The organism is Shewanella psychropiezotolerans, from assembly GCF_007197555.1.
Lineage (GTDB): Bacteria > Pseudomonadota > Gammaproteobacteria > Enterobacterales > Shewanellaceae > Shewanella > Shewanella psychropiezotolerans.
Genome location: NZ_CP041614.1, coordinates 2532474 through 2590144, shown reverse-complemented (window position 1 = coordinate 2590144; position 57671 = coordinate 2532474). Strand labels below are relative to the sequence as shown.

Here is a 57671-nt window from a genome sequence, read left to right as displayed (position 1 = left end):
GTGCTTTTTAAGGCCATGAGAGTAGTGGTAAAATGGTGCTTCATGCATCTCATTACGCAGCGTCAGCGCTATACCTTCGACATTATCCGGCAACATGGCTCTCAATGCTTTCTGCAAGAAGGCATTAACGCTATCAAAGTCGATAATTTCACTGGGGATCAAGGCAAAAGCCTGAGATGGGCATGCGAGGTGAATATCGCCCTGCAGGCTGCTAAAGTCCATCCAGACTTTATCGCCTTTCTGTTGCCAGCGCACTTCACTGCAAGCCGTTGGAATGAGTAAACGGTGATCGGCGACTTCATCAATGGTATTTTTAATGGTGCGCTTAACTTTCGAAAAGTCTAACACCATATTTTGCTCATCTAAGCCGCCATCGAGCAGCACATCGACTATCCAGCTCTCCCCCACCATGCCTCGAATAGGACACAAATAGGAAAAATCGATTACAGTTAAATCTCTAACAAAAAGTTGCATTTACGCTCCTAGATGGAAAAACAGTCCACCTTTTTTACGTCCATTCGGCAATGGCCAAAGGACTGAAATAGTGTCTCAAGACAAAATGTCATGATCTTTGAGGTTTAAGCAAGTTTACATGTGATAACACTAATTTTCGACCCGTTTATTGCGCCTAATTGTAAACTTGCTGAGTATGCTTGATTTGTCATCAGTATAAGCCTGATAATTTACTTCGAATCACTCAGTTTGCTATTAATTTGCTCTGACTTGTTTTCGTATATAGTTTTCGTGTTGTATTAACTTTTCGTAAGCCCATACCCATTGATATGATTACAAGCTGCACAGGAGGTGCATATGCCAGATACGCTTCTCAACCCCACTAGCGCCACTCATCTGAGTCTGTTACACGCAATAGACTCAGACATTTGGTACTACGATGGCCCCACAGTGTCATTCTATGGCATGCCCTATACCACTCGAATGACGGTAATCCGCCTAGACGATGGTAAGTTGTGGGTCCACTCCCCCTGTAAGCTGACGGATTCTCTACAGCAAGAGGTCGACAGCCTAGGTGAAGTCAGCTATCTCATTGCCCCAAATAAGATCCACTATCTCTTTATTCAAGAGTGGATATCCCGCTATCCTGATGCGAATTCCTATGCGGCGCCAGGCTTGTTAAAGAAATGCCCGGACATCCCTTTTTCGAGCGAGTTAATCTCAAAACCCAATGATGCCTGGCGCGAGCAGATAGACCAGCTTATCTTTACCGGGAGTCCCGCAATGGAGGAAGTCGTCTTCTTTCATCAAGCCAGTGGCACGCTCATCTTGACCGATCTGATAGAAAACTTCCCTACCGCTCACTTTAAACCTTGGCAAAACCATATCGCCAAGCTGGTTGGCATATTAGCCCCGGATGGTCAGACCCCCGCCGACTGGCGTATCAGTTTTATCTTTGGCAAAGAAAAAGCCAGAGCTTGCTTGCAAAAGATAGAAGCATGGCAACCTAAAGCAATAATCATTGCCCATGGTGAGTGTATCTGGCAAGACGCTCCAGCCTTCCTAAAACGCTCATTTCGCTGGCTTGATTAGTTGCTCAGGAAAACTCAGTTAGTCAATTTAAGTCGCAGCTGTTAAGTAGGAGCAGTAATCTTATTCGGCCAACAAAAAAGGCGCTTAATAGCGCCTTTTATCATGATGGTGTCAGAGAATATTGAATCGTACATTCACCATGATTCACCTAAAATCTACTGGCCGCCCTTTAGACGTCGATCTAACTGATCCTTCAAGTTAGCCGGTACGCCTTTTATCATGATGGTGTCAGAGATGGGATCATACATGACCCGCTCACCTAGATGTGCCCCATCGAAGCTAAGCGTCACGCCACCGCCTGTACCAGAGAACTTCTTCAGTTGGCGTAGGGTCGGCTTATCACCAGGGAACTCATCTTCGAGTTCATATTCGCCACCCTTGGCGAAATCATAGAATGACTCCATGCCACTATCGGCGAGCTCATCGGCAAGATCTTTAATTTCAATATCTGCACCAACATCACAGCGCTCAGTACAATAATCGAAGACCTTCTCACGGCACTGCTGACGCTCATCTTTGGTCAGTTCGCTGCTGGAAACGAAATCTTCGACAGCATTCATCAACTGCTTATTTTGAGCCTTAGTGTTAACGCCTTCTACACACCCCATAAAATCGAGGAAGAAGTCGGCAACTTTTCTGCCCGCACGCCCGCGAATAAATGAGATATATTTACGTGAACCTTCATCTGCCTGCCACTCGGTCAAATCGATACGCGCCGCGAGTTGTACATCTTTAAGATCTAAGTGAGTATTTTGTGATAGTTCCATATCATCGAGCACTGTCATCGATGACTTAGCATTCAGTAAAGAAACATACAGATAGTCACTGGTCATATGGGTATAACAAGACAAGAGTAAGTAACCACCTTGACTGAAATCGTACTTGGACAACTCTTCTTGCAATAACTTACCCGCTAAACCTGAAAATTCGACGAAGCCAAGTTGACCATCTCTGTACTCCGTTAACGCCTCCATAAACTTAGGGTTAGCCTCACCATCTTCACCAGAGATACCGAAATGTCCAAAACCTTTACCCGCCTTTGTGGTGTATGTTTGATGTAATTCATCCAACATGGCTTCAACGGCTTCGCCGTTCAATAAAGGTTGGGGACGCAATCGACAGCTTAGCTGTCCGTCACTGTCTTGAATAATGGCATGGATGATGGCTTGTTCGACGTTTATGCTCATAGGTCTCGATAAAGATAATGGTTAAAAATGTGATATCACCAATATAAGGTCACTGTTCGTGCGAATCGGATCGCGTAAACAGTACCTCACTTTCGGGTCAATTTTAATGAGCCTATATTGCCCCAATTGAAATCCTGCTTCAAGAATAAGATGATTAAGACTCACTAGCGAATCTTCGCCAACAGAGTCATTAGCCATATTTACACAAGTAAAAGTGAATATTGGTATCAAAATCAGACTAAGCAGTGCAATGATATCGTGCTTAGGCTTGATTTCGGTTATCATGAGCGCCAAATATCTCGGTAATCGAAACACTTTTTAAATATGGCTATACAATCAAAATATTCAAACACTCAAGTTGAATCTCTTATTGCTGAAATCAGTGCTGTGATGGATAAGCATCAAGCACCGACTGACTTAAGACTCATGGTATTGGGTAACTGTGTGACAGATCTTCTGGCACGTAAAGTACCTCAGGAAGCCAGGGTCCAGGTAGCCGAGCAGTTTTCAAAAGCCCTAGCTCAGTCTGTTAAACGCTAATTTATGCCTTTGTGCATTGAAAACTAGCCAAAGACGTAAAAAAATACTTTAGTATATAATAAATAAGCACTTAAATCGTAAGCGGAGCCACATGGTCGAGCGTAAAAAAGAAATGGGGCGTGATCGTGTATCGCGCTTGGTAAGTTGGGGACATTGGTTTGCCTTCTTCAACGGCTTTCTTGCCATGATTGTGGGCTTCCGGTATCTCGATACGGTAGGCTATCCGGAAACTTGGATTGGCTGGGGCTATCTGGCCGTCAGTACCATAGGTCACTTTAGCTTTCTGGCCTTTATTGTTTATTTAGTGCTGGTTTTTCCGGTAACCTTACTGCTGCCCTATTCCAAAATTTTACGTGGTTATGCAGCAAGTGTTGCCACCTTAAGTCTATGTATCTTGCTCTATGACACTATCATTTATGATGATTACGGTCTGCACCTGAGTCCATTCGTGTTCGATCTGGCATGGGCGGATCTCAATGCCCTGCTTCGTGGTACCTCCTATATCATTACCCCCTTAGGGATTTTAGCCATTGAGCTCACTGCGGCAAATTTCCTCTGGAAACGGATCGAAAAAATTCACAAGGTTCGTCGTGGTAATAAGGTCGTCGCCTTCGTAGGTCTGTGTTTTGTCAGCAGTCATTTGATCCATATCTGGGCCGATGCCGCAGATATCACAGAGATCACCCGTCTCGATGATGCTTACCCGCTCTCCTATCCCGCCACGGCCCGTTCATTTATGGAAAGCCATGGCATAGATAGCTCGACGCGGCCTAAAGTAAGCTCGTCCCTGAGAAGCAGTTTGAATTACCCCAAACGTCCACTGCAATGCACCAATACCAATGAAGTGCAGCCTAATATCTTGTTATTAACCATAGATAGTTTCAGAGCAGATATGGTTAATAGTAAGACCATGCCCTTCTTCAGTGAGTATGGTAATCACAATCAGGAGTATCTTCACCACATCAGTGGCGGAAATCAATTCAACAGTGGCATGTTCTCCATTCTTTATGGACTTCAAGGCAGCTATATCAACTCAGGTGGATTGTCACAAACTCCTCCACTACTGACTCAGATATTGAAACAACAGGGCTACCAGCTGGGCTTTTTCTCTGGTCTGCATGCCAGTCAGATGCCTCAGGCTATCTATGATGATTTTGAGCAGATAATTTCGGCACCAAACAGTAGCGATGCGGCTCAAGACATTGAAAATGTCGCTGGATTCCAAACTTGGCAACAGGCACAGACAAGTCCTTGGTTTGGTCTCATCAACCTCAGAGCCCCTGACAGCTACGATACCCCATTGGATTCTTAGGTATTGAAACTGTCCAGTCTGAGCAGAAATTAACACCTGCCCAACGAGTCCTGTTCAATCAATATCGTCAGTCATTGAATTTTATCGATCAAGAGATTGAAAGAATTGTCACCGATTTACCGGCAGATACCTTGGTCATCATCACAGGGGTCAGCGGTAAGTTGTTCACCAGTAACCCGAATGAAGCTCGAGGTAACCTCTCTCCTGCCAATGTTCAGGTACCTTTGGTGATCCACTGGCCACAGTCACCGGCAAAAGACGTAAATTATCGTACCAGCCACTATGGCATCGCCCCCACCTTAATGACTCAAGTACTTGGCTGCACGAATCCGGCGACCGATTACAGTGCAGGTCGAAGCCTATTGCAACCCGATGCTGAGTCTTGGGTCTATGTCGGTGATAATCGAATATTTGGCATCTATCAAAAATCTGAAATTACGGTGATCGATAGACACGGTAAATACCGCATCTATGATGAAAATTACCAGCATCGCCTGCGCAAGAAGTTGAGTGCACCTGAGCTAATCGAAGTGATGCGTGAAGGCCGTAGGATGTATAACAATTAAAATATAAATAGCCCGTACTGTTTATCGATATCTCTTTGAGTCAGTAATTCGTGTTAATTGAGTGATAACTGGCTAAAAAGCTTACAAACTAAGCAATTAGATCGAGTGTGGTGACTAATTGCTTGCAGAACCTTAAGTGACTTGCTAAAGTTCTGCCTCACCTAAATAGCCCCTTGAAAAAGATATTTAGGTGTTCTTAGACGCAGTTTAGATTCTAAGAAAATCTCGGGATATGGCCTAGTCCGGTAAGGCGCTTGTCTGGGGGACAAGAGATCGCAGGTTCAAATCCTGCTATCCCGACCACATTAAAAAAGCCAGACTCAGCAATGAGTCTGGCTTTTTACTATCTGAAATTTGATAAAAAAGCCGATACGATAACGGCATCAAAGATTCGAGTTACTCGTGACAGTCTGCACATTCTGCGATAGTCAGATCTGGAGTATGCATCTCCATATCTAGAGTATGTGCGCCCTCAAAATCATGGCAATCGTTACAGGTCGCAATGCTTGCTTCAGCCTCAGCCTCAGTATGAACAGTCACATCAATCTTCTCATGGCAATCGGTACAATCAACAGCCATAGCAGAGCCAGTAAAGGCTAACGCGGCGATAATCGCTAAATATTTCATCTCTATACCTCATTTATCTGTATTTGCTCACCCTAAAATTATTTTTTGCAACTTAGGTAAAAAAGAGCTCAACTTCTATCTTGAAACTCTTGATATCAATTTTATAGATTAGTCTTAATCGAATCTTAATTAAGTCGAGTATTCTGAATACTTGCTTAACAGATCAACTTTTAGAATTCAATATTGTGACAGGTGTCAGAATGTTAGCAGGCATATCCATAGCGGTGTTTGGAAAACCAAATACAGACGGATTAGACTGTATTATCTACTCTCGCACTAATTTTATCTTTGCTAGATTGGTATCCACCTAAGCTTATGATATTTTACTGACCAAATTACTTATCGAGATGCTACTCATGCCGAAGGCAAGCGACGTTAAAAAGAATACTGCTATCGAATTCAACAATAATGTTTATCTCATCAGAGATATTGAACGTTCAGTGCCACAGGGACGTTCGGGAGGCAGCCTATACCGCATGCGCATGTACGATGTCGCTACGGGCTCTAAGCTAGATAATACCTTCAAGGCCGATGATATGGTAAGCCTTGCGGATCTGAGCCACCACGATGTCACCTTCTCTTATATCGATGGTGACGAGTATGTCTTCATGGACGTAGAAGATTACACGCCCTACCATTTCAACAAAGACACCATCGCCGAAGAGTTACTCTATATCACTGAAGATACTCAAGGCTTGCATGTGCTTACTGTCGATGGTTCACCCGTTGCCATTGAACTGCCTTCCCATGTCGACCTGGTCATTGTAGAGACAGACCCTTCAATCAAGGGGGCTTCGGCCAGTGCCCGCACTAAGCCAGCGACTCTCTCTACCGGTCTGACGGTACAGGTCCCTGAATATATTGCCAATGGCGAGAAGATTAAGATCAACACGGCCGAACAGAAGTTTATGAGCCGCTCAGACTCTAAAGCTTAATTAACAAAACATGGACCTGTTATTTGCAGCCAAATAACAGGTCTTTTTACTTCACAACTAGGTTCAATATATCCATGTTTATTCGGCGTCAGCCTTCTGCTTTCTCTCAGCTTCTAACTGCTTTTGTAGACGCAGATCTTTGGTGATCCCATAGACAATAAATGATAATAAAATGGCCAGGCCTATGCCGACTTTAAAGATATGTTGATTGATTAAATTGTCCATTTTCATGATCCATTTGATGCTATACCGATTAGTATAAGAATGAAGCTTATCGCTTTAAGCGAAAATTATGCAGCACGACAATGAAGATAAACTTAATCTGACTCTCAAGAACAATACTCTCTTGCAACTGACTTAAGTAATTCAACTAAAAGTAAACTTATTCAACCTCAACCTTACCTAATCACATAATACACACATAAAAAACAACCTAATTTACGATCTTCTGATACATTTGCCTAGTCACTATTTTCTATCTGTTTTTATTTTATTAACGCGGCACTTACCACTTGGTATAAATACCCAGCAAACAGTGATTATTTGTTACATATGTATTGAGAATCGACCTATAAGGCGCTAGCATCTATACATAGCTGCGAGATAAAGAATATAAGGCTTTAATGTTCCAGATTAATCGTCAGCATTTCAAGTTCTCCCTCTTTCTAGGCTTATTTGGCCTCATAGCGAACCTGTACCCCATCCCTCTGTTTGGCAATGTTCAACTGATCTTAGGCAACGGTGTTTTTGTCTTCGTCGCCATCTTGTTAGGGCCTTGGTATGCACTGTTTACCGCCCTGCTCTGCTCAATCGGATTGTTTATCTCCTGGTCTAGCCCCCATGTATTTATCATCTTCTGTCTGGAGGCTATCTGGTTAGGCTTCGCCCGCAAAAAGGACATTTATTCTTTATACGCAGATATAGGATATTGGCTCTTGTTAGGTATGCCATTATTTGTACTCTACGCCAGCATTTTCTCGGAACTACCTGAAAGCCATCTCTCCTTTATCACATTAAAACAAGGGATTAATGGTTTAATCTGCGCCGCTTTAGGGTCTCTGGCTGTCACAATGGTCTCAGAGTTATGGCATCTCGAAGGTAAGGTGAAAGACAAGAGAAGACGCAGCTTCAATGCTCAACTCACTTACAGTTTCTCCTTAGTACTGACCATCTCACTGCTGGGCTCGGCACTGATATTCAATCATCAGGTCATTACCAAGCAGCAGGAAAGTTTGAAGCGTAACTTACATGATTCAGTAACCCATTTAGGGCTTGCGACAGAGATGTTCATTGAGACGCATGAGCGAGCGATAGATAATGCATCTAGATGGCTGAGTTTGTCAGGCGCAGAGAACATATCTGGCTGGCAAAGCAAACTGGTCAAGCTACATCAGAGTTACCCGGGATTTGCCACCATGCTGGTGACTAACGCCGATGCACGTATCATAGCGGCGAGTCCACTATCGGCATTAGGGGTAGACAAGGTAGCCAACAAAGAGATCAGTGTCGAAGACCGTCACTACTTTCAGGAAGCATTTTTCAATCAAATTACCTACATTTCACCGGCATTTTTAGGTCGGGGGTTCGGCACTGACCCCATCGTCGCCATCAGCGCGCCCTTCTACCGCAGCGATGAGCCTAACCAGCCCACAGGGATCATCGAAGGTTCATTAGATTTAACCACCTTTGCTCAAATTGAGCAGGCCAATGAGGTCTACCAAGATCAGTTAATGATCCTCATCGATGAAGCTGGCAGGGTCATATACGCATCGGATGCGTTAGGTCTTGCGCCATTGTCTAAATTTAAATGGGCTGAAAGTGGCAAAGGCTATAAAACCAGTCTGTCCATGATCAACCTCCGTGATATCGATAACCCGAGTCCCGAATTTGTCTATGACAGCTACACGCTCAATAACCAGTGGAAGCTCTATGTGGTTAAACCGTTTTCTCCGCTATTAAAATTACTAGAGTCTCAATATCTCACTACCTTCGCGGTACTTATATTATCTATTATCATTACCGTCTTAGTGACTCGAGTCCTGAGTATTCGATTGACTCAGCCACTTGGCGTCATTGCCAATAAGTTTGCCGAGTATGGACACAGTAAAGCTGCCGATTATCATATCAATGAGGAATCACCTATTGAGTTCCTCAATTTATACCAGAGTATTAAGAAGAGTAAACAAGAGCTAACTTCTTACCAGTTAGAACTTGAAGAGAAAGTCGCGATCCGTACCTTTGAATTGCAAAAAGCCAATGCGAAACTGCAAATATTAGTCGAAAAAGATGAGTTAACTTCGCTGTACAACCGACGCTATGCCGAAGTCAAATTCAGATCTACTCAAGATTTTTGTCAACGCTGCGATGAAGTGATGGCTCTGGGGATCTTAGATATCGATAATTTCAAATCAATCAATGATACCTATGGTCATCAAGGCGGTGATGAATGCCTGCGGGTTTTATCAAAAGAGATGAAAAAATACTTTAAGCGGGATACCGATGTCATTGCACGTTATGGTGGTGAAGAGTTTTTGCTCATCTTACCTTTCTGTAATGTGCTAATGATTGAAGATCACCTCAACGAGTTTAGAAATAAAGTTAAGCGGTTAGCCATCGAAAACCCTAATGATAAACGTCTGATAACCATGACGGTCAGCATAGGAGCTCTAGTGAACAATGCTAAATACAGCACCGAGTTAGATGCCTGGTTTAAACAGGCCGATCTTAACTTGTATCTGGCTAAAAACCAGGGCAGAGATAAAGTCATCATCTCTATGCCGAAACCTTCTGATAAGCAGGTGACAGTATAATATCAGTAGCCCGAAGTGAATACGCCTAAGCTAATACAGCGACATCCGGTCAAATATCATTACAGTTTACATCCTTTAATCTTTTAATCCTTCGATAAACTTATCTGTTCTGGAGATACGGCAATAGTGGGAGAAATGGCATCATCTCTATACTTATATATTCAGATAAAAGTTAACTCCCAACTCAAAATAGCCTATCGGTTTAACGTCACAGCGCCTTTAACCCTTCAATAAATTGGTCTGTTCTGGAGATAAGGTAAGGGAAAAATGGATTCCATTTCTGCCTTAATATCTCATCGGCCGACACCCCGAGCACACCGCGCTCCCCTCGAGTAGATGTTGCACCTATCTGTATCCGTTTCACATAATGCACTCCTTCCGGACCATACAAGGTATCTTCAATGGGAAATGGCAAGGCAACATGAGACAGAGAATAAACATTTCTTGGCCAGCTCAAATTCAGGATTTCGGTTTCAGGTTCGCCTTGGGTAAAATGAGTCTCAGCCACCACATCCCTGGGCAGGTCTAGTGTCTTGGCATTATTATGGACTAAGGTCAGGTCATATTTAAGGTGTTTGGTATTAAATATGCCGTCAAAATGCAATATAGGATCTTCCGGAATGAGCCCCATATTGATCTCTGTACGATTGATATCGAAGATAACCAGTTGATGATTATCCTGAGGCAGCTTTTGATATAAACCAGAGAACACCGCCTGTGTCGACACGGTATCATCAGTCAGCGATTGAAACGCCAGCACAGATGACAGAGACTTAAGCTGCTGAGCCGACGTTTGCTCTAACAGTAGCTGATTACGCTCAGCAAGTTGATAGACAACATCGCCGGCGTTTACCGCAAAAGAGTTGTATTTAAAAGGATCATATTCTGTCTGAATACTGTTCCAGCTCAGCTTTTCCAATCCCAATAAGGCACCTAATTTTGCTTGCCACTGTGCGCCAGCAGCCACAGGAGGCAAGCCTATCGCCGGAGATAGAAATACCATTCCAGAATATTCGCCAGCCTTATTCTGGGCCACTAGCTCTAACTCATGATTTAATGCCAGAGCTGCCCCAGTTGAAAAGCCTATCACATATAGAGGCTTGCCATTGAGCACCCGTTTAAGGTGCTCGGTGGCTAACGTCACTGCCGCGGCCATGTCTTGCCATTGAATGTTAACCAGACCAGAGGGAATGGTGCCATGACCGGGTAACCTTAAACCTAAGACATACGCCTTGTCCTTAAAATGCATGGCTACATGAGATAATGCGTAAGGGGAATCTGACATACCATGAAGCAGCAAGACACCGAAATCTGCATCTTCTTTTGGCCACTCATAACTGCGGTTCCAGTCATGACGCCACTTTTGTGGATCCGCCAAACTGCCACGCACATAACGATTCAAGATCGACGGATGCGGTGCCTGAGTCTGATCGTAAATCTTCTGTTCGACCTCTTCGAAAAGCGCCTTTTCTAGCGCGAGATAGTCAGAGAAGGTCTCTACGTTTTTGGTACGTTTAAATTCGGACTTTAATTCTAGTGTATGCCAAATATCAAGATCGGGTCTCGCGTTAAGAAACCAGACCCCGGCCACCAGCAAGGCAACAAAAATCCCCAGCGAAGCATAAAAAATCGCCATGAGCAGGTGTTTGGTGGAGCCTATAACGATCGTTCTCATATCTGTTCCAACATACCTAGACGCAAGTAACTAGCACCAGTAGCGATAAAAGTTACTGTCTTAATTGAAATTTCATTTAATTAGGTTAACTTACACGCATTAACTAGGTAAAATCCACCAATACTCACTCCCGAAAACATGGCTGAGCAGATAATGTCCAAACCCGTGTCGACTATGCATATCGGCAATGCCGAAGCTAAGACTTGCTATTACCTTCCAAACGCCCCTACTTTGCCCCAAGACTGGAGTTATCGCCAAGAAGACGCCTTGGCGATACTCATCGCACTTAATGGCAATCATTGGCGCAAGATATTAACCATAATGGCCAAGTTGTCAGCCCCTGATGCCGATTGGAAAAACTATCGGGATACTCAGTTACTCAAACGTGACGAGCAAATATTGATAGGTGCATCAAACCTGTTATCAACCGCAGAGCGACATATCATAGTCGGCGCCGTATCGGCTGCTAAATTAAGCATCAATAGCGCTAACACATTATTTAACAGCCTGGATGAACAAAACAGACTCCATGCAGATGGCTTGGGGGTTTTCATCTCGCCTTATCTGGACTATCGCCAATTCCCCAATAGCCTGATTGAACAGTTAAAACCTTATCTGCACGAATAAAATAGCTAACTGGATGAATTTAGAAAATGCCAATAAAAAAGGCGCGTTCGCGCCTTTATCATTACATTGAGCCTGCAGACTATTTCATTTAGTCATAGATAGTCGGAATAGACTTGCGCTTATGCTGCGTTGCCTTATAGATCCCAACGAGTCTATCGTCCACGATCCTATCCACTGACTTGCCTTCAAGGAAATCATCTATCTGATCGTAGGTCAATCCCAGTGCAACTTCATCCTCGAGTTGGGGCTTATCATCTTCAAGATCTGCCGTTGGCACTTTACTGACTAATATTTCAGGCGCCCCTAAGAAGCCAGCGAGCTTACGTACCTGACGCTTATTCAAGCCAAATAACGGCGCTAAATCGCAAGCTCCATCGCCCCACTTAGTATAAAAGCCGGTGATATTCTCGGCGCTATGATCGGTACCGACCACCAGTCCACCTGTTAAACCGGCAATTTCATACTGTGCGATCATACGCATTCTCGCCTTTACATTGCCTTTAACAAAATCGACCTTGCTCTCATCACTAAGCTCTATCCCTGCCGCCGTAAGGCCAGCTAACGTATTAGTGTGAACGCCGACAACGCCTTCATGTATGTTGACGGTGACTTGTTTGGAAGGAAAGATGAATTGACAGGCTAATTGAGCCTCATCTTCATCTTGCTGAACATTGTAAGGAAGACGCACGGCAATAAACTGATAAACACTCTTTGCTGCTTCATGGTTTAACTCATCGACAGCAAGCTGACATAAACGACCTGCGAGTGATGAGTCGACCCCACCACTGATCCCAAGCACTAAGCTCTGACAGTGAGATTCTTTGAGTTTCAATTTGATGAAAGCAACGCGCCTTTGTACTTCATATTCTGGCTCTATTGCAGCTTGAACCTTCATTTCACGTAAAATCTGTCCCTTCACAATCTGAGCTCCAATCGAATAAATGTATAGCAGATGAGTTTGATATTATGGGCCAAAATACTGATTAATACAGTGTTATATTGCAACATATTTTGTTCATGCAATTTTTTACTAGCCTAGATGATTAACCCACGGCTAATATAGTATAAAGGCAGCGAGAAGCGACCCATGACCACAGCAAGTGATCTGGATATCTAGCTGAATAGCGATGGCTTGATGTACTCATATTCAATGAACTTATGCTTGATGAACGAATACTTGATGAACAATGGCTAAAAAAGAGTGGCGAAGAGAAGTGACTGAAGAAAAAATTGAATATTGGCGTAATCCCATAGTGCCAGAGATGGAGCTAAGTACCGCCAGCTTCCAGCAGTTTGAGTTTGATCAACATGTTCATCTCGATTACCACATAGGGGTTGTGACCAAGGGCGGTCAAAAATATCAGCACAAGGGCGAAAGTTACCATCTAGGCAAGGGATGCATCTCGACCCTAAACCCCGATGAGGCTCATAATGGCCAAAGTGTTGAGGCCCAGGGTTACCAAGCCAATGTTATGTCCATTCCCATCACTTATGTCAACCAAATCACCGCTGAGCTTAATATCAAAGAACAGTTTTTTGCATCTCCTCTCTCCTGGGATCCGGATCTCCACCTGGCCTTTTTACATCTGCATAAAAATCTCACCAGTCCCCATGCTAAACAAACCCAGTTGCAGATAGAAACCAGCTTGATGGCTTTCACCACGGAGATTTTCCAACGCTATGGCTCAGTGAAGACTGCTAGTCATAAACAGCATGCACTGTCATATCAGCAGATTATCGACATCAAATCTCAATTTCATGACGAGATGCACTATGCATTTCAGCTCGAAGGTTTAGCCGCTTCGATGGGCTTGAGTAAATTTCAGTTTTTGCGTCAATTTAAAGCCGCCACAGGCATGACACCACACGCCTATTTGAAACGCATACGATTGGAATACGCCAAGAAAGCCCTGGCAAAAGGTGAAGCTGTGATAGACATCGCCCTGCAAGTCGGTTTTTTCGACCAAAGCCATCTCAACAAAGCCTTTAAGCAAGCCTTTCTGGTTACGCCCTCTCATTTCCAGAAGCGCGTTATCTGAATCACGCCCAGTTCTCTACACGCCTGCAATAATTTACAATACCTCTCGTGCTTAATCCCCCATTATTGGGACAAGTTATAAAATCGGATCTCAATATGGAACTGCAACTGCTTATCTCTCTTGCCATTATTCACTCTGTCGCTTTGGCGAGCCCGGGACCAGACTTCGCCTTAGTGGTAAAGATGGCCAGCCAAGAAAGTCGGGCGACGGCTATCGCCTCAGCGGTGGGAATATCCGTGGCCATCTTGTTGCACAGCTTACTCAGTGTCACCGGTGTGAGTTTACTCATCAAGAGCTCAGACCTGCTCTTTGTCGCCGTGCAATTAATAGGAGCGAGTTATCTTGGCTGGATGGGTATAGGTGCTATTCGAGGCACTCTCTCCCAGTGGCGCGACAAAGCGAGTTCACAGGATCTGGATAATGCGAGTCATCTTGGATTATCGATCAAACAAGGTTTTTTCCAGGGACTGTACACTAACCTATTAAATCCAAAAGCTATGGTGTTCTTTATCACGCTGTTTTCTGCCATGATCACACCTGATATCAACGTTATCACTAAGGTGAGCGCCGTGTTCATCATGCTTATCTTATCGTTAATCTGGTTTATATTTATAGCCTTAGTCTTATCCAAACCCCTTATTCAACTGAAAGTAAAGAGAGCTAGCCCAATCATAAATCTAGTCACTGGCATACTGTTTATATCTGTCGCTATCATCATAGTCTCTGGCGCCGTTTAAGCTGTCTTCTTGATTCAACACAGCTTAGTTAGCACCAGAGTAGGATTCGCCAGCACTCGAATCACCGCTATCTGCCGCATACTCAGGATGTCAGGCAGCGACAGAGAGGTGAATAATTAAACACTAAAACCCCGAAAAAAATGAGAATAAGACTAAAACTGCAGGCTGATACTCACTCCTGCGAAGGTCTGCTGTTTGGCCTCGAAGCTAACATCACGTTTAATTCCCCCTTGGGGAATGACATGGCTCATATGCCCCGATAGGCTCAACTTTTGACTCAGTGGATATCGCGCTTCGATGCCAAACTGCACATGATTGGCCCCATTATATTCTTCATTGGCAAACTGAAAATCAAACGCCTGGCTCACATAGGGTGTCACGAGTCCTTTACCCGCCAATTCGACACTCTTACCATGCAGGCTCAACTCGATAAAATGGCCATTAGATTGCAGCGAGTAAGTGTGATCAATCGATACTGTGACCCAGCCAATCCCCCTGTAGGCCACAGCGCTGGCAAACTCAGCGTCACTTTCCCGCTCGTCTCCATATATTTCGACGAACTGCAGGCCGATTATCCCATCGAAGGTTTCTGTTTCGAATACATCATAGGATATCCCCAACTGCCATTCCCTGTAGTTTTGCCGGCTAGCTTGTCCTAAGCTAGAGTAGAGGTGAATACTTGCATACTCCATGACCATTTCGCCCCAAATGATCCCACCATCATCGAGCTGATCGCGTCCCTCGGTGATATATTGTGTCTCGCCGCCAAATTCAACTTGAACACTGAGATGATTTTCCCCCACCAATAAGCTTTCTTTTTCTTCTCCTGTGTTATTTAGGATTTCAGTTGACGCCTGTAGGCCTCCAGATCTAGATAAACATACCAAAATGATCAGCACCTTAGATAACAATGCGGATTTGGCCTTAATAGACTCTGCTCGTTTTACATATTGATAGGGCATAGAAAGTCCTCCCATTAAATTAGGATAAAAATATAAATTCAAAAATAGCATCTAGAGAGGACTCACCCCTCTAGACATGGATGACTAATATTGGGTAATTAGTTGCGTTATTAATTGAGTAAAAAATGCCTGTCAGCTTGATATTAACGAATCTTTAAGACCCAGTTAACTCAGCAAGATCAATGAGGTGACATAGAAATAAATCAAGAGCCCAGTGACATCCACGATAGTGGTGATGGCCGGGCTAGCAACAACGGCAGGGTCCTGACCGGACACTTTTGCTAACAAAGGTAAAGCCGCTCCTATGACTGTCGCCGTAACCACTTGAAAGAACAGGGCTAAGGCTATTGCACTGCCAAGCATAGACAAGGTCAGGCCATTGGGTAATGAAACACCGTGGGACAAGAAGTACACCTTAATAAATGAAATGCACGCCAAACCTAGACCAATAAAGAGTGAAATCCTAAGCTCTTTCCATAAGACCTCACACCAATTCTTGAGCTTGAGTTCTCCCAAAGCCATAGACCTCACAATGACGGTAGATGCCTGACTGCCCGCATTACCACCCGTGTCCGCCACCATCGGCATATAAAGCGCCAATATGGTCAGAGCGGTGATCGCATCTTCATAACTTTGAATCACCATACCTGACAAGATACCCACGCCAGCTAAGCCCACAATCCAGAAGATACGCTTTCTGACATGCTCTAAAACTGATGTTTTCATATATGGCGTACCATTATCGTCTGCCTGTATGCCCATCAACATCTCTACATCTTGAGTTTGTTCCAGCTGCATCACCTCCATCGCTTTTTTAGCACTCAGTGTAGCTACAGGTTTGCCGCTGAGGTCGACAATGGGTAAATAATCCAAATCACTATGTTGCAGCATGGCAACGGCTTTTTCTCTATCTGTGCTGACGTGACATGAGCCAACAGACTCAGCAATGTCGACTAGTAATCTTGCCTCACTATGCTTAAGCAATTGATGTATCTGCAGCACAGCGCAATAACAGCCTTGATCATCGACAATGAAAGCCAGGTGGTTATTAAAGGTTTCTTTCGTCTCATGTATTTTGGTGATGGCATCACCCACACACATATCATGAGTAAAAAAAAGATGGGGAGCCGTTGAAACCGCAGAAATCACCGGATGAATCTCAGTCTCAATTTTCTCCATGTCGCTCACAAGCCAAGCTGGCATCAAACGAAAGAAGGTCTTACTCTCTGCCTCAGGTAAGAGTTGATGAATATAGAAACACTGCAGCAGAGATTTATTTTCAAGCCAAGTTTGAATAACACCACTAGCTTGTTCTTGCATAAAAATAATCAGTTTATGACTGACATCATCATTCCAAAAATCGAAATTTAAATTAAGAATTGAGTTAATGTTAAGATCACTTTTAATTTCAGCAGAAAAATTGGGCATATGTCGCCCTCCCATAGAATAGGATTTAAAACTCGCATTGAGTTTACTGATAGCTCAACTTGTATCGAGCTACATTGAAAATAGAATAGGAGTGACAGCGAGGAGGGAGTTTATGACATATACAGATTTATTAATTTAACGTTAATTTAACCATAAATACCCAATCACGCCGTTTTCTCTACTCGGAGGGATGTCGATTTCCATTTTAACTCCTAAAAACTAAATAAATATGAAAGTAGTGAGATAATAAACATCATACAGGGGGATATTTATAAATTTATCCGTACGTGAATGTTGTATATTTAAAGCATGACTAAATCACTAAGAACGCGACAAGTTTGGCTATATCGCGCGTTGACTTGAGCACAAGCCTAGAGTTCACAGCAGAGCTATAGCATGCAGCGTATATCGCTATGAACACGAGTCATCAACTAGCTGTGGGGTTTGAGGCTAAGGAGGGGAAAGCAAGCAACAAAAAAGAAGGGATAGTTCTGAATGAAACCTAAGGTGGTTATTTTACCAGAATTGAATTCTCCAAGCGCCAATGCGAGTTCCCTTTAAACTGTCGGTATCCATATAGCGGCCTCATCTAGTAAATTTGAGCTGAATTATAATATGATATGAAATCATGTCAAGGGTAAATCAAGTAAGAGGCAATAAATTAAGACGTTATTCATATTCATGTCATAACTATTTATAAATGGCATCCAAACACCAATTAAACCGCACGAGCAACCAAATAAACTAATTTTAAAGATTCGATTAAAACTGTAATTATTAATTAAACCTTAAAACAAAAAACAGACATTGATAATTTATTTACCTTTCCAATTAAACAGCCAGAGTACACTTACTTAATGATGCACAGCCTAAATACACATAAAGCACTCTGGTTAATTCCTTATCAATAACTTAAGTGACTAGCACCTGTTTTGACACTAATCACTAGCTCCCCCCGAAGTAAAGTTTAAATAGCTTACACCAGTTGATACTTTTCTAATCGATACAAGAAGGCCTTATAGCTTAACCCTAAAAATTTAGCCGCCTTAGTACGGTTGCCTTGATGCTTATTCATAGCCTGTTCTAAACAGTCTTTCTCGAACACTTCCCACTCTATACCATCCTCAGGCAAAGAGAACTGACTGGTATTTAATGGCTTTGGTTGACTCGATAACTCATCGAGCATCTCCGCTTCATCTCCCAGTAACACGAAGCGCTCTATACGATTCGACAGTTCTCTGACGTTCCCTGGCCACGCGTAATCCAGTAGCTGCTTTAAAGTATTTGCCGATAATTTAGCTTGTTCCATCTTATATTGACCGCTGTGCAACTGCAAAAAGTGCTCGACTAATCTGCCAATATCTTCCTGACGCTCTCTTAGCGGCGGCATATGAATTGGCACAACATTGAGTCGATAATAAAGATCTTCTCTGAATCGTCCCTCTGCAACCTCCAATTTAAGATCCCTGTGAGTGGCAGCAATCACCCTCACATCGAGCTTGATTTCACCATTTTGTCCCAAACGACTGATGATCCCCTCTTGGAGAAACCTGAGTAAGTTAGTTTGCTGTAACAAAGGTAACTCACCTATCTCATCGAGAAAAATCGTACCGCCATTGGCCGCTTCTAACTTACCAATTTTTAATGCCGTAGCGCCGGTATATGCCCCTTTCTCGGCGCCAAATAATTCAGACTCAGCCAATGACTCGGGAATAGAGCCACAATTGATCGCAATAAAAGGTTTATGTTTCCTTTGGGATAATTGGTACAGGGCCCGGGCAGCAAGCTCCTTACCCGTACCGCTCTCTCCACCTATCAATACAGTGGCATCGGTCGCACTCACTCGCTGAACCCGGGAATAAACCTTCTGCATGCAGGCCGCTTTACCCACGATACCCACCAGCTCCTGTTGCTGGGATAACTCAGATGTAAGCCGCCTATTTTGCTTTTTTAACACCAGGGACTTGGCCACTTTCTCGATAGCCAATAATAGCGACTGACGCTGGTAAGGCTTGGCCAGATAATCATCCGCCCCAGCCTGCATAGCATCGACGGCATGTGTGATAGTGCCGTATGCCGTCGCTATGATAAATCCCATGTCAGGATGCTCACGCCTAACATAGGTTAATAGATCCATGCCACTCAGCTGGCCTAACTTCCAATCTGAAAAGACCAGATCAGGCACATGCTGCTTCAATGACACTATGGCGGCTTCGACACTGTCGGCACTGGTGATCTGATAATTATTCGCTTCAAGCATCTGCGAAATAAGGCTACGTTGATCGGGCTCATCTTCGACAACTAATATTTTTAAAGTCTCAACTTTCATTGTGCTGCCTCTGTACCTTCATTAGCCGATTTAGAAAATGTCAATGTCACCAGTGTACCGCCTGTGGGGTTGTCTTCAAATTGTATATCACCGCCATAATGCCCCTTAATCAATCGTTCGGCGATATAAATCCCCATGCCTGTCCCCTCTGTTTTAGTGGTCACATGGGGCTGGCACAAGCGATCTCTGACCTCAGGTAATATGCCCTTACCGCTATCTTTTACAATCACCTGATAACTCTCACTGCGACTGTTTATTGATACCTCAACGCGGCCATCATCGGGAGTGGCCTCTACGGCATTGATTAATACCGCATGCAATATGCTTCTTATTTCCGATTCGGCGCCATTAATTGCAGCTAAACCGCCTGTAGAGTCGAATGTGATCTTAGGCTTAGAGCCATTAATAGACAGCTCGAGCAAGATATCCTGAACGATAGCCTTGATCGGCACGCTGTGGCTACGGTTGACTTCATTACTCGACAGGGTCAACAGAGATTGAATACTCTTATCCATCATGGCGATCTTCTGCTGTATTTTTTGTAATAGCTCGGCTCCCTCTTCCTTACTTTGGGCCTGCATTGCGCCTTCAGATAATAAGCCTACCGTGTGCAATGGATTGCGTAGACTATGAGCTATGCCTCGTGTGACCTCGCCTAATTCGGCTAACTGCTGCTGTTGAGTCATCAACTGCTCTTTTTCGCTCAATTGAGCAAGTTTTCGACTCATCTTATTAAAGCCAGTCAAGATAGCTTTCAGCTCTTTCACACCTTTCTCTTCAACTTGAAAACCTAGCTCCCCATCGCCTAATTTCTCATGTCCCTTTGCCAGCTTAGTCAATGGCGAGCTGATATAATGACTCAGCATATAAGCCAATATTAACGCTGCTATTGAGGTTAGCAATATCAGGGCTAACATAGACTCGCTGAAGCGCTCTAATTGATTATTGGTATTTTGACTCGGAATCGATAAATCATGGATAAAATTGAAGGCAAACTCACCATCGCGGTTTACTGTCGGTGCCTCGATAATGGCAACATTGCCATCTTCTAGCCAAGTATTGGTATCGATCTGAATTTGGCTCACGGCCTGGTGTAGCCTCTCACGATATGAAATAGCCGCTTCACGACGAGCCTCGACAATATTGGCTCTTTGCATTTTCTCTAATTCACGCTCATGCACTGCCATCTCTCTTAAGTGCGCCTTTAATTCACGCTGCTTCGCCTGCATCGCCGCTTGAATATCTCTGCGCTCTTGCCGCGAAAAATCATGATTATTCTTAGTCTCGATTAAGATAACCTCTTCCGTCAACTGCCCTATTTCTCGGCTTATCTCTTCGATATCAAATTTAAAATCACTTCTTGCCTCTTCGATATCCTGGATAGTTTCCTGTAACTCTTCATCCGAAAACTCGACAACGAATTCCTGCTCACTGCCGACATTATCTATCAGCAACTTAACTAAATTTTTCGAGAGCGTCCGAGAACTTTGGCTCAACTCACTCTGTAGTTCCCCCTTGTAGTACTGAGAGATCAAGAGTTGGCTGACCCCAAGCAATATAATCAAGGTTCCAAAAAGGAGAAACACATAACGCTTTATCGACATACTCGCTCCATCATATTTATACTTATTCATTAGCTATACAAGAAGAGTACCAAGCTTAAAATACAAGTGCTAACAGTCGTTTGCAAACAAACGTTATCATAATCACAACATAACTCCCCATATAAGGAAGTCACATACTCATATCGGGTAGCCTTCACGTTTTACCCCGCTCATTTTCTATTCCCACCAAGCGAATATCATTCATCTAATTGTTTTTAATTGAAATTAAATTATTGGCACGAACTTGGCTTTACCTAAGCAAGACACTCAATAATCGAGGTCGGTGTCGCTGAATAAGGAAAGTCACCAAATCAGCCACAAACATCAATAAATCATTACCCTGTGGGTAGAACAAGGACTGAATATGAAACTTAATAATATCGTGATCGCATTAGCCTGCAGTGGCCTACTAACATTGAATGTCGCTGCTGCGCCAACTCAGCTACATCAGCTTGAGTTTGAAGATAAAACGACCTTCACCAAGATCGAGAGTGATGAGAATGAGCTTACGCAGGTAGAAGTCAGAGTAGGCGGAGATAAGCAGGAATTTACCTTCACTCAAGATGAGCTAAAAGACCCACAGGGGATTGAAGATAAGCTAAGTAGCCTGCCTCCAGCCTCTGCGACAAAGGTCGCTCATTTACTGAGCAGAATTGCAAGCAAGCAGCGCTTAAGTTTTGACCTCCTAGTTAAAAATGAACTCGACCCTGAAACAATGTTGAAAATTGAAAAAATGGGCCGTTTAATGGAAGCCAAAGGACATGAGATGGGAGCTAAGGCGAGAGAATTTGAAGTGCATATGGCGCAGATGGAATCCCATGCCCACAAGATGGAAGCTAAAGCCATGGAACTCGAAGCCTATTTCGAGCAACATGGAGAAGAGTTCGACATCGTTATGGATGAGCTTGCCGATGATGTATCTGAAATCGTCTCACACTTCAGTGATATCGAAATAGAGATTCATGAACGTAATGATGATGGTCAACATGTATTTATCTTTCATAGTGATGATAAATCTGATATTACCCGCCACTTAATTGAGTCAATTAAGCAAAGCGGGCTTACTGAAGCGCAGAAGCAGGCCATAAGAGATGCATTAGACTGAATCAAATAGCATCTTCGAGTAAAAATGTGAACACCGCCAAGGTATGATCATCCACAAATAGAGTAGTCTCTGAGTATCAAATTCTTGATCCTCGGAGCTTCAACATGTGGTGGCGTATTCTTATCATCTCTCTGGCTTTTTTATTGATCGGCGCTCACTTCATGCGTTATGGCTACATTCTTGCCTGCTCACTATTCGCATTGGCTCCCCTACTACTTTTCATCAAACATAAATTAGCGACTCGCCTGTTACAAGCTACCCTGCTGATTAGTACCTTACTGGTATGGGGAGTGAGCGGGTACGAATTAGTACAGATGCGTTTGGTGCTTGAGCAACCTTGGCTTCGATTAGGCATGATTATATCTGCAGTAGCGACTTTCACCTTGATAGCGGCCGCGTGTTGCAATGGCATAATAGCTAAACGTTTGAAGGCCAGAACCTTATTCTAACGCCTTTAATGATCATTAATCAGAGTGCGCTACCTAACGTTTTAGAACTAGCCCGGTGATGACCCATCGTCTTTAAAGATCAGTATTTAGAATACGCTACCTACTTTTTGAGTACTGGCCTGATGATTACCACTGCAGGTCATCTGCTGACTCATGTTAGCTGTTAATAAACGCCGGCTTATCATATCGACCACTATGTTGAGCATGGCGGTACACACCAACAGGAATAGTGCTGAGCTATAGCGGATCTCAGCAAAGCCGCTGTCGATATAAAAACCTAAAGTCGCAACACCTAACATGCCCAAAATGGCTGTCTCACGTAAGATAACTTCGAAACGATAAAACACCAGCCCCATAATATTGGGGTATATCTGAGGCAACACCTCATAACAATATCCATCGAGCCTGCCATTATAATCTGCCGAGACCTCTAAGGTATCCGACTGCCTCACGGTTAGATAGGCAATCAGAGCACCATTGTGAAGCGCCAGCGCCAGCATTGCCGGTAGCATAGATGGACCCAATAGCATCATAAAAATAAAGGCGAAAATATATTCAGGAACAGATCGTAACACTAGCAAGCCAAATTTAACGCCGCTAGAGAGCACTGGCCCAGCTAGCTTCCTGGATGAAAAGGCAGAGCTAAACAAGGCAATAATGTGGGCCATAGCCAGCGCGGATAATGCCAGCAATAAGGTAATCGCTAACCCCGGCAAGGCTTGAGAGAAAAATAACTTCTGCACCCAGCTCAGCAGCTGATTGACAAGATTTAAGTCAATTTGATGCCAATGCTCAACGTGCTGTAAGACGGGAGGTAAGATGTCTACTGTGATGAAACGCCATAACAGCATGCCATCGACACTGGGGATAGTAGGCAGAGTATATAAGCCTGCCAAGATATAAAACAAAATGAGCTTAGGTCGGCACCAATACCTAATGGTACCAATCAAGGCAATAAACAAGATTAACAGGGCCGCGCCTTCATGATAATTGCCCTGCCTAAACGCCGTCTCCAGATAAAAGCCTATCGTCGGCATACCGATAAAACCCAGCACCGCACTGCTTCTCAGGGCGCATTCGAACCGGTAACGCACATAAGCTAAAATTGAGGGCAATACGTGACTGATTCGACCATAAAAGTATCGACTAATTCTATCGGTATTAGCCGGCAAGGTTTGAGTTGTTGTTTGGGGGCTTGTATCAAGATATCGTTAAATACCCTGGCAAAAGTAGCCCCATAGGGTAAGGCTATCGCCAATATTCCCGTTATGGGCGACAGGCCGAACACCTGCAAAAACAGCAGCGCCCAAAATATTTCATGAATTGAACGTGTGACCGCACAGAAGGCCGCCACCAAGCGATTGGAATACAGAAAAGATAAGGGAACCCCGAAGAGCAAGCCACCGACCACACCGAGTAGCGCAAAAGAGACCGTTTGCCACAAAGATTCCAGTAGATACTCAGTGGCAAAAAAATCTGGGGTCATAAATCCCTCAGCCATTCTCAGTAGCTCACTCCAAGGGTCGAGAGAGATGACCTCAGTATCGGACAGGGCAAAACACACGGCAGCAATAAGCCATAACAGCAAGGTGACTTTCTGCCAATAACTAAAAAAGGGGTAATGCTTGCTCACATCCACAGCCATGGACTCGGGCTGAAGTTTAGGCATGGTTTAATGTATCTGACATAGGTCTGGAGACCGAGCCAGAATAAAGTTCATCGATATGATTCGAGGTTATTTCGCCGTGAGGAATATCCAGCTTTAGTTGACCCTGGCTCAAGCCGATAACACGATCGAAATGCGTTAACGCAGATGACTTATCATGCAACACCATGATCACGGTTTCATGGCGGGCAAACACGAGATCCAATAGACGTTTAGCCATAATAGGGTCTAACGCCGAAAAGGGTTCATCACCAATAAAGATAGATTGCTCTTGATATAAGGCTCTGGCCAATGCAACGCGTTGTCGTTGACCCCCTGAAAGTGTTGAGAGCTTCTTACTGACATGAAAATCGAGTTCGAGCTCCCGACATAGCTCATTGACTTCACTTAACGGCTTTTTGAATGGAGTGATCAAATTAGCTAGGTTATAAATCCAGTGATGCTTGGTTAATGCCCCCATATAAACATTATGATAAGTGCTTAAGCTATCAACCAGCCCCTGTTTTTGTGAGCAATAAGCGGCATTATCTTTTAGCAACAGATAGAGGTGAGCCAACAGCGTCGACTTACCCGCACCTGAGGTACCAATTATCGCCACCTTCTCTCCGGCCTCTATCGTCAGAGAGAGACTATCGATAGCCAGCTTATCAGCATATTTAAGGGTCAAGTTTTCAAATGTTATCATAGCGAATAAATACTAGTCGATAAGCCCTATAGTTTTAGCTATATTTTCAATAGGTTGATAATCTGAATTTTCAGCTTCTACGAAAGACTTTCTTGGAAAGCTCGCGAGAAGTTCAGGATCTTTCATGTCGAGCAGGGCTTTTGTCAGCTTAGTCTTAAAGTCGGCACCAAATGTCTCATTCACTCCTTCCCTGACTGTCCACTGATAATCTGGGTACGCCGGGCTCTGCCAGATCACATCAACCTTATCCAGATCCACGATGCCTTTAGCCAACGCCCTCTCCCACACTTTGTAGTTAACCGCGCCAACCTGATACGCCCCAGCTTGAACTTGGGCTATGGTGCGGCTATGGTCTCCGGAGAAACCAATGCGGGTGAACACATTTTCAGCCTTCTTACCTAGGTTTCGCTCGATAAAAAATTGTGGCATAAGCCGACCCGATGTTGAGCCTTTTGAACCATAGGTAAAAGTGTAACCGTTTAAATTAGGAAAACTCTCAGATGGCAGAATATCAGCCGAATGATGCGCAATAAAATAACTCTTAAAAAACTGATCTTCATAGCCCTGAGCTATCGCTTCGGAGCCAGGAACCAGACGACGAGCCTGCACACCAGATAAACCACCGAACCAAGCCAGCTGAACTTGATTATTCCTGAATGCGGTTACCGCTGCGGAGTAAGATTTGACCGGAATATATCTAACCTCGACGCCTAATTGGCTCTGAAGATATTCAGCCACCTTATCGAAACGTGTACGAAGCTGACTCTCATCTTCATCGGGAATGGCGGTGAAAGTAAATACAGTCGCAAATGCACCGGAAGAAAGCGTGCTTAAGAGTAGTAGAGCGACTATGTTTATTAGCCTCATGAGATGTTTCCTGTCAGTAAAAATTGTGCAGGATTTTAACGATAATAGCCCCAGAAACAAAGTGATTTATTGCAAAAATAAGACTCGATCACTATTTGCAGCCATTTATTTACAAATCAAGTCAGCTGGTATTAAGTTACGCTCAAGTAAAATATTGGCAAATACAGATATTGGCAATATGTCTTTATCTGAGTAGACTGTTGTAAAAAATTATAAAGGCATAAAATTATGAGAATTTTGGTTGTTGAAGACGATCCTATCTTGTCTCACCATTTACAGGTGCAACTGAGTGAACTTGGGAATCAGGTTCAAGTCGCATTGACCGCCAAAGAGGGATTTTATCAAGCAACTAATTATCCCATAGATGTTGCCATCATCGACTTAGGTTTACCGGATCAGGATGGCATGAGCTTAATTGAAAGTCTACGCGATGCAGGGCTAAAGGCACCAATCCTTATCTTAACCGCCAGGGTCAATTGGCAAGATAAGGTTGAGGGTCTCAATGCCGGTGCCGATGACTATCTGGTTAAACCATTCCAAAAAGAGGAATTAGTCGCGCGTTTAGACGCCTTAGTCAGACGCAGTGCAGGATTTGTTAAGCCCCAGATCACCAGTGGTGATCTGGAACTGGATCTCGCCGCTAAGCAGCTCTCGATGAAAGGTGTCCCCATGGAGATCACCGCCTTCGAATATCTCATACTCGAGTATTTGATGCGTCATTGTCATGAAGTCGTCGCAAAGCAACGTCTGTTAGATGTGATCTATGGCGATAAAGAGGGAGATCCAAACACCATAGAAGTCATGGTGTCCAGACTCAGGAAGAAACTCACCAAAGAGGGGCTGGAGAATCCTATTGCCACGATCCGCGGCCAAGGTTACAAGTTTAATCTGCCATGCAGTTAAGGTTTAAATTTAAGAAACGTCTGCTAACACGGATGTTTCTTACCTCACTGTCAATTATTGCCTTAGTAGGATTCGGCTTAGCCTGGCTGGTCAACATTCTTCATGCACAAGACAACTACAACGAAGAGACGGCTCAGCTCATCGCAGAGATCCCTAAAGTTGCCGCAGAGCTGAGGGAGCACGATCTACTCCCCGCTAGCAGTGACGACTGGCTCGAGGAAAACAATACACCAGAAAGCTATACCATAGCCAGCTGTGATGCAGATTATAGACAAATTTGGACCTCATCTCAGGCTGTCGATAAAGGGCTTTTTGATACCTGCGAACGCTTCAACGACATTCGACACGACTCCCCTCCTTATTACCTCAATCTTGCAGACGATAAGGGCTACTTCATCTATTTACTGTCATTAGAAATGTCTGGCAGTCAATATAACCTGTTGGTGATGAAAGATGCCCAAAAGCTCGAGCAGGAATTAGACAAATTCAGTCGACGCACTTATTTCAGGCTAGCCATGGTATTGGCACTGGCTCTGGTTCTGTTAGTCAGTGCCGGTTACTGGGGAATGCGACCTTTAACTCGAATGAGAAACGAGTTAGAGAGTGTCAGCAGTGGTAAGACTAAGGCGCTATCACAAGATTACCCCATTGAGCTCGAAGGAGTTACCCAAGCGCTCAATCAGCTGCTATCTCAATCGAGTGCCCAACAGCAGAGATATCAGAATGCGATGAATGATCTTGCTCATAGCCTGAAGACACGCCTTGCAGCCGTCCACGCTATCACAGATGATGCGTCATTAGATAAACAAGGGGCAAGCGAGCGTATCATGGAGCAGGTAAGCCAGATGGACTTGCTGGTTAAATACCAACTCAAGCGTGCCATGCTAGGTCGTAAAGGACTCAAGCATGAACAAACCTTAGTCGCCCCCCTGGTCAATCAGCTTTCTCAGATGCTTTTTAAGGTCTATCGTGACAAGCAGGTTCAATTCATCGCCTATATTCCCCAGGAACATGTCTTTCCTGGAGATAAAGGCGACTTGATGGAGCTTTGCGGTAACTTGATGGAGAATGCATTCAAATTGTGTATCAGTCAGGTGAGAGTCACTGCCCGTTATAGCGATGCCGGAGAGTTTGAACTGATTGTCGAAGATGATGGACCTGGCGTCGAAGAGAGTCTGCGCCAAAGAATCATCGAGCGTGGTGTCAGAGCCGACACACAAAAAGCCGGACAAGGGATAGGACTCGCCGTGTGTAATGAAATAGTCATCAGCTACAATGGTAACTTGAGCATAGAAACCTCAGAGCTTGAAGGCGCTAAGTTTAGAATAACGATTCCAATTTAAGCCCAGAACTAAGTCATGCAACTAGATACAAGGGTCTTGATCACAAGACCCTTGTATTCATACGCTATCTTATCGGTGCATACAATTGCTCGGCGCGATTAAACATGACCCAAGAAGTCGCGATATATTTATCGTTACTGATCGGTCTATTGCCTCGATGTGAGTGAGTAAAGCCCGCTGGTGCTATGACCATGCTGCCCTTCTTTGGTTTGAGTTTTCTGTTTTGATAAAAAAATTCCGTCTCCCCCCCTCTTCTACATCGTTAAGATAAAACATATAGAGCACCACGCGATGCAAGGCTTCATTATGCCCCGCCTGAGGAAACTGCTCAGAATGCCAGTGAGGGTACCCTCCTACACCCTGCTGATATTTCTGAACATTAATGGTCCCACTGCGGTAGAGATACTTAACTAATGCTTCGGATCTTGGTTCACCCAGACTCTGATAGTTATCAGGCGTCAGCGCAACACCTTGGCCTTTGTCATCAGCGACTTGCACCGATACAGCCCCCATCAATGCCATCGAATATTGATTGAAATACTCGGTAGAGAATTTCAATGTATAAGTGAGTAATTCATTCCTGATACTCTGCAAATCCTCGAAACTGTCTAAGGTGAGATCGCGACTTATTTTTTTTTCTAAATCCACCCCTTGGCCGGTTCTGCCATCGGCCACCCCCTTATGTTGTTCAAAAGAGGCGATCAAACGATCACATAAGTCATCTGGGATAGCATTAGGGTATACTTCAATGAAGTCCATTTTGTTAACTTTGCCTATTCTGTGTTCAGTCTATGCTGACATAATGGTTAAGTGATTGTAAAGTCATTGAGTTAAGTTAAAATATCACTATAACAATCAAACCAGTTCTGGAATAATTGTTCTAAAGAGATGGGGATACTAATAAGAAGAATATGAAGAAAAACCGTAAAGTTGCAGTCAATCAATTACAAGTCGGTAATTTCATCCGCTTACCCGTTTCTTGGAAAGATCACCCCTTCCTATTCAGTAGCTTCAGACTCAAGCAACAGGCACAAATCGAGCTTATTAAAAAATTAGCCATCGACTTTGTGTTCGTCGATATCGAGCGAAGTGATATCCCCCTCTCACCGAAGAGGTTGCCAAGACTAAAGTGGTGCCGCCGCAGAAAGAAGACCTGGATGCACTCACCATCGAGATGCAAAAAAACAAAAGTGAGCGTATTGAAAAACTCAAGCGGATGCGCCGAGACCTTCAGAAAACCGAGCAAGACTTTGACCGATCCATCGCAAAAATGCGTAACTTGGTATCTAAATTACGCAACCGTCCGCTAAATGCCATAGATGATGCCAAGGAATTAATTAATGACATGAGTGAAAAATTACTGAGTTCGGATAACTTAGTCTTACATCTTATGGGCGAAGCCAAAGACGACGAATCAATTTATTATCACTCTCTCAATGTCGCCGTACTCTCCATGTTAATGGCAAAAGAACTGGGCTGGGACAGATCAGATATCGAATTAGTCGGCATGGGTTCACTGTTTCACGATACTGGAAAATTGAAAGTCCCTCCACAATTACTCAAGAAGAAGACACCATTAACGCCGCCTGAAGTTAACTTTATGAAGCAACATCCAATCATGGGTGCAGACTTGTTGAAACTCGCTGAAAACTTTCCAGCCGGTGCCATGCCAATAGTACTCAATCATCATGAATACCTAGACGGCTCTGGCTACCCTAAGGGGCTTAAAGAGAATAAACTCGACAAGTTGTGCCAGCTCGTTGCCGTGGTTAACTTATATGACTCTCTTTGTCACCCTGACGCACAGACAAAAGCGCGTACTCCCTATGCTGCACTCGGTCATATCTATAAAAACTTCAAGACACAGCTAAATCAGCAAGTCACTGGCAAGATGATCAAAATGTTAGGCATCTATCCCCCGGCAGTATTGTTGAGTTATCTTCTGGCCAGTTTGCCATGGTCATGTCGGTCAACCTGGACAAAATATTGTTCCCCAGAATACTGGTCTACGATGCCATGGTTCCCAAAGATCAGGCTCCGATTGTGGATCTAGAAGTCGAAGGTCTCAGCATAGTCCGCTGTATACAACCAATGGCGTTACCCGAGAAAATCTTTAAATATTTAAACCCTAGAGAGCGTGTCAGCTACTATATAGGTTCAGATAGCTAAATTATTTTTCGATTATGACTTCGAAAAGTAGAACGAAAGGGAAAGGAAGGTATTGAAAAACATCGAGGAAATATGACTAAAACCCTTTTCCCCTCTAATAACACTGCAGCTCTTATAACTAAAAACTCACACATTTCCCCCGTTATTCTCAAGTTTTCTTGCCGAATAGCAAACTATTAGCTAATTTGAAAGTAACGCTATCTTCTGGGGGGAGAGGCTATGACTGAATTACCTGACTTCGATAAACTAAGATGGCTGGCTGAAAATGAGCCTGATGAACTCGAAGAGCTTCAAAAAACACTCTGCAAAGAGGCGATAGATTGCTGCCCGGAAACGAACAAAGAACAACTGATCTCGATGCAATACCACCTTGAGCAACAGCTATCTCGATGCTCCAACCCTTATCACAGATGCTATTTGGCCATCAGCATCATGAACGACAAGTTTATCGCCTTAAACACCATAATGAATCACCCTCAGGAATTTCGACAACAAAATGCCAAAATCCTGGTACTTCCTTCAAAAAAGCTGTCGACTAACTGACTAAAGCCAGCCTTTCCTCTTGAAGAATGCATAGGTTCCACCGGCACTGGCCAGCATCATCAAGATGGCCATAGGATAACCAAACTGCCACTCTAGCTCAGGCATAGTGGTAAAATTCATCCCATAAGCACTGGCTATCACAGTCGGCGGTAGGAAGATGACTGCTGCAACCGAGAATATTTTAATGATCTTATTCTGTTGTAATCCACTAAAGCCCATAGCGGCATCCAGCAGAAAGTTTAATTTATCGAAAATAAATTGACTGTGGGGCATCAGAGATTCGATATCTAACAGCATCTCACGTAAATCTTTAAGGTTATCGTCGGTGAGTTGACCACGATAATATCTTTGCATATAACGTAGTGAGCGTTGAGTATCCAGCAGACTTAAACGAATTTTACCATTTGAGTCTTCCTGCAAGGTAATGAGTTTAAACACTTCGTCTAGTTCATTGTTTTCAAAAACCTGCTCACTGACACCATCGACCACTGAATAAATATCTTCGATAAGATCTGATAAGTAATCGACTTTCAGATTGAACAACTCAAGAAAAAGCCCTTGAGGTGTGGTGACTTTGATACGTCCCAACCTTAGATAGTTTCTAAGCAAGCGAATGAGACCGACATCATCCTCTCTGATCGTTAGCAGAAAATCTTTACGTAAATTAAATGAGACGTTAACGCCTTTGACATCCTGGCCTAATCGTTGAGGAAACAGGGAGTTAATATGCAGACCATCGTTATTTTGATAGAAACGTGCGGAAGCTTCAATTTCATTGATATCTTCTTCCTCTGGTACCTCTTCAACAGAGTATTTACTCAACCATTCACGTTCTTCGTCACTGGGTTTGAAAAGATCTAACCAGAGCGTTTCCGGAGGTACAACATCCTGTATGTTCAGTTCAGTAATCGCTAGTTTACGATCGTTATAGACATAAGCAGTTATCATGGTACCTCCTGAAAAAACACTATGACGAATTTTTGTGCCACAGCGCAGGGTAAAAAACGAGGCTATTCTACCTTAATCGGCAAGATTAAAAAGCTCTATAAACAATAATCTAGTCAAAGTTGGTATTAGTTAGAATTTGCGATAATGACACGTTCTTGATTCGATAAGCGAATGTTAATGCCATCAATAGTTGTGATCTGATTGTTCAATATATCTTTCTTTCTCACCTGATACACACTGGTACTGTCTATTAACGGTGATACTATGGTCACTCTGACCACTTGGTTACCGTCTTGCCAGCTCCAATACCAATAACCTGTGCTTCCAAACATAGAAACGGCTATCAAACCCATAAAGATATAGCGCAACATGATTCGTTTCCCTACATCGACGGTTCTGGTTTGAACTGATAATCGAGCAGGTTTACGTAAGTAGAAAAAGGCGCCGACAATGACTAAGAGAGTGATCAGTATTTTCGTGAACACGGCGAACTCCAACGGTAATAATAACCCGTGATTATAACGTCTTTTCATTGCTTAAACTGGTACAAATGTCTAATCAAACATAAGAAAAAATCTGAGACTCACCTAACAAGTGCACCTTCTGCGATACCAATTACATTAATGTGGTTAAAAGTGGTATAAATCACTCCACAGATCTAACCTAGAGAATTCTATGAAGCACACTTTAGCCCTCGCAGTTATTTTTACTGCAGCCTGTTCACTGCCAGCATATGCAAAACTCACCCTTACCTTACCTAAGTCTGCGCAGCTCTTAGTAGTTAATGGTGTAGAGATGGAGGATGAAACCTCACTAGAGCTCAATGATGGCAATAATCAGATTGTGTTTAAATATAACACCAGCTTCAGGCAACAAGGTGAGCAAAGAAGGTTCACATCAGAAGCTGTGATCCTGACATTCAATGGTCAAGGTTCAGCGTATAAGCTGTCGTTGCCAAGACTTAGATCTGACAGTGATGCAGACAAGTTTAATAAGCTTGCAGAGTTGACCCTTATCGATGAAGCGGGGGAGATGTTGAATACACCAGTGACCTACTCCTCAAAGTGGGAATACAACTAGGCCGGGATTATGACAAAGAAATAGCAGTCTATAACAAGAGTTCAGCGCCTGCGGCCCTCCTAAACCTTATACCACAAACACAGAAATCAACACCTGTAGTATTACCTGCAACCACTGTCGTGGTTACTCATAATAGTCAGGCCTCTGAACAGATGCCTGACACCAGTAAAGACCAGATAAATGTCGGTCAAATGTTGGATTTTTGGTATAGCCAAGCGGATGAAGAGACTCGCAAGGCCTTCAAGTTTCGCATAAATCAAGACTAATCCCAATCGGTAATCTGTATAGCCTATAAAAGCCAGTAGACTTATTACGCTGGCTTGAGGCTCATCACACGGCTCAACTAGCAGTAATGAACCAGCTTAAGTCTTGCGCTGGCTTCCTCCGCTCTCTCTTGAAATTGAACCAAATTCTCTCTCGCCAACAGTGATACGGAATTGTCCTCGATAAATAGCAAACCGGCGCGCTTCCCCATAAGATAATCATGTTCAAGCTGAGCATCTGCACTGCCCAAAATATGGCTAGTGAGCCTGGACTCGGGGAATATTTGTATCACCTCAACGTCGTCCGGTGGTGATGCAATAAACTGCAGAGAATGCTTATAAGCTGCTTCATGATGAACGAAATAATCGAGTGCTTTAGGGCATCGGTTCGACGAACAAATCCAGGACTTAAGCCGATTAACCCAAGGTGTATGGGCTGTGTATTCCTTCGGCATAGTGCGGATCACCACTATCTTCCTCGCCCCCCGTTTATAAGCTTCCTCCACAGGCAAGGGAGCCGATAAACCACCATCGACATGATAGTCCCCGTTAATCAGCACTCCCTTACGATAAAGATAAGGCAGAGCGCTCGATGCCTTAAGCAAGGTTAACCAATTTTTGGCATTTGGCGAAGAAAATAAAGCCTGATAACTGGAGCTATTCGTTGTCGAGATAAGTAAGCTACGACTTTGAAGCTTAGTCAAACCGTACTCAGTGTTTAAACGAAATTGTGCATCACTGCCCTGTTCGAAATACCAGTCAAGATCGACGGTATTGGATCCTTTCAGCCCTCTTTTTATATTGAAGAACTCAGGTTGCTTAGAAAGTTGAGCAATCGAGGCCTGAGCAAACCCAGCTTGGCCAGTCAAAAAGCTAGACAGGTTCTGTGCCCCTGCAGAAGTGCCTATCAGTAACTCAAATGGGTTATAGCCGCACTCTAACCAACTATCGAGTACGCCTGCAGTAAATATCCCCCTCTGACCGCCACCTTCTGCCACTAGAGCCGTACGGGCAATAGGCTCAGGTATGTTATAGCGCTGATCATTACCTTTGTTTGGAGATGGATCATCGGCAAGCACACGAGCTATATATGGTTCTAAATCTGAATTGGCAGCAATCGATAATGGCATAAGAAGACCTGAAGTTAATTCCCCCACGGAACCCAATCAAATCTATAGATTCGACGCTAACTTGTATAATTGATTATTTAAATAACTCACATAGAAAAATCCAATTAACATTAACGATTACTAAACAAGTTTGAACGGAGGCGGCTGGAATTGACCTACGATCTACATGGGCTTGGAAAGTGTCACTTATATTCAGGAGGTACGAGACCAAGGATGGACGAAGGTAGATTAATGCAGGAGCTATTATCGAGAGTAACGCATGGAGCAGTTACCGAGGAGCATATCGGTGACCTCTCGTAGTTCGCGAAGTGGACACATGGGAGCGAAGAAGTAGAGCTTTGGATGCCGCAGCATGAGTCGTTGGAACAAAGAGCGAAGACGCCTTCCAATGGTACAGCTTGGAAAGGTCATGATACTTGCCGAAGGCCGAACACATGGGGGCGGAGAAGTAGCGCTTTGGATGCGCAGCATGAGTCGTTGGAACAAAGAGCAAAGACGCCTTCCAATGGTACAGCTTGGAAAGGTCATGATACTTACCGAAGGCCGAACACATGGGGGCGGAGAAGTAGCACTTTGGATGCGCAGCATTCAGCTACTTTGCAGCGAGAGACGACGTAGGTGTCGAACTGAAAGGCCCACACTGCGGCGGTTACCAGTACAGATATCAGAGTAGCTCCTTTGTAGCCTGCAACAAAGGCGCCTTCCAATGGCCCAGCTTCGGATAAATCCTTCGCGTTCTACCGCAGCATCAAACTTCGTTTGCTGAACGCAGCGATATCACCCTACTATCACATAAAAGGATGCATGCTTCGCATGCGCTATCTATATTCCCCATGTGAGAAGCTCATTTCAAAAGCTGTTAAACGAAAAAATCCCCAACACTAGGTGCTGGGGATTTATCGTTTATTAGGCGCCTGGAAATGACCTACTCTCACATGGGGAGACCCCACACTACCATCGGCGCGATTGCGTTTCACTTCTGAGTTCGAGATGGGATCAGGTGGGGCCACAATGCTATGGTTTCCAGACTAATTTGACGATTACTTTCAGCTTTTTAAAAAAGCTAAAGGTAAAAGAATTTAGAAAGCTGTATCTAGATTTCTCTAAATAATAAATAATTAGGTTCGACTTAAATCAAGTTTGTATTCTTTTGTGCTTATGAAGTAATACACACACTAACTACACAAACCCATCTGGGTTGTATGGTTAAGCCTCACGAGTCATTAGTACAGGTTAGCTCAACGCCTCACAACGCTTACACACCCTGCCTATCAACGTCCTAGTCTCGAACGGCTCTTTAGAGGAATTAAATTCCTAGGGATGACTCATCTTAGGACTCGCTTCCCGCTTAGATGCTTTCAGCGGTTATCGATTCCGAACGTAGCTACCGGGCAATGCTATTGGCATAACAACCCGAACACCAGCGGTTCGTCCACTCCGGTCCTCTCGTACTAGGAGCAGCTTCCTTCAATCATCCAACGCCCACGGCAGATAGGGACCGAACTGTCTCACGACGTTCTGAACCCAGCTCGCGTACCACTTTAAATGGCGAACAGCCATACCCTTGGGACCGACTTCAGCCCCAGGATGTGATGAGCCGACATCGAGGTGCCAAACACCGCCGTCGATATGAACTCTTGGGCGGTATCAGCCTGTTATCCCCGGCGTACCTTTTATCCGTTGAGCGATGGCCCTTCCATACAGAACCACCGGATCACTATGACCTACTTTCGTACCTGCTCGACGTGTATGTCTCGCAGTTAAGCTGGCTTATGCCATTGCACTAACCGTACGATGTCCGACCGTACTTAGCCAACCTTCGTGCTCCTCCGTTACTCTTTGGGAGGAGACCGCCCCAGTCAAACTACCCACCAGGCACTGTCCTCAACCCCGATTCAGGGGCCTGAGTTAGAACATCAAAACTACAAGGGTGGTATTTCAAGGTTGACTCCATCAGAACTAGCGTCCCAACTTCAAAGTCTCCCACCTATCCTACACATGTAGGTTCAATGTTCAGTGCCAAGCTATAGTAAAGGTGCACGGGGTCTTTCCGTCTAGCCGCGGGTATACGGCATCTTCACCGCAATTTCAACTTCACTGAGTCTCGGCTGGAGACAGCGTGGCCATCATTACGCCATTCGTGCAGGTCGGAACTTACCCGACAAGGAATTTCGCTACCTTAGGACCGTTATAGTTACGGCCGCCGTTTACCGGGGCTTCGATCATGAGCTTCTCCGAAGATAACCCAATCAATTAACCTTCCGGCACCGGGCAGGCGTCATACCGTATACTTCCTCTTGCGAGTTTGCACAGTACTGTGTTTTTGATAAACAGTTGCAGCCACCTGGTATCTGCGACTCCCAACAGCTTAGAGAGCAAGTCTCATCACCGTCAGGAGCGTACCTTCTCCCGAAGTTACGGTACCATTTTGCCTAGTTCCTTCAGCCGAGTTCTCTCAAGCGCCTTGGTATTCTCTACCCAACCACCTGTGTCGGTTTGGGGTACGATTCCTACTAACCTGAAGCTTAGAAGATTTTCCTGGAAGCATGGCATCAACTACTTCAACCCCTTAGGGTCTCGTCATCAGTCCTCAGTCTTGCAATTTAATGCGTATTCCCGGATTTGCCTAAGAATACAACCTACAACCTTAAACGCGGACAACCAACGCCGCGCTAGTCTAGCCTTCTCCGTCTCTCCATCGCAGTTAGCAGAAGTACAGGAATATTAACCTGTTTCCCATCGATTACGCCTTTCGGCCTCACCTTAGGGGTCGACTTACCCTGCCCTGATTAACATTGGACAGGAAACCTTGGTCTTTCGGCGAGGGAGTTTTTCACTCCCTTTATCGTTACTCATGTCAGCATTCGCACTTCTGATACCTCCAGCGTGGGTTACCCCTTCGCCTTCAACGGCTTACAGAACGCTCCTCTACCGCACCAGTGCAAGCACTAGTACCCATAGCTTCGGTGTATTGCTTAGCCCCGTTAAATCTTCCGCGCAGGCCGACTCGACTAGTGAGCTATTACGCTTTCTTTAAAAGATGGCTGCTTCTAAGCCAACTTCCTAGCTGTCTAAGCCTTCCCACATCGTTTCCCACTTAGCAATAACTTTGGGACCTTAGCTGATGGTCTGGGTTGTTTCCCTTTCCACGACGGACGTTAGCACCCGCCGTGTGTCTCCCGAGTAGTACTCATTGGTATTCGGAGTTTGCAAAGGGTTGGTAAGTCGGGATGACCCCCTAGCCTTAACAGTGCTCTACCCCCAATGGTATTCGCTCGAGGCGCTACCTAAATAGCTTTCGAGGAGAACCAGATATCTCCCGGTTTGATTGGCCTTTCACCCCCATCCACAAGTCATCCGCTCATTTTTCAACATAAGTCGGTTCGGTCCTCCAGTTGATGTTACTCAACCTTCAACCTGCCCATGGATAGATCACCGGGTTTCGGGTCTACACCTTGCAACTAAACGCGCAGTTAACACTCGGTTTCCCTACGGCTCCGCTATTCGCTTAACCTCGCTACAAAATGTAAGTCGCTGACCCATTATACAAAAGGTACGCAGTCACGGTCTCAAGAACCGCTCCCACTGCTTGTACGTATACGGTTTCAGGTTCTATTTCACTCCCCTCACAGGGGTTCTTTTCGCCTTTCCCTCACGGTACTGGTTCACTATCGGTCAGTCAGGAGTATTTAGCCTTGGAGGATGGTCCCCCATGTTCAGACAAGATGTCACGTGTCCCGTCCTACTCGTTTTCATCTATAGTTAGTTTTCATGTACGGGGCTATCACCCTGTGCCGCTGAGCTTTCCAACTCATTCCACTAACACCCTATAGACTTAAGGGCTAATCCCCGTTCGCTCGCCGCTACTAGGGGAATCTCGGTTGATTTCTGTTCCTCCGGGTACTTAGATGTTTCAGTTCCCCGGGTTTGCCTCACTACACTATGTATTCATGTAGTGATACTCACTTATGTGAGTGGGTTTCCCCATTCGGACATCGTTAGCTCAAATGCTTGTTACTAGCTCGCCAACGCTTTTCGCAAGTTACTACGTCCTTCATCGCCTCTGACTGCCAAGGCATCCACCGTATACGCTTAGTCACTTAACCATACAACCCACATGGATCTATTCACTTGCCACTGTACTCTTATGCATCGTTACTCAAACTCACTTGTCGGTTATGTAGTAAACTACACGCCCTCCTCGTTCGCTTTCGCGCCTTGCCTAACAGCACATTGACTGCGCTTCGATTCAATTGAAATGACATAAGCCTTTTCAAGATCGTATTGCAACTAATGGTGTTTACTTTCGCCAAAAGAATACTCATGACCCAATCGTTAAAGACCTCTTATACAAGAAGCTCTAAGAAAGAGTCGGCACTTGATTTAAGTGTTTGAGAACTCAATTATTTATTATAATTTTTACATCGTTTTTTGATGTAAAAATTACTATCAGCTTTCCAAATTTTTAAAGAGCGGGCTTAAAAAAGCCAAAGATAAATATTCATTTATCTTTGGCATCTCTATCCATGTGCATGCACTTATATTTAAAGATGTTTAACATCCTTAAGCAAAAGTAAATGGTGGAGCTATGCGGGATCGAACCGCAGACCTCCTGCGTGCAAGGCAGGCGCTCTCCCAGCTGAGCTATAGCCCCATTTACATGCAGTTGAGAATATATAACGTGACCAAATCGAGTAAGCCAAGACTTATAAAGATTTGGCGAAGCCAATTCAAGTGAGACAAGGCTTGTAGTGAGGACGTTTAGCCTGCTAAACGACGAACTACATAACGCAGTATCACGAAGAATTGGTGGGTCAGAGTGGACTTGAACCACCGACCTCACCCTTATCAGGGGTGCGCTCTAACCAGCTGAGCTACAGACCCATTTATACTTGTTTCTTCACTCAATCACAGCGTTGCTTTTCATCGTTCAGTCGTCGTGTAGTGAACTACACGTCCTCCCTCACTCTTCAAGAGCCTTGTGCTAGAGTGAATTAACGTCGTCTAAATAGACACGTATATTTCTCTTTCTTCTATCAAGTAATCTGTGTGAACACTCAAGCACACGGATGTGCTGTGTGTAAGAAATGCACGGATGCAATTTCTTACCAAACCAAATATTGAGTTAGTCGTATAGGTAAGGAGGTGATCCAGCCCCAGGTTCCCCTAGGGCTACCTTGTTACGACTTCACCCCAGTCATGAACCACACCGTGGTAAACGCCCTCCCCGAAAGGTTAAGCTATCTACTTCTGGTGCAGCCCACTCCCATGGTGTGACGGGCGGTGTGTACAAGGCCCGGGAACGTATTCACCGTGACATTCTGATTCACGATTACTAGCGATTCCGACTTCACGGAGTCGAGTTGCAGACTCCGATCCGGACTACGACCGGCTTTGTGGGATTAGCTTGACCTCGCGGCTTTGCGACCCTCTGTACCGACCATTGTAGCACGTGTGTAGCCCTACTCGTAAGGGCCATGATGACTTGACGTCGTCCCCACCTTCCTCCGGTTTATCACCGGCAGTCTCCCTAAAGTTCCCACCATTACGTGCTGGCAAATAAGGATAAGGGTTGCGCTCGTTGCGGGACTTAACCCAACATTTCACAACACGAGCTGACGACAGCCATGCAGCACCTGTCTCACGGTTCCCGAAGGCACTAATTCATCTCTGAAAAATTCCGTGGATGTCAAGAGTAGGTAAGGTTCTTCGCGTTGCATCGAATTAAACCACATGCTCCACCGCTTGTGCGGGCCCCCGTCAATTCATTTGAGTTTTAACCTTGCGGCCGTACTCCCCAGGCGGTCTACTTAATGCGTTAGCTTGGGAACCCAGTGTTCAAGACACCAAATTCCGAGTAGACATCGTTTACGGCGTGGACTACCAGGGTATCTAATCCTGTTTGCTCCCCACGCTTTCGTACCTGAGCGTCAGTCTTTGTCCAGGGGGCCGCCTTCGCCACCGGTATTCCTTCAGATCTCTACGCATTTCACCGCTACACCTGAAATTCTACCCCCCTCTACAAGACTCTAGTTTGCCAGTTCAAAATGCAATTCCCAGGTTGAGCCCGGGGCTTTCACATCTTGCTTAACAAACCGCCTGCGTACGCTTTACGCCCAGTAATTCCGATTAACGCTTGCACCCCTCGTATTACCGCGGCTGCTGGCACGAAGTTAGCCGGTGCTTCTTCTGCGAGTAACGTCACAGCTATAGTTTATTAAACTACAACCTTTCCTCCTCGCTGAAAGTGCTTTACAACCCGAAGGCCTTCTTCACACACGCGGCATGGCTGCATCAGGCTTTCGCCCATTGTGCAATATTCCCCACTGCTGCCTCCCGTAGGAGTCTGGACCGTGTCTCAGTTCCAGTGTGGCTGATCATCCTCTCAGACCAGCTAGGGATCGTCGCCTTGGTAAGCCATTACCTTACCAACTAGCTAATCCCACCTAGGTACATCCAATCGCGAAAGGCCCGAAGGTCCCCTCCTTTCCCCCGTAGGGCGTATGCGGTATTAGCAGTCGTTTCCAACTGTTATCCCCCTCGACTGGGCAGTTCCCTAGGCATTACTCACCCGTCCGCCGCTCGACAGCAAAGGTGCAAGCACCTTTCTGTTTCCGCTCGACTTGCATGTGTTAGGCCTGCCGCCAGCGTTCAATCTGAGCCATGATCAAACTCTTCAATTAAAGTTTTTTTGATGCATTACCTTTCGGCAATGACATCGGCTCAACGAATTCTGATTCATTTAAAAGACTCGGAAGAATCTTAAAAATATTTGTACATAAATTTTTTGAAACCATAAATGATTCCAATTATGAACACTCATATCATTGAGTAAATTTTATTTTCATTTACTACGTAGTAGAAAATGATTTCGAATAACTCAACACCTGTGAGTGCCCACACAGATTACTTGATAAATTGTTAAAGAGCGTTGCATCATATTGCAGATACTGCCGTGACGCTTGGTCGTTGGCTTGGGTTGCGTATTCTACTGATTTGGGTTTTATCGTCAACCCCTTTAATGGGATAGTTTTATAAAAACGACTCAAGCGCTCACATATCAAACAATACGTCTAAATCCCGTACTATTTCCATCGCGAATCCCATTGCTAAGCCAGTAAAGCCCTAATAAAACCTCAGTAAAACGAGCTGGATTGCTGAAGTCAGCCAGCATGAAGCGCTTTATCTCTCGATAAATAACCCAAGGCTCTTCGCATGGAGAGGATTTGATTAAAGGCTCTTCAGATAGTCAGGCACATCGGCAATGGAATCGAGTACCACACTTGCGGCAGCTATGGCTTCATCGGTGACCGACTTGCCGGTACGAACCAATATGCGAGTCGGGATCCCGGCCGCTTTTGCCGCCAACATATCATCGCGCTTGTCTCCCACCATGACTGATTGACTAAGATCGACCTTAAGAAACTTGGCCGCGGTCAACATCATGCCAGGTTTAGGTTTGCGGCAATCACAATCTTGCTTGTAATCACCTACGCCCTGCTCGGCGTGATGTGGGCAATAATAGATGCCATCAAGCTCGACGCCTTTATCGACAAAGTTCCAATCCATCCATTCTGTCAGGGTATGAAATTGATCTTCGCTATACATACCACGCGCAATACCCGATTGGTTAGTGACTACCGCCAGCTTATACCCCATCTCTTTAAGAGAGCGACACGCATCGAACACGCCCTCTACATATTCAAAGTCATCAACTTGATGCACATAACCGTGATCTATATTGATCACACCGTCTCTGTCTAAAAAAACTGCTGGGCTCACGTGTTTAACTCCTAAGTCTGATTCCAGACATTATCCCATCCATTGAAGCATATTGCACCGCGAACTTATCGATTAATCTTAAGAATATTTACACTGAATAAAATATACAAACATGCTAGTTTTACCACTATGTCTATATTTGGGGTTCGCCAGGAAAAGCACGATTCACACGGCTGGCTCAAGTAAACACCAGCAACAGTGTAATGAGGCTTATCGCAAGGTGAGTTCACATAAGTACACCAATGAAGAGACTTATAAAATGAGCAGTGATCTATACCAAACAAGAAGAAAAGCCCTGTTCGAGCAACTCCCTGAAGGCAGTATTGTCATTCTTGTTGGCTATCAGCAGAAAGTTCGCAGTAAGAACATCAAGTATCATTTCAGACAAGACAATGACTTTCTATATCTAACAGGCTTCAATGAACCCGATGCGGTGGCCCTACTCTGCTCCGATAAAAGTCAAGATTCAGGCTTTAAATACAGCTTATTTTGCCGTCCCAAAGATAAAGCCCAGGAAGTCAGCTTCGGAGAACGCGCCGGTGTCGATGGAGCCATAACAGATTTTAACGCCGATGAGGCTTATGATGTTGCCAAGTTAGAGACAGTACTTCTGTCACAGTTAACAACGCAGCGACACATTTTCATTGGTGATGAATTGGGTCGTTTCTCAAGCCAAGTCATCGGCTGGATGAATCATCAGCGTAACACCGCCTCTTTCGACACAATCAAACACCATCTCAGCCTGAGCCCCTTGGCCAAGGTGCTTCATCCTATGAGAGTGTTAAAGAGTCCAGATGAGATAGCTAAGATCAAGGCCGCAGTCAAAGCCTCTACCGACGGCCACGAGGCCGTCATGAAAGCCTGTAAACCTGGGGTCAACGAAGCCGAACTCGCCGCCACCTTTAATTTTACCATAGCCAAATATGGCGCTACCGATGTGGCCTACCCCAATATCGTTGCCTCGGGCAACAATGCCTGCTGCCTGCATTATGAAGAGAACTGCTGCACCGTCGAAGATGGACAGATATTGCTTATCGATGCAGGCGCCGAACTTGCTCACTACGCATCGGATATCACTCGCAGCTATCCGGTGAATGGTAAGTTCACCACCGAACAAAAAGCCATCTATCAGCTAGTATTAAGCGCTTTAGATGCCGCCATAGCTGAAGTCAAACCTGGCGCGAGTTGGAACAGCCTACATGAAACTTGTATGGAAGTGATGGCTAAAGGCTTACTGGAACTTGGCCTATTAAATGGCAATATCGATGACGTCATGAAAAATGAAACCTATAAACGTTTCACCGTTCACAAGACGGGTCATTGGCTTGGCATGGATGTCCACGATGTGGGTCCCTATCACGATGAACAAGATCAGTGGCGTAAGCTAGAAGCTGGAATGGTTTTTACTATTGAACCTGGGATCTATATTCCATTATCAGCAACTGATGTCCCTGAAGCGTATCTGGGCATGGGGATCCGTATCGAAGATGATATTTTGGTTACCGAAGCTGGTCATGAAAACCTATCGGCAGGTGTACCCAGAACAATAAGCGAAATTGAAGCCATTATGACCAGATAAATATGATTAATATGTCCCTCTCAGGAGGTTTTTTAATCCTGGCACCAGCCCTTTATAGCTAGACGCCGCTTCACGGTGATCTAGCTAAATCCACACTCAACAAATTCTAGCACTATGCACTTCACTATTACCACTAATTTAAGCTCGGTTATAAAATAACACCTCAGTTCCCTCTCGCCTTATATAATATAAAAGCATAACAAATAATCTCAACTAAAATTAATAGCATTTAAAATAATATTTGCGATGAATATATACACGAACATTCAGGTTACAATTTAAGGTCTATTATTCCACAATAGTTAGTCACATATATTACAGTTTAAAACAGTCGGAATTCACAACTCTACGAAGATCAACTGTACTCCCTCGATACAAGCACTAAGAACAATTATAGTGACCATTATGTGGAAATAAAAACAATGATAACTTCATAAGCTTAACGGACTCACCAAGTTAAATTCAAGCGTAAGGCTAAGAATATAATCATCATAAAACCATAAGGTGATAAGTGTTTTAAATAACCAGATAGTTTTTCATTCCCTATATAAAATCCAGATATATAAGCCAGAAACTGATCAACTCGATACATTTACCCGACTCTATTTATCCTCCTATAAACACCTGATAATAAAAATAGTACTTTCCTACTATATAAATAATAAAACAAGTGTTTAAGTTTATTAGTGACGTTCAAAACCATCCGCTGTAATCATTTCTATGCTGCAATAAAATTATTGATGATTTTGCAACTCTTCACCGAGTGGCTAGGTTAACCACTCATTAAAAATAAGAAATACATCATAATAAAAAAGGACATGGAATAATGCAGATTAGATCATTAGTTCGACTACTCATGTTTACAGCCGGAGTCTCGGCGGTAAGCACATCCTGGGCAACAACTGAATATCTCCAAAGTAACCCTCTATCGACAGCCGACAGCCCGGTTCACTCATTGGCCCAGGGCTGTTACTCGATTAGATCCCCACAGACCAATAAGTTCGTGAAGCGTTATACCAGTGGCGGCACTGTGAACGATGGCCAAAGTTATGGCTTCCTAAGTACCAGCTTACAAGATGCCGGCCGTTTTTACTTTAAACCTACGGGTTTAGATCACTACATGATGACAGATCAAGACAGCTATTATCTGGCAGCCCGTTTACCCTTTAACATCACCGCCGGCACCTATGCAGGAAAGTTTGCCGAATGGAAAACCACAGCGATCGAACAAACCGATGGGACATTTCGTTATCGACTTAGAGTAACCGGCTTAGACAGAGACGTGCGCCATAACTACAGCTCAGATAGCTTGTACTTCGTGGACGCTTTAAATCCCTATAATTACACCAGCGAAACCGACTTCGAACTGGTTCAGCAAACGAATTGTCGACCATTCCCGGAGATCCAAACCAATGTCACTGGCAATATTAAAGCCCTGAAGGGCGATTCCGATATGCCAGTGCGCGGCTTTATCGATCCCCACACCCACATCACGTCCTATGAATTTATGGGCGGCCGTTTCATGCACGGGTACCCATTTCACCGTTTCGGTGTAGAAACGGCACTCAGCGACAGCAGCGATATCCATGGTAGTTGGGGCGCGCTGGATATTATTGGCAACTTAATGGCCTACAATGATGTGAACTACCGCTATGACACCCGTGGCTGGCCAGAATTTCCACACTGGCCTAATTACCAACAGATGAGCCATATGGGCTACTACTATAAATGGATGGAGCGGGCCTACCTGAGTGGTCAACGTATGATCGTCACCAACCTGGTGGAAAATGAGGTGTTATGTAAGCTTCAATCCACGGTAAACCCAGCTGCATGGGTCGGACATAACAGTTGTAATACCATGGACAGCATTCGTCTGCAGGTACAACGACTCAATGAAATGCAAACCTACATAGATGCACAAGCCGGTGGTATCGGTAAAGGTTTCTTCCGTCTGATCACCTCACCGGAGCAAGCCCGAGAGGTGATAGCAGAGGGCAAATTAGCCGTGCTCATGGGAATCGAAGCCTCAGAGACTTTCAACTGCGGACTTAAGGACACTTGCAACAGATTTGATGTCGAAAAGCAGCTACAAGAGGTCTATGATTTAGGAATAAGGGTTATCTATCCTACACATAAATTTGACAATAAATTCGGCGGTTCCCGTGTCGAGGACAGCCTGATTAACGTGGGACAGGTACTCAGCACAGGGTATGCGTTCGACACCAATGAATGTGATGCATTTACCCATGGCCCTGAGATGACATCCGGCTTTCCCCTGCTCGGCGGTATACCCGTCATCGGCGATATAGCCAACACGATTGCCAATCCTCAATATGAGCCTGGCGTCGAAAATTGTAACCAACAAGGCTTGTCAGAGCTTGGGGTATACCTGGTCAATCGCATGATAGATAAGAAGATGTTGATCGAACTCGATCATATGAGTGAAAAAACGGCCTCCTCGGTGATGGACATAGTAGAAGCCAGGCACTACAACGGCGTGATCTCTTCACACAGCTGGATGACTGCAGGTAAGAATGGCGAATTACACAACAACCTAAAACGTGCGGTGCAAGTGGGCGGCTTCGTCACTCCCTACAATTGGACATCGACCGATATCGCCAACACCATATCTCAATATCTCGATGAGGTTGAAAAAACGCCCTTCGTTCACGGTGTCAGTTTTGCGACCGACATGAGTGGACTAGGTAACCAACCTGGGCCCCGTGATGACGCCCAAACGAATCCGCTTAAATACCCTTTTACCTCTGAGTTTGGTTTGCAATTTGACAGACAGCAATCAGGCAATCGCAGCTACGATTACAACAATGATGGTATGGCCCATTACGGCATGGTCGCCGATCACCTGCAAGATATTCGTGAACAGGCCCCCGCTCGTATCTATGAATCTATCATGAATTCGGCCGAAGCCTATTTACAAATGTGGGAGCGAGCCGAAGCGAATGACAATCGCGATTATCACAACCCACTAGAGCTGTATGTTCGGGTGGTTAACTGGGGTAATGGCAAGTGTATCGATATTGCCGGAGAGGATAACGGCGTCACCGACGGCCAAGCCGTACAGCAGTATGACTGCCAACATCAGTCTGACGACCAGCAATGGCTCTATGACAGATCAAGTCAAACACTGCGCAACCGGGTCGATCCGAATATGTGTCTTGATAATCGAGGTCAAACATACAAGGACGGCAACATCGGGATCAGCAGATGTAATAACAACGATAATCAACGATGGGTCTACGACGGCTACTGGTTAAGAGCCAAGCAAGATCAAAACTATGTCATAGACGTATGGGGGTCGAGTAACACCAATTTCATCGGCTCATGGACCTTTGACGGCAGTAATAGTCAGGCATGGGAGTTGCGCACTGAGAGGGAAGTCTACTCATGGTCGACCTTACGTACCCATCAAGGTGGCCGCTGTTTAGATATCCCCTATGGCAACCTCAGCAATGGCAACAGCTTGCAGCTCGATCGCTGCCACGGGGCTAATAATCAACAGTGGTTCTACGATCCTAAGCTGGGCAATATTCGCAGCAAACTCAACTGGAACAAGTGCGTTGCACTCGAAGGGGCAAACACAGCTAACAACACTCCCATCATCATCTCAGATTGTAACAATGAGAAGAGTCAACAATGGGAGCATGATGGTGGATATTTCCGTTCCCGTTTAAATCACAACAAGGTCATCGATGCCAATGGAAATAGTGATCGCTCAGAGATCACCATTTGGGACTATAACTCAGGGTCAAACCAAAGATGGCGCACAGTGATAAACTAACTAAAATGTCATTCGCTTAAGTGCAACTCGCATAAGTGCTCATATTTCTCGCCCGGCAAGAAAAATGAGCACCATCTTAAGGCGCTAAGGGTAAAGCATCAGTTTGGCGTATTGACGCAGAATTAGGGAGCTCCATCCCATCATCCATTCTTATTCTAAGGAAGATGGTTGCCCTTGTTCAAAGTAGAAGTGCATCACTCATTTCAGTATAGATTTCAAAGGTATCTTGGTTATTTATTACTGATTATTAAGCCTTAATTCATACCAAAAAATGAAGAAGACAAATCTTACCAGAGATAAAAATAGCAGTATCTAAACTCATACTGTCCATTGCTAATCTCCCTCCGCTAAATGTTATACCTTAAGCTTCAATCCAACCAAGCCTGTGCTTATAATATTTCCCTGTAAAATCATCAACTCCCGTAAAGTAGGCTCGTCTAACGGTTCTACTACAGCAATAGTAGAAAGCTGTGTCTTCAATACTTATTTGAGTGCTTCGTAGTCCGGGCATACCAAGCTCCTACAGTAAGTAACAATCGAAGCTTAGCTTCGATAGGAAAAGTTTAACCAATAATCTTGAGTGTCTCTGTTTATTTAAAAATCCATATAATACAATATGATATAAAGTTATAACACGGGGTATTCTCAAATTGTGTTTGTGGTCCAATCACTTTATAAAAAGTGTCGATTTTTTCTGATATATCTAATCTTCCAGCTCTATTATCGTTACCTTTATTGACCAATAATTAACAGTTAACAGAGGGAGTGGTATGGATAGCAAAATTGAAGAGTGGTTAAAAGATATCAACCCTGATTTTTCTATAAATGATGGTGTCTGTAACATCATACAAAAGGATTTAAACATTGAGTTCAGCTTATTTTTTGTAAGTGAAAACTATCAATTAACTGTAATTGGCCCATTTCATAATATCAACGATGGTCATTTCAATGGATTGCTTGAACGAGCTTTAATTGATAATGCAAATGCGAAAAAGATGGAAGGTTGCTGGATAAGTTTAATTGACAACAAGCTTGTTTTATCCCATTCCAGGGATATAAGTTCTTTAGATCAGATTGGCTTCACTAATTTGATGTATCATTTTTCTTCAAAAATTGACCAGCTAAAAAAAGATTACAGTACACAAAATCAAGTAGGTGAGACTATTAATTTGCATAATTTAATAGGTACATTGGCATGAAAGTAACTTCGAATAGTATGGTGACAAATGTTAATCACAGTACCAATACTGATATCAACTCAGCGTCATTCACCACTTCTGGAAATCAAATAGGATCATTAGCCCAGAATGCTGTAAATAAAGATTTGAAAGACTTGGCTTCAGATTTAAATCTCCAGTTTTCAGCGGCCGAGGCTCCAGCAAGGAATAATACGGTGCCAGTAATGAACGGTACCGCCTTAACACCAGAGAACATAAAAGAGATACGGTATCAATGGGAGCAATTATTGGTGTTGCATAAGCTTGACACAAGCAAATTTGAAGATCACCACTTAAGTAATTTTACCCATGGTCAGTTCACCAATATGCCCAGTTATGATCACACTGGGCCGAACACAGTGATCAGATCCTCCAATTTGTTTGAAAAATATCAAATTGACATTAAGGATCAGCTTCAAATGCCTCAAACTGACGACACATCGGGGATAGGAAAACTCTTCAACTTCCTGAAAGATGCTGACCGGACATACACGGGGCTGCATCTCGACAAGTCTGGCACTACAGTCAAAATTGTTCACTATGGTACAGATGAATATCCAGCATTGAGAACACCAGAAGAGAAGCTGATGGAACCAGCGCTATCGGACACTTTTCTGAAATTTAATCAACAAGAGAAAGCTGAATTTTTTCGCTTAGGGTCTTTCCTCAAGACGCTTGAAAAAATCGGTATCAATGCAGAAACAACGGATCAGGAAGTGGCCAAAAAACTGCAAAACTACACTAATACTGGCTCGCATTTTGAGTACCCAAATGCCCCATCAGACATCAATACACGCCTGAAAAACAAAGAGACAGCGCTCTTAGCCGATGAAAAAATTCTGGTTACGCACAAAGGCATTTCGTTAGCTTTTGATACTCAAAAACCAATGAATCTGAAGCAAGATTTAATGAGTGAAAAGTACAGTATCAATAACTTTGATACTGTCGACGACTCTGAATTACTCACTAAGCAACATCAACAGGAAGTTGAGAGATTTTGTGAAAAGCTTCTAAACAGCGAAGGCCGAATTTTAATGACTGGCTACGCCATTGCTGGGTTTGGTGATCTAGTGAACTTCCAGATGCTCTATAAATCAATTACTTCCAAGCATCCTGAGTTAAAAGAACGTATCGACGCTTATGCGCATTTTTACCGATACTCCATTGCCAACAGCACACTAGACAAGTTGCTAGATAAGGACATTAAAGTTATCACGCACCATAATGCTAATCGCCAATGGGATCCCAATTACAGCTATCGATTGGTCTCGGAAATAGCCCAAGACCACAAACCAAAATTTGAAATTCAATATAATGTGGGATCTGTTTTCCAGTCCGTATCCAAAGACGAAAACGTGTTGAGAGTAGGTGAAATTGGAGGAATGGCTGGAGTGAGCATGGTGGATGATGCGTACTTCACCGGTTTATCTCGCGGCGCTATAGGTTTTGGCATTCCCAATGCTGACGTGGATGCTAACCAACAGGAAATCAAAGATGTACTCTCGAGTATTATCCAGCATACTCTCGGCCAAACACAAACCCCTTCCAATGACGCCTCATTTGATTCAATTATCAAAGAGCGCTTCGGTCTGATGATGGCTCGTGAAAATTCTCAGGTGATTAATCAGCGACAGTTTTACCGTTACGATGACGTCCATGAAGGTCAAAATTTAAGCGTAGGGAAGCGTGTTCTTGCTGATATTCTCAAAGCGATGACAGAGCAAGCGAACGTCGACAAACCCATCATTTTAGCAACAGGAAAGATCGAAGCGTTATCGGAACAGGCAAGTGAAGCAGGTCTGGAGCTCACACCAAAAGCAAGCTTTAACGTGAGTGGTAGTGACTACAAACAATTCCATTTAAAAACACAGTCCGGAAAGGAAGCTGTGATCGTTCAAGGTTTTTTCAACAACACTCTCGTCAACGCCATTATGAAACATGCAGATATCCCATCAGTATATTCCGGTGAAGGGTCTATGAACGAAGGCCTGTCATTTGGGGGCAAAGGGTTCATGATCCCGTTTTATGACTATCAGGTAACTACACTTATCGAATCGGCTGGCATCGCTAATAAGCTCGAATTAGATACCTTTAGTATGCAATTAGAGGGGAACGATGTGGGCTTTCGGTACGACCCAAACAAAGTTGTTCAACTTATATCTGACAACCAACCCCTGTATGATTCATGCGAAAAATACGACTTACTGAAACTGAAAGTGGGAGAACAATCCTCGCAAATGTACCTAGTGACAGGTAAATCAGATGAAGGAATGCATATTAAGAAACTAGATAAAACAGAGATTGACTTTCAGATCACCCGTCCTGTTAAGCAGGACTCAAAACCAGAACAGCAGACTTCACAGGCGAACGCTACCATTTATAAATTAGAAGACTGGGCAAAAGAGTGGGCAAAACTGATTTATGATAGAAACTCTTCACAGCTCGATCTGAATAAGCTTGGTCAGCAAACTCCAGCCATGCTTCAAGAGGAAAAACAAAAGCTAGCAAATTGGTTCGATCTCTTTAATTTAAAAACCTCAATGAACTAGTTTATAAGATAACCATTACAGTTTACTGGTCCAAAGTGTAATCTGAGCATGCACTCTGGAAAACCAAAAAAAATGGCCATCATTGGCTGTACCTGAAAGCCATTTAATGATTAAAGATAGTGCATGTGGAACCCAAAAATGAATTAGCTCTTAAGGTTTGACACCATAGTCACTCGTTATGCATTGCTTGCTACTCCCATTAACACTTGCATGGTGCCTTTTTCACTTGTTAGCGAAAACTCTTCTGACACACGTACAAGTGAAAGGCCTACATTTGAATAGGCATTTGTAATTATTTCATTGGTAAAACCAAAATCATCATCCTCATTGCTTCGCTTCCAATCCCACTGGATAAATATACCGCCTTCCTTTAAAAGAAGCTTAAGGTCGGATAATGTTTTCTCGTAATTAGGAACAAAAGCACAAACAGATGACGCAACAATTAAATCAAAACCAGGCTTAAAAATAGGATTTTCATTGATCGAGTTTCTTGAAATTTCGCATGATAGTGAATTTACATTATGGATATTCTTATTCTTTAACACTTCAATCATTTTTGGTGATGAATCTATAGCAACGACTGAAGATGCTACACGAGCTATTTTTTCTGTTAGTTGTCCAGTTCCGCAGCCAAAGTCTAAAACATTTAAGCCTTCTGGACTTATAAATTCACACAGTGAATCAAAAGCTATTTTAGAATACTCGATTACATCTGAATTTGAATCCCAACCATCAGCGTAATCATCCCAACTATCACTCATTATACTTTCCTATTCTTGAAACAGTTCACGACTGCATAGACATAATGACTCCCCACGAGGTGCTAGCCTCCAAGTTCGTGGGTTAGTCCAAAATAGTTAAATTGTACACCTGGGCCATACCGTATTTGTGACCATACAATATTACAAAGGAGGCTAGTATGAGAAAACATAGCATAACTTTCATAGATTTAGACACTCATAAAGAATTTATTGAAGTGACTACGCCGAAAACGGTCAAGAACAATCACTTACCCCAACGAAAAAATCACTGGATTCCGGCTCAAAAGATCTACCAGAATGGCAAAAGTATCGACCAAAACAAAATAAACAAAGATAAAAATGTCACTCATCTTTATTGAAAAACACCTGACTTCTCTAGGCTATATGCAAGCAGCTTTAGCGAAACCTATCGATACGATAATCACTCAAATCGATTGCGGTTTGCTTACCCGATATCTCTTGACTCACAAGCTTAGCGGTAATTCCAGACCAGGTCAGTCCCAGGTGCTGATGACCAAAAGAGAAGAACACGTTTTTATGTTTTTCACTGCGTCCAAGCACAGGAAGACTATCTGGCATCGAGGGTCTGAACCCCATCCAACGCTCACCATCTGCGGCTGTTGCATCGGCAAATAACTCAGGCAGCAAGGCCTTGCCGTGTGGAAATAAGCAATCGGCGCGAGCCTCAACTAACGGGGCCTGTAAACCACCAAACTCCACGGTTCCCGCGAGGCATGTGCCATCAAGCATGGGGGTGATGATAAACTTGCGATTATAGGATGCAACCGGGCGAGAGAGCGTACTCTTCTGCGGCATCATCAGGTGGTAACCTCGCTCTGTTTCCAGCGGCACACGGTAACCTAACTGCTTGGCAAAAGGCTTGGACCAGGCACCTGACGCAATAAGCAAGTTTTCTGAGCGTATCGACTCACCAGAGCTTAGCTGTAGCGAAACATTGTCTTCATCGGTAGAGGAAGCAATAATCTCGCTCACTTCATCGATGAGCAGTTCGCCGCCCAAGGCAATAAACTTATCGGCGAAGGCTTTACATAAACCATAGGGATCACTGGTATGCCCAACATGAGTGAAATATAAACCATGGGTAATGGTTTGACTCAGGCAAGGCTCAAGTTGTCTAACCTCCTCTCCCGTAAGTAACCGAACTTGTACGCCTGCATCTGCGTAATGCCGATATTCCTTGGTGACCTCATCGAGAGGCGTATCTTCGAATACCAACAAGCTGCCATTGAGTATCATTAGCTCAGAGCAGTCACAAAAATCGGTTAGCTCCACAAGAGCAGCAATAGATGCCTGATTTAATCGCTTGATGGCTTGGCTATTGTGCTTTCTCTTACCCGGCAACATATTCACTAGAAATCGCATAAACCAAGGTAATGCCTTGAAGAAATATGCAGGTTGAATACGAAATGGCCCTAGAGGGTCAAGCAACATGCCCGGCAACTTAGGTAACATACTTGGGTCGGCTAATGGAAAAATCTGCTCGGTGGCAAAATGACCGGCATTGCCTTTAGATGCGCCGGCTGCCACTCCCTCTTTATCTAAAATTCGAACCCTATGCCCCGCTCGCAGCAACTCAATGCCAGTCGTTAATCCTATGATCCCAGCGCCTACAATAGTGACGCTGCCTGTTACTAGGCTATTTGTGTTATCACTCATCTTTAATCTCTTATCTGCATTTCAGTGTCTATTAAGCGAGCATGGTTTAACGCAACATAAAGCCATTTTGAAACAGATCATCGGGATCTATGATGAACTGATGACGGCCGGTGATATATGAACGGCCAGAGACTTCTGGAATCACCGCCTGCTTGCCAAAGAACTCAGTTTCAGTAGTGGCACTGACGATCATCCTACCATCGACAATACTCTCTATCATCAGCTCTTGATTGAGCTCCACTTCTCCTTTGGCATACAGAAGCGCTATACGGCCGGCCACTCCTGTACCTGTGGGCGATCTGTCGACTTCCCCGTCGGCAAAAATACACACATGGCGGGAATGTGCCTGCTTATTTGTGACTTTTTGAGAGGTAAAAATAGTGCCATAGAGAAAACTTAAATCTTCCTCAATAGGATGCACTAAAGGATGTGATGCCATCACAGCTTGCTTGATACGCCTACCCATATCGATTAATTGGGCCACATTTTCTTGACCACAGGAGATCCCATGGGCGTCTGCATCTACATAGGCATAATAAGCACCGCCAAAACCAATATCATAATTAACCCTACCAAAACCTTCGACCATCACAGTGCACGCTAAGGACTCGGCCCAGGAATCGACATTTAAGAAACTCGCGTGGATTTTCCCTTGGCTGTCTCGGCTCGCCTTGGCAGTAATGAGTCCAGCAGGTGCATCGATTTTAATCACTCTTGCATCAGTACCTAAACTGATCGCTCCCGTTTCGCAGGCGACTTTAACCAAGGCCAGAATGCCATGACCACACATGCTGCTATAGCCTTCATTATGTAGAAACAAGACCCCAAAATCGGCTCCTGCCGTCACAGGCCGGGTAATAAGCGCCCCGTACATGTCTGCGTGTCCTCTTGGCTCATGCATCAACAAAGTACGGTACCTGTCCATATGGCGAGTTACATATTGACGCATCTCAAGTATGGTTTCACCCACTATCTCAGGATAACCCGATGTGATGATCCTCAGGGGCTCCCCCTCTGTATGGGCATCGATTGTTATGAATTGTTGACACTTTTCTAATAATTCGGCAGGGAGATGATTCAGATGCATGGCTTACTCCTTTCTTATAATTTGTATGCAATATATAGTATTTGATAACAACGAAGACAATTAAAATCTGACGGGGGCTTTTAATCTTCGAATAATTGTATACAATATACTATAAGTTTTCGGAACAAGCCAAATTTAGAATACGTTTTTCCGATCCATTACATTTTTATATAAAGCATATAGCTCAATGAGGCCCTAAACATGAAAGTAAATTGGCAAGGTGTTTTCCCAGCAATCTCTACTCAGTTCAACGATGACGGTTCAATCAACTATGAATCGAATGCACGCATGCTCGAAGATCTCATCAGAGATGGTATCGATGGCATCATCGCTTTAGGCACTATTGGTGAAAATGCTTCACTTAGCCCACAAGAGAAACGTGACTTTATCAAGCACACAGTAGAAACCGTTAAAGGCCGCATCTTGGTACTAACCGGTTGTACTGAAAACACGGCTGAACAAGCCTGTCTCTATGCTCAAGATGTTGAAAAACTAGGTGTAGATGGCTTAATGCTACTACCGGCTATGGTTTACCGTGGTACCGATCGTGAAGTTGTGGCTCATTATCAGACCGTGGCTCGTTCGACTAAGCTACCTATCATGATCTACAACAATCCTGTCAGTTACGGTATCGATATCAACCTGGAGATGACAGCGATTCTTGCAGAAGAAGAGAACATAGTTGCCATTAAAGAATCAACGACAGATACGCGCCGCTTAACTGAACTTCAGAGCCGTTTCGGCGAACGTTTCAGCATACTTTGTGGTGTCGATGACATCGCCCTGGAAAGCATATTATTGGGCGCTACCGGTTGGATCTCAGGCCTGACTAACGTATTCCCACGTGAATCTGTGACCCTGTTTAAACTGGCACGTGCTGGTCGCATAGAGGAAGCGCGCGAGATCTACCGTTGGTTCATGCCTCTACTTAGATTAGACACGATTCCAACATTAGTTCAGTGCATCAAGTTTGCCGAACAACTACTTGGCCGTGGTAATGAAAATGTCCGTATGCCGCGCATGACCTTGGTTGGCGATGAACGTGCTTATGTTGAAAAAGTAATTAAAGAAGCAATGGACACACGCATAGATCTAGACAAGTACAATCTGGATTAAATCTCAAAAATGGTTCAAGACCCATGGAGTCTCACTAAAACTGAGGCTCCACTATAAAAAGAATTAAGGGTCTGAAGGAAACGGAGTAAAGCACAGATGTTAAAAGGCACTTACTTTTGCGTCGATGCTCATACATGCGGCAATCCTGTTCGTTTGGTCACCAGTGGCCATCCAGAGCTTAAGGGCCGCACAATGAGCGAGAAGCGCCAACACTTTCTCAAAGAATATGATTGGATCCGCAAAGGATTGATGTTCGAACCAAGGGGCCACGATATGATGTCGGGGGCTTTTTTGTATCCACCCTGCAGTGATAACGCCGACGCGTCGATCTTGTTTATCGAAACCAGTGGCTGCCTGCCCATGTGTGGACACGGCACCATAGGTACCATCACCGCGGCTATCGAATCAGGCTTGTTGACGGCAAAGGAGCCAGGGAAACTCATCATAGATGTGCCCGCAGGTCAGATAAATATCGAATATCAGCAGACCGGAGAGAAAATCGATTGGGTCAAGATTTACAACGTCCCCGCTTACCTCGCCCATCAAGATGTGATCTTAGATATCCCGGAACTTGGCCCTCTCAAGGTCGATGTCTCATACGGCGGTAACTATTATGTCATCGTCGAACCCCAAGCCATTTTCCCTGGTTTAAGAAACTGGACCGCTGCCGATATTCTCAGATGGAGCCCCATCGTCCGCCAGATTGCCCATGAGCAGTTAACTTGTGTACATCCCGATGACCCAACAGTATCTGGTATCACTCATGTTCTTTGGACCGGCGAAACCATCAGTGAAGGTTCCGATGGCGCCAATGCGGTGTTTTATGGCGACAAGGCCATAGACCGCTCCCCTTGCGGCACTGGCACCAGCGCTCGCTTAGCTCAGCTGTATGCCAAGGGACAGCTAAACGTTGGCGATAAATACACCCATGAGAGCATCATAGGCAGCCAATTTATCGGCTGCATCGAATCTGCCACTTTTGTAGGCGGATACCGAGGGATTATGCCAAGTATTCAAGGCTGGGCCAGAATAACCGGCCAAAACTCAATCACCATAGATGACAGTGACCCATACGCCTTTGGCTTCCAAGTTACTTAACCCCATAACTTAAGATCAGTTTGTTTCTGGATACATATCTAAGCAACAAACCTAATAGGGAACAATATGACAGACTCAGTTACTTCAAGAATTACTGGCCAACATTTTATCAATGGCGCCTGGACTGGTGAAGCTAATGCATTTAATAGCTTAGATCCGGTCGCAAATGCCAAGCTAGACTGGCAGTTTGCCAGTGCGAGTCAAAGCGATATAGATAGTGCAGCTAAAGCAGCCAAGTCGGCATTTGTCCAATACAGAGCCAAGACACCGGGTCAAAGAGCCGATTTTCTCGATGCCATCGCCAGTGAACTAGAAGCGGATATAGAGGCAATCACCACGGCGGCAAACCGTGAGTCAGGCTTGCCTATGGCACGCGTTCAAGGCGAAACGGGAAGAACCTGTAATCAGCTAAGACTATTCGCAGGCACACTGCGTGAGCCACTGGAGCCAAAGTTTGTCGATTTAGCCAATCCTGACCGTGCCCCGCTGCCAAAAGCCGACAGCCGTTTGAGTGTACTGCCCATTGGCCCGGTTGCCGTTTTTGGCGCATCAAACTTTCCACTGGCATTTTCAACCGCAGGTGGTGATACGGCATCTGCGTTAGCCGCTGGTTGTCCGGTGATCGTTAAGGGCCACCCTGCCCACCCTGCCACCAGTGAACTTGTCACCCGCGCCATCGAGAAAGCCATCATCGCCTGTGACATGCCGGCTGGGGTATTTAGCTTAGTGCAAGGCGCCGCGCCGCAAGTCTCCACAGATTTAGTCACCCACAGTGCCATAAAAGCCGTTGGTTTTACCGGCTCACTCAAGGTGGGACGTATTTTGGCTGATCTGTGCGCCGCACGTGCTGAGCCGATCCCATTCTATGGCGAATTAGGCTCGACTAACCCGCAATTCTTGCTCAATAACATATTGTCAGCCAACGCAGAGCA

Annotated in this window: 40 protein-coding genes, 3 tRNA genes, 3 rRNA genes and 5 pseudogenes (2 of these 51 cut by a window edge); 25 read left to right on the top strand and 26 right to left on the bottom strand. The window is 44.4% G+C overall.

Annotated features, from left to right (window positions below):
- On the bottom strand, window positions 1-474 hold the 5' portion of the coding sequence (locus FM037_RS11500; RefSeq protein WP_144046114.1) for a 6-carboxytetrahydropterin synthase. It extends 402 nt beyond the left edge of the window; the window shows 474 of its 876 coding nt (coding positions 1-474); it begins with the start codon at window positions 472-474; the stop codon falls past the left edge of the window.
- Window positions 475-810: 336 nt separating this feature from the next.
- Between FM037_RS11500 and FM037_RS11495 the strand changes: the two genes are divergently transcribed.
- Window positions 811-1545: a DUF4336 domain-containing protein gene (locus FM037_RS11495; RefSeq protein WP_185977015.1), complete on the top strand. Its 735-nt coding sequence runs from the start codon at window positions 811-813 to the stop codon at window positions 1543-1545.
- A gap of 155 nt (window positions 1546-1700) precedes the next feature.
- Here the strand turns inward: FM037_RS11495 and yejK are convergent, their stop codons facing one another.
- Window positions 1701-2732 (bottom strand): nucleoid-associated protein YejK, encoded by a 1032-nt coding sequence (yejK, locus tag FM037_RS11490; RefSeq protein WP_144046113.1) that lies wholly within the window; start codon window positions 2730-2732, stop codon window positions 1701-1703.
- 324 nt (window positions 2733-3056) lie between these two features.
- Between yejK and FM037_RS11485 the strand changes: the two genes are divergently transcribed.
- The 3 genes and pseudogenes from FM037_RS11485 (at window position 3057) to FM037_RS11475 (ending at window position 5453) form a co-directional block, all read left to right on the top strand.
- Window positions 3057-3272, top strand: coding sequence for a YejL family protein (locus tag FM037_RS11485; protein ID WP_144046112.1), 216 nt, complete (start codon window positions 3057-3059; stop codon window positions 3270-3272).
- Window positions 3273-3363: 91 nt separating this feature from the next.
- Window positions 3364-5150 (top strand): annotated as a pseudogene (locus FM037_RS11480) (DUF3413 domain-containing protein).
- A gap of 226 nt (window positions 5151-5376) precedes the next feature.
- Window positions 5377-5453, top strand: a tRNA-Pro gene (locus tag FM037_RS11475).
- Window positions 5454-5546: 93 nt separating this feature from the next.
- Here the strand turns inward: FM037_RS11475 and FM037_RS11470 are convergent.
- On the bottom strand, window positions 5547-5777 hold the full coding sequence (locus tag FM037_RS11470; RefSeq protein ID WP_144046111.1) for a cytochrome c3 family protein: 231 nt from the start codon (window positions 5775-5777) through the stop codon (window positions 5547-5549).
- 356 nt (window positions 5778-6133) lie between these two features.
- Here FM037_RS11470 and efpL point away from each other — a divergent pair, with 356 nt between their 5' ends.
- On the top strand, window positions 6134-6712 hold the full coding sequence (efpL, locus tag FM037_RS11465; protein ID WP_144046110.1) for an elongation factor P-like protein EfpL: 579 nt from the start codon (window positions 6134-6136) through the stop codon (window positions 6710-6712).
- Window positions 6713-6790: 78 nt separating this feature from the next.
- Here efpL and FM037_RS28530 read toward each other — a convergent pair whose 3' ends face one another.
- Window positions 6791-6937, bottom strand: coding sequence for a hypothetical protein (locus FM037_RS28530; protein WP_185977014.1), 147 nt, complete (start codon window positions 6935-6937; stop codon window positions 6791-6793).
- 398 nt (window positions 6938-7335) lie between these two features.
- Between FM037_RS28530 and FM037_RS11460 the strand changes: the two genes are divergently transcribed.
- Window positions 7336-9522, top strand: a complete 2187-nt coding sequence (locus FM037_RS11460; RefSeq protein WP_144046109.1) for a sensor domain-containing diguanylate cyclase — start codon at window positions 7336-7338, stop codon at window positions 9520-9522.
- Window positions 9523-9730: 208 nt separating this feature from the next.
- Here FM037_RS11460 and FM037_RS11455 read toward each other — a convergent pair whose 3' ends face one another.
- Window positions 9731-11197: an alpha/beta hydrolase gene (locus FM037_RS11455; RefSeq protein WP_144046108.1), complete on the bottom strand. Its 1467-nt coding sequence runs from the start codon at window positions 11195-11197 to the stop codon at window positions 9731-9733.
- A gap of 153 nt (window positions 11198-11350) precedes the next feature.
- Between FM037_RS11455 and FM037_RS11450 the strand changes: the two genes are divergently transcribed.
- Window positions 11351-11824, top strand: coding sequence for a DUF6942 family protein (locus FM037_RS11450; RefSeq protein ID WP_227993392.1), 474 nt, complete (start codon window positions 11351-11353; stop codon window positions 11822-11824).
- Between the two features lie 88 nt (window positions 11825-11912).
- Here FM037_RS11450 and nadE read toward each other — a convergent pair whose 3' ends face one another.
- Window positions 11913-12743, bottom strand: coding sequence for an ammonia-dependent NAD(+) synthetase (gene nadE, locus FM037_RS11445; RefSeq protein WP_144046106.1), 831 nt, complete (start codon window positions 12741-12743; stop codon window positions 11913-11915).
- 268 nt (window positions 12744-13011) lie between these two features.
- Here nadE and FM037_RS11440 point away from each other — a divergent pair, with 268 nt between their 5' ends.
- Together FM037_RS11440 and FM037_RS11435 are read left to right on the top strand one after the other, a co-directional pair.
- Window positions 13012-13863, top strand: a complete 852-nt coding sequence (locus FM037_RS11440) for an AraC family transcriptional regulator (protein WP_144046105.1) — start codon at window positions 13012-13014, stop codon at window positions 13861-13863.
- A 95-nt stretch (window positions 13864-13958) separates the two neighbouring features.
- Entirely contained in the window at window positions 13959-14600 is a 642-nt protein-coding gene (locus FM037_RS11435; RefSeq protein ID WP_144046104.1) for a LysE family translocator, read from the top strand.
- A gap of 152 nt (window positions 14601-14752) precedes the next feature.
- Here the strand turns inward: FM037_RS11435 and FM037_RS11430 are convergent, their stop codons facing one another.
- The 4 genes from FM037_RS11430 to FM037_RS11415 form a co-directional block, all read right to left on the bottom strand.
- Window positions 14753-15562 (bottom strand): hypothetical protein, encoded by an 810-nt coding sequence (locus FM037_RS11430; protein WP_144046103.1) that lies wholly within the window; start codon window positions 15560-15562, stop codon window positions 14753-14755.
- Window positions 15563-15727: 165 nt separating this feature from the next.
- A complete protein-coding gene (locus FM037_RS11425) occupies window positions 15728-16990 on the bottom strand; it encodes a magnesium transporter (protein WP_144046102.1) in 1263 nt (420 codons plus the stop codon).
- A 976-nt stretch (window positions 16991-17966) separates the two neighbouring features.
- The gene (locus FM037_RS11420) at window positions 17967-19319 is read right to left on the bottom strand and encodes a sigma-54-dependent transcriptional regulator (protein ID WP_144046101.1); all 1353 of its coding nucleotides are present in this window, start codon (window positions 19317-19319) and stop codon (window positions 17967-17969) included.
- A complete protein-coding gene (locus FM037_RS11415) occupies window positions 19316-20923 on the bottom strand; it encodes an ATP-binding protein (RefSeq protein WP_144046100.1) in 1608 nt (535 codons plus the stop codon). Before FM037_RS11415 ends, FM037_RS11420 begins: the two co-directional genes overlap by 4 nt.
- Before the next feature lie 364 nt (window positions 20924-21287).
- On the opposite strand from FM037_RS11415, the gene FM037_RS11410 reads away from it, so the two are divergent.
- A complete protein-coding gene (locus FM037_RS11410; RefSeq protein WP_144046099.1) occupies window positions 21288-22028 on the top strand; it encodes a hypothetical protein in 741 nt (246 codons plus the stop codon).
- Window positions 22029-22132: 104 nt separating this feature from the next.
- Complete coding sequence (locus FM037_RS11405) at window positions 22133-22477, top strand: hypothetical protein (RefSeq protein WP_144046098.1); 345 nt, start codon at window positions 22133-22135, stop codon at window positions 22475-22477.
- 86 nt (window positions 22478-22563) lie between these two features.
- Here FM037_RS11405 and FM037_RS11400 read toward each other — a convergent pair.
- The 3 genes and pseudogenes from FM037_RS11400 to FM037_RS11390 all read right to left on the bottom strand — a co-directional run bounded on the left by FM037_RS11400 (window position 22564) and on the right by FM037_RS11390 (window position 25695).
- Window positions 22564-24146, bottom strand: a pseudogene (locus tag FM037_RS11400) (PhnE/PtxC family ABC transporter permease).
- Window positions 24139-24828, bottom strand: a complete 690-nt coding sequence (locus FM037_RS11395) for an ATP-binding cassette domain-containing protein (protein ID WP_144046097.1) — start codon at window positions 24826-24828, stop codon at window positions 24139-24141. Before FM037_RS11395 ends, FM037_RS11400 begins: the two are co-directional and overlap by 8 nt.
- Before the next feature lie 12 nt (window positions 24829-24840).
- Window positions 24841-25695, bottom strand: a complete 855-nt coding sequence (locus tag FM037_RS11390; RefSeq protein WP_144046096.1) for a putative selenate ABC transporter substrate-binding protein — start codon at window positions 25693-25695, stop codon at window positions 24841-24843.
- Between the two features lie 228 nt (window positions 25696-25923).
- Between FM037_RS11390 and FM037_RS11385 the strand changes: the two genes are divergently transcribed.
- Both FM037_RS11385 and FM037_RS11380 read left to right on the top strand, forming a co-directional pair.
- Window positions 25924-26598 (top strand): response regulator, encoded by a 675-nt coding sequence (locus tag FM037_RS11385; protein ID WP_144046095.1) that lies wholly within the window; start codon window positions 25924-25926, stop codon window positions 26596-26598.
- Entirely contained in the window at window positions 26589-27941 is a 1353-nt protein-coding gene (locus tag FM037_RS11380; RefSeq protein ID WP_144046094.1) for an ATP-binding protein, read from the top strand. The genes FM037_RS11385 and FM037_RS11380 overlap by 10 nt, the downstream gene beginning before the upstream one ends.
- A gap of 64 nt (window positions 27942-28005) precedes the next feature.
- On the opposite strand, the pseudogene FM037_RS11375 reads toward FM037_RS11380, so the two are convergent.
- Window positions 28006-28700: pseudogene (locus FM037_RS11375) on the bottom strand (2OG-Fe(II) oxygenase family protein).
- 152 nt (window positions 28701-28852) lie between these two features.
- On the opposite strand from FM037_RS11375, the pseudogene FM037_RS11370 reads away from it, so the two are divergent.
- Window positions 28853-30110: pseudogene (locus tag FM037_RS11370) on the top strand (HD-GYP domain-containing protein).
- A gap of 219 nt (window positions 30111-30329) precedes the next feature.
- A complete protein-coding gene (locus FM037_RS11365; RefSeq protein ID WP_144046093.1) occupies window positions 30330-30653 on the top strand; it encodes a DUF3135 domain-containing protein in 324 nt (107 codons plus the stop codon).
- Here FM037_RS11365 and corA read toward each other — a convergent pair whose 3' ends face one another.
- Window positions 30654-31601, bottom strand: a complete 948-nt coding sequence (corA, locus tag FM037_RS11360) for a magnesium/cobalt transporter CorA (protein WP_144046092.1) — start codon at window positions 31599-31601, stop codon at window positions 30654-30656.
- Between the two features lie 125 nt (window positions 31602-31726).
- A complete protein-coding gene (locus tag FM037_RS11355; RefSeq protein ID WP_229381163.1) occupies window positions 31727-32086 on the bottom strand; it encodes a hypothetical protein in 360 nt (119 codons plus the stop codon).
- Window positions 32087-32276: 190 nt separating this feature from the next.
- On the opposite strand from FM037_RS11355, the pseudogene FM037_RS30390 reads away from it, so the two are divergent.
- Window positions 32277-32947, top strand: a pseudogene (locus FM037_RS30390) (YccT family protein).
- A 77-nt stretch (window positions 32948-33024) separates the two neighbouring features.
- Here FM037_RS30390 and FM037_RS11345 read toward each other — a convergent pair.
- Window positions 33025-34074 (bottom strand): patatin-like phospholipase family protein, encoded by a 1050-nt coding sequence (locus FM037_RS11345; protein ID WP_144046090.1) that lies wholly within the window; start codon window positions 34072-34074, stop codon window positions 33025-33027.
- 352 nt (window positions 34075-34426) lie between these two features.
- Between FM037_RS11345 and FM037_RS11340 the strand changes: the two genes are divergently transcribed.
- Window positions 34427-34747 carry a hypothetical protein gene (locus FM037_RS11340; protein ID WP_144046089.1) on the top strand — a complete coding sequence of 107 codons (321 nt, stop codon included), beginning with the start codon at window positions 34427-34429 and terminating at the stop codon, window positions 34745-34747.
- Window positions 34748-34986: 239 nt separating this feature from the next.
- Here the strand turns inward: FM037_RS11340 and rrf are convergent.
- The 6 genes from rrf to gmhB all read right to left on the bottom strand — a co-directional run bounded on the left by rrf (window position 34987) and on the right by gmhB (window position 41856).
- Window positions 34987-35102 (bottom strand): 5S ribosomal RNA (gene rrf / locus FM037_RS11335).
- A 174-nt stretch (window positions 35103-35276) separates the two neighbouring features.
- Window positions 35277-38180 (bottom strand): 23S ribosomal RNA (locus tag FM037_RS11330).
- A 472-nt stretch (window positions 38181-38652) separates the two neighbouring features.
- A tRNA-Ala gene (locus FM037_RS11325) sits at window positions 38653-38728 on the bottom strand.
- 153 nt (window positions 38729-38881) lie between these two features.
- Window positions 38882-38958, bottom strand: a tRNA-Ile gene (locus tag FM037_RS11320).
- A gap of 254 nt (window positions 38959-39212) precedes the next feature.
- Window positions 39213-40757 (bottom strand): 16S ribosomal RNA (locus tag FM037_RS11315).
- The 16S, 23S and 5S rRNA genes sit together here with 2 tRNA genes alongside, the layout of an rRNA operon.
- A gap of 547 nt (window positions 40758-41304) precedes the next feature.
- Window positions 41305-41856, bottom strand: a complete 552-nt coding sequence (gmhB, locus tag FM037_RS11310) for a D-glycero-beta-D-manno-heptose 1,7-bisphosphate 7-phosphatase (RefSeq protein WP_185977013.1) — start codon at window positions 41854-41856, stop codon at window positions 41305-41307.
- A gap of 259 nt (window positions 41857-42115) precedes the next feature.
- Between gmhB and FM037_RS11305 the strand changes: the two genes are divergently transcribed.
- The 4 genes from FM037_RS11305 to FM037_RS11285 all read left to right on the top strand — a co-directional run bounded on the left by FM037_RS11305 (window position 42116) and on the right by FM037_RS11285 (window position 51000).
- Window positions 42116-43435 (top strand): aminopeptidase P N-terminal domain-containing protein, encoded by a 1320-nt coding sequence (locus tag FM037_RS11305; RefSeq protein WP_144046087.1) that lies wholly within the window; start codon window positions 42116-42118, stop codon window positions 43433-43435.
- An 826-nt stretch (window positions 43436-44261) separates the two neighbouring features.
- Entirely contained in the window at window positions 44262-47234 is a 2973-nt protein-coding gene (locus FM037_RS11300) for a ricin-type beta-trefoil lectin domain protein (protein WP_144046086.1), read from the top strand.
- 770 nt (window positions 47235-48004) lie between these two features.
- Complete coding sequence (locus tag FM037_RS11290; protein WP_144046085.1) at window positions 48005-48433, top strand: CesT family type III secretion system chaperone; 429 nt, start codon at window positions 48005-48007, stop codon at window positions 48431-48433.
- A complete protein-coding gene (locus tag FM037_RS11285; RefSeq protein ID WP_144046084.1) occupies window positions 48430-51000 on the top strand; it encodes a hypothetical protein in 2571 nt (856 codons plus the stop codon). The genes FM037_RS11290 and FM037_RS11285 overlap by 4 nt, the downstream gene beginning before the upstream one ends.
- A 176-nt stretch (window positions 51001-51176) precedes the next feature.
- Here the strand turns inward: FM037_RS11285 and FM037_RS11280 are convergent, their stop codons facing one another.
- The gene (locus FM037_RS11280; RefSeq protein ID WP_144046083.1) at window positions 51177-51761 is read right to left on the bottom strand and encodes a class I SAM-dependent DNA methyltransferase; all 585 of its coding nucleotides are present in this window, start codon (window positions 51759-51761) and stop codon (window positions 51177-51179) included.
- 158 nt (window positions 51762-51919) lie between these two features.
- Here FM037_RS11280 and FM037_RS11275 point away from each other — a divergent pair, with 158 nt between their 5' ends.
- The gene (locus FM037_RS11275; RefSeq protein ID WP_144046082.1) at window positions 51920-52120 is read left to right on the top strand and encodes a hypothetical protein; all 201 of its coding nucleotides are present in this window, start codon (window positions 51920-51922) and stop codon (window positions 52118-52120) included.
- A gap of 37 nt (window positions 52121-52157) precedes the next feature.
- Here the strand turns inward: FM037_RS11275 and FM037_RS11270 are convergent, their stop codons facing one another.
- Entirely contained in the window at window positions 52158-53438 is a 1281-nt protein-coding gene (locus tag FM037_RS11270; protein WP_144046081.1) for an NAD(P)/FAD-dependent oxidoreductase, read from the bottom strand.
- A 46-nt stretch (window positions 53439-53484) separates the two neighbouring features.
- Window positions 53485-54525 (bottom strand): proline racemase family protein, encoded by a 1041-nt coding sequence (locus tag FM037_RS11265; protein ID WP_144046080.1) that lies wholly within the window; start codon window positions 54523-54525, stop codon window positions 53485-53487.
- Window positions 54526-54726: 201 nt separating this feature from the next.
- Between FM037_RS11265 and dapA the strand changes: the two genes are divergently transcribed.
- From dapA to FM037_RS11250, 3 genes are all read left to right on the top strand, one after another.
- Window positions 54727-55641: a 4-hydroxy-tetrahydrodipicolinate synthase gene (gene dapA, locus FM037_RS11260; RefSeq protein WP_144046079.1), complete on the top strand. Its 915-nt coding sequence runs from the start codon at window positions 54727-54729 to the stop codon at window positions 55639-55641.
- A 96-nt stretch (window positions 55642-55737) separates the two neighbouring features.
- Window positions 55738-56739, top strand: coding sequence for a 4-hydroxyproline epimerase (locus tag FM037_RS11255; protein ID WP_144046078.1), 1002 nt, complete (start codon window positions 55738-55740; stop codon window positions 56737-56739).
- Between the two features lie 66 nt (window positions 56740-56805).
- Window positions 56806-57671, top strand: partial view of an aldehyde dehydrogenase (NADP(+)) gene (locus tag FM037_RS11250; RefSeq protein WP_144046077.1) — the 5' portion only. Its footprint extends 700 nt past the window's final position; the window shows 866 of its 1566 coding nt (coding positions 1-866); it begins with the start codon at window positions 56806-56808; the stop codon falls past the right edge of the window.

Coding starts and splice junctions, on each gene's coding strand:
- FM037_RS11495 (WP_185977015.1), top strand. CDS start 811: ATGCCAGATACGCTTCTCAACCCCACTAGCGCCACTCATCTGAGTCTG.
- yejK (WP_144046113.1), bottom strand. CDS start 2,732: ATGAGCATAAACGTCGAACAAGCCATCATCCATGCCATTATTCAAGAC.
- FM037_RS11485 (WP_144046112.1), top strand. CDS start 3,057: ATGGCTATACAATCAAAATATTCAAACACTCAAGTTGAATCTCTTATT.
- FM037_RS11470 (WP_144046111.1), bottom strand. CDS start 5,777: ATGAAATATTTAGCGATTATCGCCGCGTTAGCCTTTACTGGCTCTGCT.
- efpL (WP_144046110.1), top strand. CDS start 6,134: ATGCCGAAGGCAAGCGACGTTAAAAAGAATACTGCTATCGAATTCAAC.
- FM037_RS28530 (WP_185977014.1), bottom strand. CDS start 6,937: ATGGACAATTTAATCAATCAACATATCTTTAAAGTCGGCATAGGCCTG.
- FM037_RS11460 (WP_144046109.1), top strand. CDS start 7,336: ATGTTCCAGATTAATCGTCAGCATTTCAAGTTCTCCCTCTTTCTAGGC.
- FM037_RS11455 (WP_144046108.1), bottom strand. CDS start 11,197: ATGAGAACGATCGTTATAGGCTCCACCAAACACCTGCTCATGGCGATT.
- FM037_RS11450 (WP_227993392.1), top strand. CDS start 11,351: ATGTCCAAACCCGTGTCGACTATGCATATCGGCAATGCCGAAGCTAAG.
- FM037_RS11440 (WP_144046105.1), top strand. CDS start 13,012: ATGGCTAAAAAAGAGTGGCGAAGAGAAGTGACTGAAGAAAAAATTGAA.
- FM037_RS11435 (WP_144046104.1), top strand. CDS start 13,959: ATGGAACTGCAACTGCTTATCTCTCTTGCCATTATTCACTCTGTCGCT.
- FM037_RS11430 (WP_144046103.1), bottom strand. CDS start 15,562: ATGCCCTATCAATATGTAAAACGAGCAGAGTCTATTAAGGCCAAATCC.
- FM037_RS11425 (WP_144046102.1), bottom strand. CDS start 16,990: ATGCCCAATTTTTCTGCTGAAATTAAAAGTGATCTTAACATTAACTCA.
- FM037_RS11420 (WP_144046101.1), bottom strand. CDS start 19,319: ATGAAAGTTGAGACTTTAAAAATATTAGTTGTCGAAGATGAGCCCGAT.
- FM037_RS11415 (WP_144046100.1), bottom strand. CDS start 20,923: ATGTCGATAAAGCGTTATGTGTTTCTCCTTTTTGGAACCTTGATTATA.
- FM037_RS11410 (WP_144046099.1), top strand. CDS start 21,288: ATGAAACTTAATAATATCGTGATCGCATTAGCCTGCAGTGGCCTACTA.
- FM037_RS11405 (WP_144046098.1), top strand. CDS start 22,133: ATGTGGTGGCGTATTCTTATCATCTCTCTGGCTTTTTTATTGATCGGC.
- FM037_RS11395 (WP_144046097.1), bottom strand. CDS start 24,828: ATGATAACATTTGAAAACTTGACCCTTAAATATGCTGATAAGCTGGCT.
- FM037_RS11390 (WP_144046096.1), bottom strand. CDS start 25,695: ATGAGGCTAATAAACATAGTCGCTCTACTACTCTTAAGCACGCTTTCT.
- FM037_RS11385 (WP_144046095.1), top strand. CDS start 25,924: ATGAGAATTTTGGTTGTTGAAGACGATCCTATCTTGTCTCACCATTTA.
- FM037_RS11380 (WP_144046094.1), top strand. CDS start 26,589: ATGCAGTTAAGGTTTAAATTTAAGAAACGTCTGCTAACACGGATGTTT.
- FM037_RS11365 (WP_144046093.1), top strand. CDS start 30,330: ATGACTGAATTACCTGACTTCGATAAACTAAGATGGCTGGCTGAAAAT.
- corA (WP_144046092.1), bottom strand. CDS start 31,601: ATGATAACTGCTTATGTCTATAACGATCGTAAACTAGCGATTACTGAA.
- FM037_RS11345 (WP_144046090.1), bottom strand. CDS start 34,074: ATGCCATTATCGATTGCTGCCAATTCAGATTTAGAACCATATATAGCT.
- FM037_RS11340 (WP_144046089.1), top strand. CDS start 34,427: ATGAGTCGTTGGAACAAAGAGCGAAGACGCCTTCCAATGGTACAGCTT.
- FM037_RS11305 (WP_144046087.1), top strand. CDS start 42,116: ATGAGCAGTGATCTATACCAAACAAGAAGAAAAGCCCTGTTCGAGCAA.
- FM037_RS11300 (WP_144046086.1), top strand. CDS start 44,262: ATGCAGATTAGATCATTAGTTCGACTACTCATGTTTACAGCCGGAGTC.
- FM037_RS11290 (WP_144046085.1), top strand. CDS start 48,005: ATGGATAGCAAAATTGAAGAGTGGTTAAAAGATATCAACCCTGATTTT.
- FM037_RS11285 (WP_144046084.1), top strand. CDS start 48,430: ATGAAAGTAACTTCGAATAGTATGGTGACAAATGTTAATCACAGTACC.
- FM037_RS11280 (WP_144046083.1), bottom strand. CDS start 51,761: ATGAGTGATAGTTGGGATGATTACGCTGATGGTTGGGATTCAAATTCA.
- FM037_RS11275 (WP_144046082.1), top strand. CDS start 51,920: ATGAGAAAACATAGCATAACTTTCATAGATTTAGACACTCATAAAGAA.
- FM037_RS11270 (WP_144046081.1), bottom strand. CDS start 53,438: ATGAGTGATAACACAAATAGCCTAGTAACAGGCAGCGTCACTATTGTA.
- FM037_RS11265 (WP_144046080.1), bottom strand. CDS start 54,525: ATGCATCTGAATCATCTCCCTGCCGAATTATTAGAAAAGTGTCAACAA.
- dapA (WP_144046079.1), top strand. CDS start 54,727: ATGAAAGTAAATTGGCAAGGTGTTTTCCCAGCAATCTCTACTCAGTTC.
- FM037_RS11255 (WP_144046078.1), top strand. CDS start 55,738: ATGTTAAAAGGCACTTACTTTTGCGTCGATGCTCATACATGCGGCAAT.